We start from the raw sequence: 57,671 nt of genomic DNA on the forward strand, positions 1-57,671 counted from the left end.
AACTCTATCCAACTTATCCTCCATAGCAGCTGTAAACTCTACATCTACAATTTGCTTAAAGTATTCACTCATCAAGTTATTAACTATAAATCCTAATTCTGTTGGGTCTAAAACCTTCTTATTTCTCTCCACATATTTTCTATCTAATAAAGTTGAAATAGTAGGAGAATACGTACTAGGACGTCCTATACCATTTTCTTCTAAAGTTTTTACTAAGGATGCTTCTGAAAACTTTGCAGGTGGCTGGGTAAAGTGTTGTTTACCTTCAACAGATTTTTTAATTAATATTTCCTGTTCTTCTAACTTAGGAATCTTAACGCCTTCATCTTCATCCTCGTTCTCTCCAGCATAAACTTTAGTAAATCCATCAAATTTCACCTTATAGCCTGAAGCTTTAAAAGTATATGGCCCATTATCAATATTTATAGAAGTAGAGTCTATTATAGAGGATGCCATTTGGCTAGCTACAAATCTATTCCATATTAGTGTATAAAGCTTATATTGATCATTATTTAAACTTCCTTTAGCTATTTCAGGTGTAATTTCAAAATGAGTAGGTCTTACTGCTTCGTGAGCATCTTGGGCATTCTTTTTCCCTTTATATACTCTTTTAGTTTTTGGTAAATAAGCTTCACCAAAAGTATCTTTTACGAATTCTGAAACTATCTGTTGAGCTTCATCTGATACTCTCACCGAATCTGTTCTCATATAAGTAATTAATCCCACGGTTCCAAAACCCTTAATTTCAATTCCTTCATAAAGTTGTTGTGCAGTGGACATAGTTTTTTTAGTTGAAAAGTTTATCTTTCTGTAGGCATCCTGTTGCAAGGTACTTGTAGTAAAAGGTGGCAAAGGATTTTTAGTTTTTTCTGTAGTTTTAATGCTCTTAACTATAAAGTTATTGTTTTCCAAATCCTTTATTATTGCATTACTTTCCTTCTCAGTTTTTACCTCAATCTTTTTTCCATCTTTACCATGTAGTTTAATAATAAAACTATTGGTTTCTCCCTTTTTTTGTACCTTTCCTTCTACTGTCCAATACTCTTTAGGTATAAATTCGTTTATTTCCTTTTCTCTATCACAAATTATTCTAAGGGCTACAGATTGAACTCTTCCAGCACTTAACCCCCATTTTATTTTTCTCCATAGTATAGGGCTGATCTTATATCCTACTAATCTATCTAATACCCTTCTAGCTTGCTGGGCATTGTATACATTCTCATTAATTGATCTTGGATTTTTTATGGCATTTTTCACTGCATTTTTAGTTATTTCATTAAATTCAATTCTGCATTTTTCTGTTTCATCAATTTTTAGCACCTTGGCTAGATGCCAAGATATAGCTTCTCCTTCTCTATCAGGGTCCGTTGCTAAATAAACTTTTTCACTTTTTTTAGCTTCTCTTTTTAATTTATCTAATAAATCACCTTTTCCCCTAATAGTAATGTACTTAGGTTCATAATTATTTTCCACATCAACACCAAGCTGACTTTTAGGTAAATCCCTTACATGTCCCATGGATGCTTCAACAATGTAATTTTTACCTAAATACTTTTTTATTGTTTTTGCTTTAGCTGGTGATTCAACTATCACTAGTTTCTGACCCATCTTATCCCCTCCAGCATGTTATGCTATATAACTATTTATTTTATTTAAATTCTATGCTCATTTTTATTTACAACAAAGTCCAAAATACTACTATATCTTAGATTACCTTTTATATGGATGACTTTCAAGAAAAATTTAAAGAATATTCATAACTTATTAACACATTAAATTTCACTACTAGCTGAGCTTAAGTTTAAACTTATAGGTTATTATATATACCCTTACTATGTCCAATGTGGGTATTTATATTTATGTCTATGCTTTTATATAGTATTATTGACCCTTACATAAAAGTTGCCATTTAAGCATAGTATTTCATCTTTTAGTTGCATTTCAAATAATACCTCATATAATCGTTTTATGTCAATATTAGTTAATCTTATTATATCGTCTATATGTATGGGATTACTGTTTATTACTTTGTATACTTCATCAGAAATATTACTTTTATTATTGCTTCCCTTATTACTAGTAATTTTATTACCTTTACTTTTAACTATACCTAACAAATTTAAAATATCCTGCGTTTCTGTAAGTACATGAGCACCCTCTTTAATTAGTTTATTTGTCCCTTTACTTTCCTCGGAAAATATGGATCCGGGTACTACTAGAACATCTTTACCTTGTTCTAATGCTCTAGTTGCTGTTATTAGGGAACCACTTCTTTCTCCTGCCTCTGACACAATAACCAAATTGCTTAATCCACTAATTATTCTGTTTCTCACTGGAAAATTCATTGGTCGTGGCTGAGTTCCAGGAGGAAATTCACTAATTACACATCCTCCACTAGAAATTATTTGATGATAAAGCTTTGAATTTTCCTTTGGATATATCACATCTACTCCACTACCTAATATGGCAGCAGTATATCCGCATCCCTCTAGAGCAGTTTGGTGAGCCACAGTATCGATTCCTTTAGCCATGCCACTTACAATATTAAGTTCATTTTCAAACAATACTTTTGTTATTATCTTAGTTATATCTCTCCCATAGACCGTACATCTTCTAGAACCAACAATAGATACATTTCTCCTAGTGCTAAGCTTTGAAATATCCCCTTTATAAAAAAGTGCAAAAGGACTATCATCCACAAGCTCTAAATTTTCAGGATAATCTTTTTCTCCTATTGTAACAATATTTATATTTTCCGTCCTAACTTTTTCCATAATATCATACAACCTTGGTAAATCAAAGGACTTAATTAGTCTGTTTAATACTTTATTATCTTCAGATATATAACTTTTATGTGCAACTACATAGTCTCTTATATTTTCTAAAGTTTCAAATTCTGATAAAAGTTTCAACTTTATATTACTAGAAAGCTCTGTCACAGAAAACCATAGTTTTAATATATCCATACATTATACCTCTTTACAAAACAATATATCTTGGTAAAATAATACTTTAAATTTAGAGTTAGTAATTTTAATTTATATAATATTTTCATCAATAAACTTCCTATATTGAAGGGCCTCTATTATATCCTTTTCATCTATATTTACCTTTTCACTTAAATCTGCAATTGTTCTAGCCACCTTAAGTATTCTGCTATAAGCTCTTGTACTTAGGGAAAATTTATTGAAAGCTAACTCTAATACTTTATGGGATTTTTCATTCAGCTTACAATACTTTTTTAAATGCTTCTCTCTCATCTGTGAATTACAAATTATACCTTCTTCTTTAAATCTTTCTTCTTGTAATTCCCTAGCTCTTTTCACCCTTTGCTTTATGTGTTCTGAAGTCTCAGTGTGTAAATTTTCATTTATCTCTTTGTAAGATATAGGATTAACTGGAGAGAAAATATCTATCCTATCAAGTATAGGTCCTGAAAGCCTTGAAATATATCTTTTTACCTCATAGTCGGAGCACTTACACTTCTTCACATTAGTGCCGTAATATCCGCAGGGACAAGGATTTAACGCCCCCACCAACATGAAATTAGCAGGGTATTTTATGGTTCCGCTTACTCTAGAAAGTTTAACCTCTCTTTCTTCCAAGGGTTGCCTCAAAACTTGTAAACAACTTTTATTGAACTCCAATATTTCATCCAAAAATAAAACTCCATTGTGTGCTAAGGAAACCTCTCCTGGGCTTGGATTTCTCCCTCCCCCAACTAGTGCAATAGATGTTATAGTATGGTGAGGATTTCGGAAAGGCCTACTATTTATTAAGCCTTCCTTATTAAAGCCTCCGCTTACACTATAAATTTTTGTAACCTCCAGAGCTTCATCATAGGTTAATTCTGGAAGAATAGAAATAATTCTTTGAGCTAACATGGTTTTCCCCGAACCTGGCGCTCCATGTAAAAGAATATTATGGTTTCCAGCTGCAGCTACCTCCATTGCTCTTTTTGAGGCTTGTTGTCCTATCACTTCATTAAAATCTAGTCCATTGCTAGCGTTTTTAAACTCTTTATGATTTTTGTAGGGCATCATATCCTTATATCTTAGATACTCTACCACTTGGCTTAGCGTTTCTAAAGGGTATATGTGAGCATTCCTAATAATACTACATTCTTCACGGTTTTCTCCTGGAATAATGTATTCATAAATACCACTATTAACCCCTTGAATTATAATGGGCAAGGCACCTTTAACCCTTTTCAAATCTCCGCTTAGAGATAATTCTCCCATGAATAAATATTTGCCTACATCTTCTACAGCTATTTGATTAGTAGCTATTAAAATTCCTATAGCAATTGGTAAATCAAAGTGTGAACCTTCCTTTTTCAAATCAGCCGGGGCCAGATTTATTGTTATTCTACCTACTGGAAACTCAAATCCAGAATTAATTATAGCAGCTCTTACTCTCTCCTTAGACTCCTTTACAGCTATATCTCCTAACCCAACTATATTAAAGGTTGGTAATCCATAAGAAATATCTATTTCTACATTAACTATTACTCCTTCAACGCCAAAAAAAGTGGCACATAATATTTGTATCGCCATAATAATTTCACCTTCTCATATTTATAACGTAATTATTGCCAAATATATATTCTGTAAACCCACAAATACCTCAGTATGTAAATAAATTTATATTTATATCTTTTTAAGAATATATGGATATGAAGTATTTATGCGGCTTCAGCCACTTTTAAGATATTGTATTTGGCTAAAACCTAAGTAATTAATGTAGGAAGGCTATAAATTAATTCCCTTAGTAAGGGTATAATAATTTTAATGAACTTTTTTATTAATCTTTGAAATCTTTACTTTTGCTTAAAATTTATATAGCTACTCTATACTCTGACCCATTAAGAATCTTGAAAGCCCTGATGAGATTTTTTTGTTTTTATTATAGTTTTTTTGCGTAAATCTTTATATTAAAAGCAAGCAATTATTTCTGTAAGCACCAATACAATTAATGGAAATAATTCTTGAAACTTACACCACATTGGTTTAATATTAGATTATAGGAAACTAATTTCAATTGGTGAATTGTAGATAAGACTAAATAGGTTTTCTTAAAAATTTTCAGGCATTCACATATTAAAAATTAATTTTCAAATCCTGGATTAACAAATTTGTAACCATAAGAAAGGATGGTTCAATGGGCGTATTAAATAAAAGTATAGGTTCATACGGTGAAAGTATTGCTGAAAGTTATTTAAAGGAGATGGGATATACAATTCTTGAAAGAAATTTCAAGTGTAAGCTAGGAGAAATTGATATAATTGCTAAGGACAATAAATATATTTGCTTTGTTGAAGTAAAGACTCGTTATGGCTCCCTATATGGAAGCCCAGGAGAGAGTGTAACTAATTTAAAGCAGTATAAAATTCATAAAACTGCTCAGTTTTATATTTTAAAGAAGAAACTCTATAAATTTAATTTTAGATTTGATGTGATAGAGGTTATATTAAATAATGAAGATGATAATTATTCAATTAAGTTGATTAAGGATGCTTTTCAAATTTCATAAATATCTTTTAATGATATACAGGTTCTAAATAATAAAAGTTAGCTATAATAAGTAGCTAACTTTTATTATTTAGAACCCAAGTTAAGGGTAGCTTGTAATTAGGCTACCCTAGTTCTATTAAATAATGAACAATTTAATTTTGTGGTGCTGCTTTAGAAGTAGATTTTCACTAAACAAAGATACCTTTGTGAACAAACTGCGTTTGCCTGCTCAGTTTTATATTTTAAAGAAGAAACTCTATAAATTTAATTTTAGATTTGATGTGATAGAGGTTATATTAAATAATGAAGATGATAATTATTCAATTAAGTTGATTAAGGATGCTTTTCAAATTTCATAAATATCTTTTAATGATATACAGGTTCTAAATAATAAAAGTTAGCTATAATAAGTAGCTAACTTTTATTATTTAGAACCCAAGTTAAGGGTAGCTTGTAATTAGGCTACCCTAGTTCTATTAAATAATGAACAATTTAATTTTGTGGTGCTGCTTTAGAAGTAGATTTTCACTAAACAAAGATACCTTTGTGAACAAACTGCGTTTGTTACACCAAAGCAATTTCCCTAGTCCTAGGTGCTGCAAGGCTGTTCACTAACCTCTTATAGAATAGGCAGACTTGAAGCTTCTAAAACGTTGTTAAAACTTAAAATAATCATTGAAATAAATTTTCACGTTAAAGATTAATTTTTTTCACAGAAATTTAATTATAATTTAACTTTTAAGTGAAATTATTTACTCTCTCATAATATTTGTTAAGAAAGACTTCCTATGTATTTCAGTAATTCCATAGGTTTTAATAGCTTCTATATGATCTTTACTTCCATAGCCCACGTTACTTTCAAAACCATATTGAGGATAGCTCTTGCCATATTCCTTCATAAGATTATCCCTATAAACCTTGGCTAGGATTGAAGCACAAGCAATAGATGCACTTTTAGTATCTCCCTTTATTACAAATTCATTTTTAATATTAAAATTCTTTATGGGATATCCATCAGATAATACTAGCTCTGGCTTAACTTCAAGGTTCCCAATTGACATTTTAAATATTTCATTATTGCAAAAACCTATTCCTCTTGTATCAATGACCTTATTATCAAGAACTTCAATGCTGTAAGCAACTGCTTTTTCTTTAATGATTTCACTGAGTTCCTCTCTAACCTTAGCAGAAAGTTTTTTAGAGTCATTAATATGTAGTATAAGCTCTGTAGTATTCAAATCTAATATGACTGCGGCTGAAACAATAGGCCCTGCAAGAGGACCTCTTCCCACTTCATCTACTCCCGCAACCACATTAGCACCATATCTCTTATCAAATTCATAAAGGTTTTTAACTCTTAAAAGTTCATTTTTATAATTTTCCACATGCCTTTGTAATGATTTACCAACACCATTTACATTTTTTCTTTTATCACTATTTAATTCTTCTATTAACCTTAAATAAGAATCTTCCTGAGTTTCCACTGAAGTATTAGCTATGAATTCTTTTGTTAAAGTTTTTATATCATTAAATTTCATTCCTTCTATGCTATTTAACTTCATCGGGTTGTTCCTCTTTTATTTCTTCACCAAAATCAGGTCCCTCCAAGGATATCGGCCCTAGCTTTCCCCCTCTAAATTCATCTAATAGCATTACAGCAACTCTATTGTAATCAATGTTCCCCCCTGAAATTACTGCTCCTCTTTTTCTTCCTATGTTATCCATATTATCTATAGCAGCTTCTTCAAGAGAGTTAAGCTTATATCTTTCCACTAATCTTTTCGGATGAGTAACCTGTAATTTTTCTATTAACTTTAATGCTAATTCCTCTACATCCATTATTTCATCTTTTATAGCTCCCGTAAAAGCTAAGTTTAAACCAACTTTTTCATCTTCAAACTTTGGCCATAAAACTCCTGGAGTGTCCATAAGTTCAATTCCAATTTTTGTTTTAATCCATTGTTTACTTTTAGTAACCCCAGGTCTATCTCCAGTTTTAGCTATATTGTTTTTCGCCATCTTATTTATAAATGTAGACTTGCCTACATTAGGAATTCCTACTACCATTACTCTAGTAATTATATTTACTATTCCTTTGCTTCTCATTCTATCATGCTTTTCTTTAAGGATTTCCTCAAGAGCTGGCTTAATTTTATTTAACCCTGCTCCAGTTAAGCAATTAACAGATAAAACCTTAGTATAACTGTTAGATAGCTTTCTTACCCATAAGTTAGTTACACTTTCCTCACTTAAATCACTTTTGTTTAAAAGTATTATCCTCGGTTTATCTTTACAAACTTCTTGTATGTCTGGATTAGAACTAGAATATGCTATCCTTGCATCTCTAATTTCAATTACTGCATCCACAAGCTTCAAGTTTTCTTTTATTTCTCTACGGGTTTTGGCCATATGTCCAGGAAACCAATTTATACTCATTTATTTCATCACTCCTAGGTGTTTTATACTTTTTTATATTATTTACTATATTTTACTTAGATATGATTTTTTATATTATAATCTGTAGAAATCATATTTAAGCCTTAAGCTATTTAATAAAACTGTTAGTAAAAATATTGGCTTAATGCTTTAAATATATACGGACTTGTAATTTATTAATAAGCTAATATTTTACGGTGAATATCTATGTATAGTTTTTATAATTATAACTAATAAAAAAAGGGACTCAAGAGTCCCATTTTTCTTAGATTAATTCTTTAACTTTAGCTGCCTTACCTACTCTGTTTCTTAGGTAGAATAACTTAGCTCTTCTTACTTTACCTCTTCTCACAACTTCGATTTTCTCGATAACAGGTGAGTTTATTGGGAAAGTCTTCTCTGTTCCAACATTATAAGCAACTCTTCTTACAGTGAAAGTTTCTCTAGCTCCACCGTTTTGCTTCTTAAGAACAGTTCCTTCGAAAATCTGGATTCTTTCTTTTGTTCCTTCTTTGATTCTGATATGTACTTTTACAGAATCTCCAACATTGAATTTTGGTAAGTCATTTCTTAACTGTTCTGCTTCTATAGCTCTTATTATATCTAACATGTGCATTCCCTCCTAAAATTTTTTTGACGTTCTTAATCATACTTTATGACAGAGGACCGCCCGTACTAGCACAAAGTACATTCTATCACAATATTTTTTCTTATGCAATATTATTTTTTTCTACTATAATAGTTCTCTAATAATTTTTTATCCTCTTTAGTTAACTGAAAACTACAAAATAAATCTTTTCTTCTTTCTTTTGTAATAACTAAAGATTGCATTCTTCTCCATTTTCTTATGTTTTCATGATGACCGGATAGTAAAATTTCTGGAACCTGCTCCCCCTGATATTCAACTGGTCTGGTATACTGAGGATATTCAAGTAATCCATTGTAAAAAGATTCTTCACTAAAACTTTCTTCACTAGATAATACTCCGGGTATTAATCTACATATGCTATCCACTATAGGAATGCACGCCATTTCTCCTCCAGTAAGAACAAAATCTCCCAAGGAAATTTCCATATCTATGTACTTATATACTCTTTCATCTATGCCCTCATAATGCCCACATAAAAAAACTAATTCCTGTTCTTTACTAAGTTCTTTAGCCATTTCCTGATTAAAAGTCTGCCCTCTTGGCCCTAAGAAAATAACTTTCCCATTATTATGTTTTTTTATTTCTAATATACTATCTACAATAGGTTGTGCCATCATCACCATACCTGCACCACCACCATAAGGGTAATCATCCACTTTTTTGTGCTTATTCAATGAAAAATCTCTTATGTTTGTAGCCTTGATATTAATTATGTTACTCTCTTGAGCTCTTCCTATGATACTGTGGTTAAAAATCTCAAACATATCTGGAAATAATGTTAAAACATCTATCTTCATTCTGACCAAACATGAACTGGTTTTATTGTAATTTTACTATTTTCTATATCCACATTAACCACTATATCTTTTAAGGCAGGAATTAATACTTCCTCTTTCCCACTACCCTTAACCCAGTATACATCATTGCTTCCAGTTTCAATTACATCGTAAATCTTTCCTAATTCCTTATTCTCAGTATCTACAACAGTACAACCAATTAAGTCTGCAATATAATAAGTATCTGCTTCAAGTGCTTTTGCAGCTTCTCTTTTGATCATAAGGTATTTGTTTCTATACCTCTCTGCCATCTCCATTGTATCTATTCCCGCTATTTTAAGAATTACTCTATCCTTTTGCAACTTAACAGAGGTAATTTCTCTTTCCTCTCCATCTATAAGAACTTTCCCTAAATCCCTAAAATCCTCTAAGTTATCCATAAGTGAAATAACCTTTACTTCTCCTCTAACTCCATGAGGCTTAGAAATTTGTCCTACGCTCATAAACTCTTTCATAATAAATTTCTCCTTTTTACTTGCAAATATAGGCTTGTATATAGTATAGCCCAATTTACTTATCCTAAAACTTCAATATATCAAAATAAGAGTTAGGTATCCCTAACTCTTATATTATCTCCACAACAACTCTTTTATTTTCTTTAATAGCCGCTGCTTTAACAACAGTTCTAATAGCCTTAGCTATTCTTCCCTGTTTTCCGATTACTTTACCCATATCCTCTTGAGCAACCTTTAATTCTAAAATTATTGAATGCTCACCAGCGATTTCATTCACTTGAACAGAATCGGGATTATCAACTAAAGATTTAGCAATAATTTCAAGTAATTCTTTCATGGAATGCGCCTCCAATCAATTGAACTTTTCTATTTTATTCCTGCATTGTTGAAAAGTCTTTTAACTGTATCTGTTGGTTGTGCACCATTTTTGATCCATTTGTTTGCTTTTTCTTCATCGATTTTTACAGTAACTGGCTCTGTAGTTGGGTTGTAATATCCAATTTCCTCTACAAATCTTCCATCTCTTGGAGATCTAGAATCAGCTACGATAATTCTGTAGAAAGGAGCTTTTTTAGCACCCATTCTTCTTAATCTAATTTTAACTGCCATGTTTTTTCACCTCCTTCAAAGGGTTATGAATTTTATATTAAAAAGGTAGTTTTCCAAATAAACCTTTCTTACCTGGCTTAGCCATACCTTTCATTTGCTTCATCATCTTCTTCATACTCTCGAAATCTTTTAGTATCTTATTAACTGCTTGAATTGTGGTACCTGAACCATTAGCAATTCTTTTCTTTCTTGAGGGTGAAGATGAAATTAAGTTTGGGTTTTTTCTCTCAGCTGTTGTCATTGACTTTATTATAGCTTCAACCTTTGCCATCTCTTTTTCACTCTGAGAAAGGTCTACACCTTTAAGTTCTTTAGCATTAAACCCTGGAATCATTTCTACAATTTTTCCTAGAGGCCCTAGATTCTTCATTTGATTCATGGTCTCAAGGAAGTCCTCAAAATTGAACTCTTGGTTAAGCATTTTGCTTCCTAACTCTTGAGCTTTCTTTTCATCTATAGCTGCTTGAGCTTTTTCAATAAGAGAAAGTACATCTCCCATTCCTAGTATCCTAGAAGCCATTCTTTCTGGATGGAATACTTCAAGGTCCGTCATCTTTTCTCCCATACCAGCATATTTTATTGGCTTGCCAGTAATAGATTTAATTGAGAGAGCTGCTCCACCTCTTGTGTCCCCATCAAGCTTAGTTAAAATAACACCTGTCACATCCAAAGTACTATTAAATGTCTCTGCCACGTTTACAGCATCTTGTCCTGTCATGGCATCTACAACTAATAAAATCTCATTTGGATTTACAGATCCTTTAATTTGTTTTAACTCCTCCATAAGAACTTCATCGATATGAAGTCTTCCTGCTGTATCTATAATAACTACATTACAATTATTATCTTTTGCATTTTCTATCCCTGCTTTTGCAATATCTACAGGGCTTATCTTATCTCCCATAGCAAACACTGGTACATCTATAGATTTTCCTACTACTTGTAACTGCTTTATAGCTGCTGGTCTATAGATATCCCCTGCTACTAAAAGAGGTTTTTTATTATTTTTTCTAAGGTTTAATGCAAGTTTCCCCGCCATTGTGGTTTTACCTGCACCTTGTAATCCTACAAGCATAATTACAGTTATACCATGATTAGCAAATTCTAACTTACTTTCTGTGGTTCCCATTAAAGTTGTTAATTCATCATTAACAATTTTTATTACCTGTTGTCCTGGAGTTAAACTCTCCATTACCTCATTGCCTAGACACTTCTCGCTAACGATTTTTACAAAGTCTTTAACAACTCTATAATTAACATCTGCTTCTAACAGTGCAAGCTTAACTTCTCTCATAGCTTCTTTAATGTCTTTTTCAGAAAGTTTTCCTTTGCCCTTTAATTTTTTTATGGTTTCCTGTAACTTAGAAGATAATCCTTCAAAAGCCATGATAAACCTCCTATATATTCTCCACGATATCTTTTACAACATCGTTGATTATTTCTTTATTTTCTTCTTTACTCAACATTTTTTCTAAATCTTTCAATCTGTGAATAATCCTATCTTTGGAGTTTTCTATAGTTATGGCTCTTTCCATTAAGTGAAGTTTTTCTTCGTATTCCATTAAAAGATTATCACATCTTTTTATTAAATCATGAATTGCCTGTCTGCTAGCCTTTGTAATTTCTGCTATTTCTGAAAGCGATAAGTCATTATTAAAATATAAATCCATAATGTCTCTTTGCTTTTCAGTAAGTAACGGCCCATAAAAATCTAATAGTAATGATATCTCTAATCTTTTTTCCATATTATCACCTAACTCACAAATGATATATTATCAGATTGAATATATGGTGTCAAGTACTTTTACTTAACACCCACATATATTTTTAATTAAAATAAAGCTTCTACAAATTCTCTTGCTCTAAATTCTTGTAAATCATCAATTCCTTCTCCTACACCAATAAATTTCACTGGTATATTTAAAGTATTTTTTATAGAAATAACCACTCCACCCTTCGCAGTTCCATCTAATTTAGTTAAAATTATACCATCTATAGGGCAAACTTCCATAAACTGTTTAGCTTGAATAACTGCATTTTGACCTGTGGTAGCGTCTAAAACTAACAAAGTTTCTTTTTTAGCATCTTGAAATTCTCTATCAATAACCCTATTTATTTTACCTAGTTCATCCATAAGATTCTTTTTATTATGAAGTCTTCCTGCTGTATCACATATTAAAACATCTACTTTTCTAGCTTTTGCAGCCTGAACGGCATCGTATACCACAGCTGCTGGATCAGATCCTTCTTGATGCTTCACTAGGTCTACCCCAGCTCTGTTACTCCACACCTCTAGCTGATCTATAGCAGCAGCTCTAAAAGTGTCTGCTGCTGCAAGTAATACCTTATAGTTATTATTTTTTATTCGAGCTGCAATTTTTCCAATAGAAGTAGTTTTTCCTACTCCATTTACCCCAATTATTAACTTAACTTCAGGGATTTTTTCTGGAATTATAGAGTTTTCGTAATCCCCCAGAATTTCAATAATTACCTCTTTCATAGCAGGAAGAATTTCCTCAGGGTCCTTTATTCTTTCAGCCTTAACCTTGGCTCTAAGTCTTTCAATAATTTCTACAGAAGTTTCCACCCCTATGTCGCTAGTAATTAAAATCTCTTCCAGCTCCTCATATAAGTCCTCATCAATATTTACTGCTAGCTTTAGAACCTGAGTTACTGCATCATTAATACTGTCTCTAGTTTTTGAAAGTCCTGCTTTAAGTTTTTCAAAAAAACCTCCAAACATACACTTCACTCCTTTATAGTAAAATAATAAAACTTCTTATCTAGTTAAATTTACAGAAACTACCTTGGATACACCCTTCTCCTCCATAGTAACCCCATAAAGCATATCACTAGCTTCCATGGTTCCCTTTCTATGGGTTATAACAATAAACTGTATATTCTTAGAAAACTTTCTTAAAAACTCAGCATATCTTATTACATTGGCATCATCAAGGGCAGCTTCAATTTCATCTAATATACAAAATGGAGTTGGTTTCATTTTAAGTATAGCAAATAATAAAGCTATAGCGGACAATACCTTTTCTCCCCCAGACATTAAGTTAATGTTTTGAAGTTTTTTCCCTGGAGGTTCCACGTTTATTTCAATTTTCGAGGTCAATTCGTCTCCATCCTGGAGGATTAAATCAGCTCTACCGCCTTTAAATAGTTCTCTGAAGGTTTGTTCAAAGTTAACTCTTAGCTTTTCAAAGTTATCCCTAAATACCACTTTCATCTTCTCAGTCATTTCACAAATAACCTTTGTAAGTTCTTCCTTAGCATTTACTAAATCTTCTCTTTGATTACTCATAAATATAAACTTTTCTTTTACTTCCTTAAATTCCTCAATAGCCCCTACATTTACTACTCCTAGGCTTGAAATTTCTCTTTTTAAATTTAATACTTTTTCCTTAAGCATAGATATGTTAACAACATGTTCCTTATACTTTAAAGCCTCTGCATAAGTAAGTTCATACTCTTCATTTAATTTTTCTAATAATCCTTGTTCTTCAGTTTCAATTTTAACTAAGGACACTTGATGTCTATGATATTCTTTTTCAATCTTTTCAAACTCTAAGGTCAAAGTTTCAATTTGAGAATTAACTAAGTTTATCTGGTCCTTAAACTTTATTCTTTCAATTTCATTATCTTTAAACTTAAGTTCTAAAGACTCTAATTCCTCCATAAGAACTTTTACTTTTTCATTGTTCTCTTCTAAACTTTTAAAATAAATTTCTTTGGTTTTATCATAGTTTTTAACTTCACTTCTTAATTCTTCAATCTTTTGATTATATCCTACTATATCCATTTTTAGTCTTTGAATCTCTAAAAACTTATTATTTATACTTTCATCAATTTGTGCTCTTTTTATCTTAAGATCAGTTAAATTATTTTTTATACTATCTATAATATCTAAACCTTGCTTTACTTCCTTATTTAGCAGCTCGTAGTTGCTTTCTATGGTTATTAATTCATCTTCTATTTCAATTAATTCTTTACAATAGTCATCTACGCTTAACTCCAAGGCTACTAACTTCTCCATAATGCTATTTAATTCTACTGTGGACCTTTCTAAACTTTTAGTAAGCTTTAAGGTATCTTCAGTTATAGAATTAATTTTCCCTTGAATTTTGGTAACCTCGATACTTTCAAAATGTATCTCATCTCTTAGATTTAAGTTTCTTTCATCAAGGGTTTTTATCCCTTCGTTATAAGTTCTAACTTCCTCGCTTAATACTACTATTTCCTGATTATTTCCCTTTACCTTTACTGTTAATTCTTCAATTTCTCTTTTTCTTCCTATGATGCTAGCTGTTTTAGAGTATATGCTTCCTCCAGTCAATGCTCCTCCAGGATTAATTATTTCTCCATCTAAGGTTACAATTTTATGCTTATATCCTGTAGCCTTTGCAATTTGCAGTGCCTGATCCATGTTATTACAAATAATGGTCTTCCCTAATACATAATCCATTACCCCTTTAAACTTATCTTCAAATTCTATAAGTTCACTAGCAATCCCTATGTATCCATCTTTATTCTTTATACTCTGTTCTACTTGAAGAACTCTTCCTCTTACAATATTCATTGGGAGAAAAGTAGCTCTACCAAGGTTACGACTCTTAAGATAATTAATTAATTCTTTTGCACTTTCTTCTTCTTCTGTAATTACATTTGAAATTGCTCCACCTATGGCAATCTCTATTGCAGTCTCAAATTTTTGATTAACCTTAATGATTTCACCTAAAACATAACAGTTCCCTTTTATATTTTTCACTGTTCCATTACTTAGATGTTGCATTAAATTCTTTACGGACTTATTATATCCCTCATATTGATTTTCAAGACTTATTAATGCATTTAAGTTTGCTTCATGTTTATTGGTTTGCATAGTTATTTCTTTTAACTTCTTTTCACTTAAGGTTAAACTATATTTCAATCTGCCAATATTTTTTTTATTTTCTTTTACTTCTTCCTCAAAAGCTGAAATCTTTTCTTGAGATCTTTCAACCTCATCAATTAATGAGGTCTTAGTTCCATTATTTATTATGATAGAACTATTGTAGCTTTCCACATTAATTTTCAAATTTTCTAAGGTCTCTTTTGCTAACTCCATATTATTGTTAGCAACATTAATATTATTGCTTTGGGCGTTTTTCCCCTCCAACAACTTCACTTTTTTCTCTTCTAGACCTTTCAAATTTGATGACTCAGTAGAAATAGATTGGTTTATCTTACTTATTTCTTCTTCTTTCATAAAAATTTCATCGTTAATGTTCTTTTGTTGCTCTTTCAAGGTATAAAGTTGTAATTCTAATTCATCTATCTTTTCATTTTCTTTTTCTATTCTATTTGAAAAATCTTCAATCTCATTTTGCACTCTTAATATATTGTTATCTATGCCTTGAATTCTTTCACTCATAAGATTAATCTCTGACAATATATTTTGATGCTTTCCCTTATTATCATAATAAAGTTGTTTATCCTGTGAAACCTTATTATCAAACTCTTCAAGTTCCGTATTCCATTTATGTAGTTCTTTTTTTAGGGTTTCTTTTTCCCTTAAACCACTTTCTAAGGCAATAGTAGCATTTTTTATTTTTATATTTAAATCACTTATATTGCTTTTAGTTTTTTCGATGAAGTCTATTATTATATTTATTTCATTTACTTTTAATTCTTCAGACAGCTTTAAAAAAGTTTTTGCCTTTTCACTTTCTTTTTCCAAAGGTTCAACTCTTTCTTCATAGGTATGAATTATGTCATTTATTCTTACAAGGTTATCTTCTGTATTTTGAAGCTTCTTTTCTGCTTCTTCCTTACGAGTTTTATACTTAACTATTCCAGCGGCCTCTTCTAGAAGTTTTCTTCGTTCTTCAGGCTTTCCACTCAATATGGCATCAATTTTACCTTGTCCAATAATTGAATATCCTTCTTTACCTATACCTGTATCCATGAATAATGCTTGTACATCTTTTAACCTACAGGTAGTGTTATTTATTAAGTATTCACTTTCTCCAGAACGATATAATCTTCTTGAAATGGTTACATCTGAATACTCTATTTGAAGATCTGAGTCAGAATTATCTAAGGTAAGAGATACCTGCGCAAGGCCCACTGCTTTTCTATACTGTGTTCCTGCAAAGATAACATCCTCCATCTTATCTCCTCTTAGACTTTTTACACTTTGCTCTCCAAGAACCCATCTAACTGCATCAGAAATATTACTCTTTCCACTACCATTAGGTCCTACCACAGCAGTAACCCCTTGTTTAAAGTTCAATTCAGTCTTATCAGCAAATGACTTAAACCCTCTTATTTCAATAGATTTTAAGAACATTTATTATCTCTCCTAAGCTCCAATTATTACTGGCAGTAAAATACCTAAAACCATAAATAAACATACAGTAGCAGCTAATATCTTAGCTATCTTTAATCTCTTCTTATCTTTCATAATATCACCTTCTCCTTATTTATATGGTTCCATGATAGAATTTTAACTTATTCAGCTCCTTAACCCATTAAGGGAACCAGGTAGGACTCGTGTATAAGTTAAGTTTAAACTCTGGTTCCCTGTATATAGAACCAAAGTCAAGGCTTAACTTGTTCATTCTCACCTTTAAAGCTTATAATATACATAGTTTATATTATTAACTTATTTTTTTCAAATCCTATAGAGGTAACCCATTTTTCTATGCTAAAGTATGATTTAACCCATCAAAGAGCTTTCATTAATTTAAACTCACTCAGGTTTAGCTTTCAGACCTATAACTTACCATACTTGTTCTTCAAGTACTCCTCTACACTAACCTGATGTAAATTCTCTTTATGTTTAAATCCTAACCCACCTCTTTTAATTTCATTACTTTGAGTTGCCTTTAACTTCTTAACTTCTAATTCTCCTAAAAGTTCATTAAAGTACTGTTTTTTATTAGCATAAAGTTTTGAAATATCCTTAGGATTAACCCATATCTCTTCACATAATCCATAAAGACTATGATGCTCACGAATTATATCACAATAGATACTTCCTTCTACTAACTCTCTAAAGGCAGGATGAAAGGGTCCTTCAATTATATCTCCACCATAGTTTATTTCTTCTGTTGGTTGAAGTCCTATTCTTATTACATTAATATCATTAGCAGTAAGCATCCCATAAACTACTTTTGAAATCTCCACAGCCTCTTCTAGATCATAAGGCTTGTATATTCCCGTTTTAAGCATCTGCTCCATAGGAGTATCCTTAATTACCAAGGAAGGATATATCCTACTTATATCTGGTCCTAAGCTTATAATCTTTTTAGTTGTTTCAATATCCTTTTCTCTTGTATCTCCAGGTAACCCTAACATTATTTGATGACCTAAGGTAAACCCATAACTCTTTATAAGCTTTGAGGCTCTTGTTACATCCTCGGAGTTGTGTCCCCTGCCAGATTTTATTAAAACCTCATCATCTAAGGACTGAACCCCTAATTCTATTATATCAACTTTATATTGTTTTAAGTTGTCTAATATGGCTTCATCGATATAATCTGGCCTTGTAGATAATCTTATATAATCAATTTTACCACATTGTTTATATTCCATTGCAACAGCTAATAATTCCCTTTGCTTGTTTATATTAATAGCAGTAAAAGTTCCTCCAAAGAAGGATACCTCAACTATAGAGTTTTCCCTTTTAATAGTTTCTAGGTACTCCTCAATAGTACCTCTCACAAAATCTCCATCTATCTTGAAGCAACTTCCTGTTATGCTATCTTGATTACAAAATACACAGGTATGTGGACATCCTTCATGGGGAACAAAGATTGGTATAATATAATGGATTTTATTCATATATTTCACCTCTAGTTATTAACAATTCCTTTGCAGCATTTTGTTCTGCTTCTTTTTTACTATACCCTACCCCTTTTCCACTTGAAACACCATTTACTACTACTTCAACAAAAAATTCTCTTCTATGTGGTGGACCTTCAAACTTTATTAAATTATAAACTATGGATACTTCTCCATGACTTTGAAGATTTTCTTGAAGTTTAGTTTTATAATCAATTATAATTTCATTTTTAAAAGCTTTCTCAATAATGTTATTAAAATTGTTAAGTATGAAGGTTTTTGCTACTTCATAGCCTCTATCTAGATATATTGCGGCAATTATAGCTTCTACAGCATCTGCTAAGATAGATACTCTTGTTCTTCCTCCAGTAAGTTCTTCCCCCTTACTCATGTTTATATAAATCCCTAAATTCCATCCCTTTGCAATCTGAAATAAAGAATTCTCACAAACTATTAGAGATCTTATTTTAGTTAAATATCCTTCTGTTTCATTTTCGGTATTTGAATATAAATACTCAGATATTACTAGCTGCAATACTGAGTCCCCTAAAAACTCTAGCCTTTCATTAAAGCTTAACTTCCTCTCATTTGCATAAGAGCTATGAGTAATAGCAGTTTCTAAAGTTTTTATATCTTTAAATTCAACCATTAATTTTTTTTGTAATTCTAAAGTATTTTTTCTAAGGTTCATTTCTTCTCAACTTCCTTCCAGAAGTTTATTCTTCAAGTTACTAAAACTAATAATTCCTGTAAATTTTCAAAATTTTAACCTCATCTAGGATAATAAGACTCAATTCCTTCTTAGCACAGTTATATGACTTCACTTATACCCTTATGAAATCCTAGAAATTTTAACCTAAAAAAATTACTTTTATTAATAATAGGTTTTCTAAAGAACTTTTTCATGCACTATGATTTTAGAGCATATTCTAAAATTTCCTATGCTTAATAACTTCAAGAATAAACTTAAAAATAAGGTTCCGCAAAAATACGGAACCTATAATTAGTCTTCTACACGTGCTTTTATGTATTCTACTACATCACCAACTGTAGATATTTTTTCAGCATCTTCGTCTGGTATTTCCATATCAAACTCTTCTTCTAAAGCCATTATTAATTCAACTATATCTAGCGAATCAGCTCCTAGATCATCTGCAAAAGATGAATCCATCTTAATCTCCTCTTCATCTATACTTAATTGGTCTGCTATTCTTTTTCTAATTTTTTCAAACATGTTGCTCATCCTCCTAATTTATTACATTACTCTTTAAATATAATAGCTTATTAATAAGTTATCAACTACTTTTTATTAATACTTTAATATAATATACTAATTTTATTATATTTTATTCATTATTTGACTCTAGATTTTCAAATATTTCCTTCATTTTGTCTAAAGCCTTATTGTCATGAAAAATTTTTGCCTGTCTTATAGCATTCTTAAAGGCTTTTCCATCAGAACTTCCATGAGCCTTTATACAAATACCATTTACCCCTAAAAATGCAGCTCCACCATATTCTTTGTAATCATATTGCTTTTTAAAAGCTTTAAATACTGGCTTTAACAATAAGCCTCCTATTTTAGTTCTAGTGGTGCTCATTATTCTATCCTTTAACTCATCCAGTATAGTTGCCGCTACACCTTCATACATCTTTAAAGCTGTATTTCCAACAAAACCATCACATACTAATACATTTACTTCCCCTGTAGGAATATCGCGTGGCTCCACATTTCCTACGAAGTTTAAGTTTTGTATCTTTAAAAGCTTATGTGCTTCCTTTGTAAGTTCATTTCCCTTTTCTTCTTCAGCTCCAATATTTATTAATCCTATACTTGGATTATTTATGCCCAAAACACTTTCAAAATATACTTTCCCCATTTGAGCAAATTGAACCAAATAATGTGGTTTGCAGTCAGCATTGGCACCAGCATCTGCAATCATAAATGCCCCTTTTCTTCCTGGCATTATTGGTGCTAGAGTTGGCCTATCTATTCCTTTAATCCTCTTTACAATTAAGGTACATCCAGCTAAAAATGCCCCTGTGCTTCCTGCAGAAATTATAGCATCTGCTTCCCCGTCTTTTACCATTTGAAGAGCTCTAACCATAGAAGAATCTTTCTTAGTTTTTAAAGCCTTTACAGGGGTCTCGTTAGGACTTATAACTTCTCTAGCATCTACTACAGTAATCTTATCTTTGTTGTATTCATACTTCTCTAGTTCTTTTAAAATTAATTCCTTAGGGCCTGTAATTGCTATTTCTACGTTATACTCACGTTGTGCTAAAACACACCCTTCAACAACTGCTTGAGGAGAGTTATCTCCACCCATTCCATCTACTACAACTTTCATATCCAATCCTCTCATGTTTACATAATGTATTTTTGGAGATTAAATAATAAGTTTATTATTCTACACTCTTTATATTTATCTCCTTCGTATTTCTTACCAATCTCTATAATGTTTTTTAAATTTTGAAGTCCTGTATAAATATATTATATATTATATATTAAAAATCAACTTAATTTCCACTAAAATATTAAACTATCAATAATTTTATAAAGAACCAAGCAAAGACTTAATTAATTCCTAAAATCCCTTAAATTTATGCAAAAAAAATAAAAGAAAGTCATATGACTTTCTTTCTATTTCTCAGTTGAAACAACTTCTCTATTCTTGTAGTAACCACAGTTTTTGCAAACTCTGTGAGCAAGTTTCATTTCATGGCACTGAGGGCATTCAACTATTCCTGGTAAACCTAGTTTGAATGTTTGAGCTCTTCTTGAGTCTCTTCTAGCTTTTGAAAATCTTCTAGCAGGATTTCCCATAATTACACCTCCTTATGCTTTAGAAAACAAGTCTTTTAATTTTGCCAACCTTGGATCCACATCTACGTCATCACAAGAACATTCCTTATGATTTAAGTCCGTTCCACACTGTTGGCATAATCCTTTACAACTTTCGCTGCATAATCTCTTAACAGGCAGCTGTATAATAAGATTGCTTTCAACGATTTCATCCATGTCTATCTTATCATTTTTAATTGAGATAATTTCACTCTCTTCATTACTTGCACTAGTAGATAATTTTTCTTCTATGTCCATTTCTATGGTATATGGAAATTTTTTAAGACATCTTGAGCATGTAAGTAATAATTCTGCAGTTACTTTACCCTTTAGTTGGAAGATATCACCAACAAAGCGTATAACTCCATCAAATTTAATTGGGCTTGAAACCATTACAGTTTCAGTACCGTCATAAAAACTTTCTTTCTCAATTACAACGTTGATATTTCTTTTGGAATTTTTTTTACCTTTTAATTCTGAAACATCTATGTTCATAATAAATGCTCTGAAAAAACATTAAAACTATGCTTTTTCTCATATAACTAAAAAGTTATATATTATGCAATTTACTAATTTAATAGCGTAAACACTGCATAGCTTGAGCAAAGCTCCAACGTCCCTCCTTAATTTCAATATAAGAATATCTACTATTTCAAACACAAACTATTATATAAAGTCTACACCTAAAAGTCAAGGTTTATTTATATATAGGGAACCAAATTAAACTCCTTAATCACCCATGAATCTACCTTGGTTCCCTAATTCTCTTTATATATACATTTATTTAAAACTAACTTTAAAAGTTTATATTAAAGCTATTGGAAGTATTGTTAGAGCATGCAATTTAAATTATCTTCTTTTACAAAATAATTATCTTCTGCATTAGTTTCTTGCATTATTTATTTTGTAGTTAATTCTTGAGTGTCTCTAGCTATAACTAATTCTTCGTTTGTTGGAATTACAAACACTTTAACGCTAGCATCTGCAGCACTTACATCTACAGCTTTTCCTCTAACGTTGTTTTTCTCTGCATCAATTTTTATTCCTAAGAACTCTAAACCAGCACAGATATCTTTTCTTGTTTCTGGAGCATTCTCACCAAGACCTGCTGTAAATACAACTGCATCTACTCCGCCCATAGCTGCTGCATAAGCACCTATCATTTGTCTTACTTTGTAGTTATAAACGTCTAATGAAAGTTTAGCTCTTTCATTTCCCTCTTTAACTGCATCTTCAATATCTCTGAAGTCACTGCTTACTCCTGAAAGTCCTAAAACACCTGATTGTTTATTCATTAAGTTATTAACATCATCAGCTGACATGTTTTCTTCTTTCATTAAGAAAGTAACTATAGCTGGATCGATATTTCCGCATCTTGTTCCCATTGCTATACCTTCAAGTGGTGTGAAACCCATGCTTGTTTCTACAGATTTTCCATTTTTAACTGCAGATAAACTTGCACCATTTCCTAAATGACAAGTAATTATTTTTAAATCTTCTATGTTTTTGCCCATCATTTCAGCGCATTGTGCTGATACGAATCTGTGTGATGTTCCATGGAAACCATATTTTCTTATTCCATGTTTAGTGTATAGCTCATATGGTAGAGCATACATATATGCTTCTTGAGGCATTGTCTGATGGAAAGCAGTATCAAATACAGCTACCATTGGTGTATTTGGCATTAAGCTCTTACAAGCATTTATTCCTATTATGTTTGCTGGGTTATGAAGTGGTGCAAGTTTAACACACTCTTCTAAGCTAGCCATAACATCATCATTGATTACTACAGAAGTTGCATATTTTTCTCCACCATGAACAACTCTGTGTCCTACTGCAGAAATTTCGTCCATTGATTTAATAACTCCATGAGTATCATCAATTAATGCACCTAAAACTAATTTTATAGCATCTGTATGATCCTTCATTGGCTGTTGGATTATGTATTTATCTTTTCCTGGAACCTTTTGAGTTAAAATTGATCCTTCAATCCCAATTCTTTCTACTAATCCTTGTGCTAGTGAATCTTCATTTTCCATGTTGATTAACTGATATTTTAATGATGAACTTCCACAGTTAATTACTAATACCTTCATTGTATTTCCTCCTCTAAAAAGTTACTAAAATTTATTTTTAAATATTATATTGAAATTTCAAGGTCTCTCTGAACTACAATAGCAAAACAAAGCTACTACAGATAATTCTCTTCACAAAACTTACACTGTAGTAAACATCATTTATTCATAGTTTTACTATAAATAAATCCTATTAACCTAGCATAATAAAAAATAGAGTAGCATAATGGCTAGTTACTTTTCAGAATACCTTCATCTCAATATGATATTTTAATACACTTATGTATAATTTGGCAAATGATTATTGCCTTTTAAGATAATTGTCTTAATTGTAGGCAATTATTATTACACTTTTAGTCATGTTTTAACCTGCATATTGTATTAAAACATGATTAATAAATATCCCTTATTAATATACCCCTTTTTACACATAATTTTCAACCTTAAATGCGAAATTATTTCAACTCGTGGAATATTATTAATTAATATGTACAAATTTGACAATATTATATATTATAAACTAATAGAGTATAAGTATTGTTTTTTCTTCTTTACTATTTTTAACTTATATATCTTTTTTCATATTGGAGTGAATAAAATGAAAATTTCAGGAATTGTTGTAGAATATAATCCCCTACATAATGGTCATGTGTATCATATAAATAAAACAAAAGAATTAACTAATTGTGATGTACTAATTGCAGTAATGAGTGGAAGCTTTAATCAAAGAGGCATCCCCTCTGTAATAGATAAATGGAACAAAACTTTAACTGCTCTTCATAATGGTGTAGATTTAGTTATTGAGCTTCCAGCACTATATAGTTTATCTTCAGCTGAGTTCTTTTCCTTCGGGGCAATTAGCTTATTAAACAGCCTAGGGGTAGTAGATTCAATTTGTTTTGGTAGCGAACATGGGGATGTAACCTTACTAAGTCATATAGCTGAAATTTTAAATACAGAGCCACAGGAATTTAAATCTGTTTTAAAGGCTAAATTAAAAGAAGGGTTAGTTTACCCTAAAGCCAGAACTCATGGTATATCTGCCTATTTAAATAATAATTCAATGGCAAATAACATGAGCCTTAATGACTATAGTAAACTAGAAGATATTTTAAATTCTTCAAATAATATTTTAGGTATAGAATACATAAGAAGCTTAAAGAAATTAAACAGTGACATAGAAACATATACCCTTAAAAGAGAAGGCGCAGCCTATAACAGCGATGAACTAAATTCTATTTTCTCTAGTGCCACCTCTATAAGAAAATTTTTGAAATCAGGAGATTCCATTGAAAGTCTTAGTTCTCACCTTCCTGTGCAGGTTTATGAATTATTAAAAACCTTAGGCCTTTCAAAGTATCCATTTCCCTTTTATGACTCTATGTTTCCATATATAAAACATAGAATCCTTACTAATAATGGAAACTTATTAAAAATTCCTGATGTTTCTGAAGGTTTAGATTTTAAAATTGCTAAAGGTGTTTTAGAAGGGATTTCCTATGAAGCTGCCATTGACTTAATTAAAAGCAAGCGCTATACCTATACTAGAATTAGTAGAGCCCTGTGCCAGTATTTTGTTGGCTTTGATAATTATAATACAGGGGTCTTAAGAACCTTACCGTGTCCCTATGCAAGGGTTTTAGGCTTTAATGATAAGGGGAAGTCCATCTTAAAATCCATAAAGAATAATAGTAGTATTCCTCTCTATACAAAACTCCCAAAAGACCTTAATGACACCATGAAATTAGATATTCAATCTACAAAAGCATATAGTTTAATCAACAATAAAGTAAACTATAATGATGATTATTTAATAAGTCCTTTAATCCTAAAATAAAAAACTAAGCCCTTAACTTAAATGAAGTATAATTAAGTTAAGGGCTTTTTTTATTAATTTATCCCACTATGAAAATCTTTAAGCAGTGAACAAATTCATTTTGTTTAACAAAACTCTTTCTCCCTGTTCATATTTCTATACCAAAATTAAAAACTTCTTTCCTAAAAAGCACTACTAATTTAGATTTTCAAACTTATACTTATCATAACTATCTTGAAACAACAATATATTTAAATATAATCTATGCTTTGCAACTGCCACTTAAAGAAAATCTCAGACTTGAAGTTTTGAAGTGTTGTTAAATTATCACTGTAAGAAAGAAGGCATGCCATGAAGGTAATATTAATCCTGACTTTAATAGTCATATTTTCTCTTATATATTTACTTTTAAAAAATCATGATAAAAATGCTTTGCTCACCTTTATTTGCTCTATAATTGTAGTTTATATAGTGTTAAACCCCAAGCAATGTATTGGATTTACCATAGATGGAGCCAAGCTATTTTTTAATGCAGTGTTTCCTTCACTGTTCCCTTTTTTGGTTATAGTAAACTTAATCATTTCCTTTGGTGGCATTGAGATTTATTCTAGACTCTTAGGAACACTTCTATGTCGCCCTCTAGGACTTCCAAAAGAATGTAGCTTAGTGCTATTAGTAAGTGTGTTTTGTGGTTACCCTTTAGGCGCAAGGTATGCAGCCGAATTATATGAACAGAATCTAATAGACCATCAAACCTTAGAGAGACTTCTAAATATTGCAACCAACGGAAGTCCCTTGTTTATTATTGGGTCTGTAGGCACCGCTATGCTGGGTCATCCATCCTTAGGCTATATTCTAATAATATCAAATATACTTTCTTGTATTATAATGGGTTTATTACTGCCTGGAAGATATAAGTGGAAAAATTACAAAACCACTAATAAGAAAGTATCAACCCAAAGCATAAATTTAGGAATTGCCCTTAAGAATGCTTTAGAAGATGCAGTTAAAACCTGCATATCCATAGGCAGTTTCGTCATAATCTTTTCAGTAATTATAAACATAATAAAGAGCAATGCTTCTTTTAACATTGCTCTAACCTATGTATCAAAATATACAAATTTACCTATTGAGATATTCCAAAGTTTTACTCTTGGAATATTGGAAGTAACCAATGGTTGTAATTTAATTGCTAGTTCAGCTATTTCTTATGATTTGAAGCTTACTATTAGCAGTTTTCTAATTGCTTTTAGCGGTCTTTCAATCACTTCCCAGGTATACTCTCTAGTATACAAACACAAAATTTCTATAAATAAATATATACTTTTAAAAGTAATTCAGGGAATCGTAGCCGCCCTAATAACTCTATTTATATGTAATATGAGTTTTGTTCATATAGCTCAAGATGTATTTTTAGATAGTTATCCAAAAGTATATTCCTTTTCTCCATTCTTACTAGGAATTATTTTCTTAATAACTATGCCAGTAATAGTATACAAGCTAAAATCCTTAATTAGAGTTTCCTAAGTCTTTAATATTTTCTCTTACTGTAGAAGTGGTGTTAGCTATTTGCTTATGAATATTTATAAGCATAGTTTCCATTTCTTTTTTTATGTTTATTAAAGACTGTTCTCCTACTAAATCTATTTCCTTCTGTAAATTGCTTAAGGTACCATCTGCATAGTTCATCACACCATATTTTATTTCCTTAGCATGCATAGTAGCCTCAGTTTTAATTTCCTTTGCTTCCTTCTTAGCTAGCTCAACAATTTCATTGGCTGATGCCTTAGCTGCAGTTAATATATCTGAGTTCTCGTACTCATCCTGAGCTCTTCTTCTAGATCTTTCTATAATTTCTTCAGCTTCTCTCTTAGCCTCATTTAATATTCTTTCTCTTTTATCCACAATGTTTTTAGCTTCTGTAAATTCATCTGGTAAATAACTTCTAATCTCTGATATAGTTTGTAATACCTCTTTTTTATTTATAGAGACCTTCCCCACTAAATTCTTTGATGCCATTTGAATATTTTGTTCAAGAAAATCTAATAACTCTAATACCTCCATGTTATAACTCCCCCTCGAATTGTTTTGCTCTTTGTCTTATTTCACTTTCTAACTCCTTTGGCACTAAACCCTCTAAGCATCCTTTGAACAAAGCTACTTGCTTAATAGCTGTAGAACTTAAATAAGAATACTTAGTGTTAGTCATCATAAACACTGTTTCCTTTTTATGATCAAGTTTTTTATTCATAAGAGCCATCTGAAATTCATAATCAAAGTCTGACATAGATCTTAATCCTTTAACAATAACACCAATGTCTTCCTTATTCATAAAATCCACAAGTAATCCACTAAGACTTTTCACTTTAACATTTTTTAGCTCTTTAACTACCCTCTGAATATGTTCCACTCTTTCATCCATATCAAACCACCCTCTTTTATTAGGATTAATTGATACAGCTACAACAACCTCATCAAATACATGTGATGACCTTTTTATAATATCTAAGTGTCCATTTGTTATTGGATCAAAACTTCCTGGATAAACTGCTCTTGTCATTTTATATCTCCTTATGCTCGTAGAAACACACTGTTGTATTTCCATATTTTCTTTTGTCTATTAGAATAATATTTCCATCACCTTCGTATATTTCTTCTCCTGAATCAATCTTAGTTACAATAAGTCCTTGTCTATTTAATAAGTTATATTTTGTTATAAGTTCAATAGATGGTGGTATCATTTCCTTTGCATAAGGAGGATCTATAAAAATTAAATCGAATACCTTTCCAGCTTTTCCAAATTCCTCAAGATATCTATAACAATCTCCTTTATAGCATTTACATCTATCTTCAAATTTTAAATTAACTACGTTTTGTTTTAAGAATCCAAAGGTAGTATCTCCTTTATCAATTAAGTGGCATTCCTTAGCTCCTCTACTTGCTGCCTCTAAACCTAAACTTCCTGTACCTGCAAATTGATCAAGGACCACCGCATCCATAATTCTGTTTTGAATTATACTGAAGATAGATTCTTTAATTCTATCTAAAGTAGGTCTTGTTCCCATGCCTTCTGGCGATAATATTTTCTTTCCCCTTGCTATTCCGGCTATTATTCTCATTTGGTTTCCTCCTATGCTCTCCTAATTAAAACAAATATATTTTGAGCTTCTCTCTATACTGTTTATTATTTCTTTAACAACTCTTTGTTCTTCCTCTTCTTGATTTGCTAATAAAGCTTTAGCTTCAAGATTAGCTACTTTAAATAATTGAAAATCTGTAGACAGGTCTGCTAATAACAACCCACTTTCACCAGATTGCCTCATTCCAAAGACCTCACCACTGCCTCTTATCCTTAAATCCTCTTCAGCAATGTAAAATCCGTCATTACTACTTTTCATTATTTCCATTCTACGTCTTGTAGTTTCACTTTTAATTTCAGCAACTAGTATACAGTAGGACTTATGGCTCCCTCTTCCAACTCTTCCTCTTAATTGATGTAGCTGAGATAACCCAAACCTTTCTGCATTCTCAATAATCATTACAGTGGCATTTGGTACATTTACACCAACCTCGATCACTGTGGTTGAAATTAATACTTTAATTTCTCCACTCTTAAATCTATCCATAATTTCATTCTTATCTTTATTTGACATTTTACCATGAAGAATGCTTATATTTATATTTCTAAAATACTTCTCTTTTAATTCATCATATAAATTTGTTACTGAAGTTAGTTTTATATCTTCATTTTCTTCTACTAGAGGACAAACCACATAAACTTGTCTTCCTTCCTCAATTTCCTTAAGAGCAAAATTATAAACTCTGTTACTTTCATTTTTATTTACATAGTAAGTATCTATAGGCTTTCTTCCAGGTGGTAGTGTATCCACTATAGACACATCTAAATCACCATAGAGATACAAATACAAAGTTCTTGGTATTGGTGTAGCACTCATAACTAGAACATCTATATTTTCACCCTTGTTACTAAGCTTACTTCTTTGACCTACTCCAAACCTATGCTGCTCATCAGTAACTATCATTCCTAAATTATCAAATACTACATTTTCTTCTATTAAAGCATGAGTACCGATTAGCAAATCAATCTTACCTTGTGCTATTTCTTCTTTAATTATCTCTTTGTTCTTGCCAGTAGTACTTCCAGTAAGTAATTTTACTTTTATTCCAAAGTTCTTATAAATTTTTTCCGCTTCTGCATAATGTTGTTTAGCAAGAATCTCTGTGGGTGCCATCATAGCTACTTGATATCCATTCTTTATTACGTTAAACATGGTTATTAGTGCTATTATAGTTTTCCCACTACCCACATCCCCTTGCACTAATCGGTTCATAGGCACTGGTTTCTTTTGATCTAAAAGCACTTCTCTTACTACCCTTGCTTGAGCCTGCGTTAGCTGAAATGGAAGTTTTTCTTTTAATTCCTTCAATTCATCTGAAATCTTAAAACCTATCCCTTTTACACTACTGTTAATTTCTTTTAAAAGAAGAATCTTCAAAGAGTAGGTAAATAGTTCCTGAAATTTCAACCTTCTCTTGGCTTCATTTAAAATTTTGCTATCCATTGGACTATGTATGCTTTTTATAGCTTCATCTAAAGATATGAACTTATATTTGTCAAGGATACTACGTGGCAAATTTTCGATAATATTAATTTGTACTAATGCCTCTGTGATAATCTTATTTAAAAAATTATTGCTCAAATCATCCCTTAAAGAATATTTCGCCAGTATTTTATTATCATCTAAAGTAATATTTCGCATAATTTTAGGATTACTTAAATGAATTTCCTTATTATGTTTTTCAATTTTTCCACTTAAAATATATTTGCCATTTACTCTAAAGCTATTTTTTGCGTAGGGTTGATTAAACCAAATCCCCTTGAATTTAGTGTTTCCACTTTTAAATAATACAGTTGATAAAACTTTTCCAGTTTTAGTTCTTATATCTTTAAGTATTCCCTCCACTGTTGCTTCTGTTATAATTTTATCCTTGTCATTGAATTCTTCTACATTGTTAGCTATAGAGATAAACTCATAATCCCTTGGAAAATACAACAACAAGTCCAATATTGTGTATATTCCACATTTGTTAAGTTTTTCAGCCATTTTAGGGCCTACTCCTTTTAAATAGCCTACATCATCATAAATATTCACAATATCACTCCAAATTAAATAATAAACAAATTCATTTTGTTTAACAACTTTGGAAGCAGATTTTTACTGCCACCAAATCAACTTATATTAATTAATAATATAAGTTGACGTTGATTTCGTAAATATAGAAAAAAAGCCCGAAGGCTTTTATTCTACAGATGTAATAAAATAATATAGAGGTTGCTTTCCTTCAAAATATTGCACATCCATATGAGGATATTTTTCTTCTAAATCAGCAACTAATTCTTCAACTTTTTCCTCTTCACAATCTTCACCATAGAATATTGTAATAAGTTCGCTTTCTTCAGTTACCATGTTTTCTATAAGTTTTTTACACACTTCATAGATATCTGTGCCTATTTCATTAATTTTACCTTCTAAAATACCTAAAATATTGCCTTCTTTAATAGCTCTTCCATTGTCTTCAGTATCTTTAACTGCATAAGTTACTTCACCTGAAACTACATTAGATAAACTTTCAGTCATTAAATTTTCATTCTCTTCAGTGTCTGTTTCTCCATTAAACATGGTTATAGCTGTAACTCCTTGAGGAATTGTTTTAGTTGGTATAACAACTACCTTCTTGTCCTCGATTAAGTCTACAGCTTGACTAGCTGTCATGATTATATTCTTATTGTTTGGCAATACAAATACCGTATCAGCATTAATTTTATTTATGCTATCAACTATATCTTGAGTACTAGGATTCATAGTTTGACCGCCTTCAATTACTTGATCAACTCCTAAATCCTCAAATATAGCCTTTATTCCTTCACCTCTTGCTACAGTAACAAAGCCATAAGGTTTATTAGGCTCATCAAAGCCTTCACTTGCTGTTTCATCTACGGCTTTTCCTGGTTCCATATCAGTTTCTAGTAAGGATCTATGTTGTTCTCTCATATTATCAATTTTTATTTTTGATAATTCTCCCATCTTAACAGCCATAGATAAAACTTCACCTGGATCATTAGTGTGGATATGAACTTTTACAATGTCTTCTAACCCAACTAAAACTATTGAATCTCCACGCTTTTCTAACTCTACTTTAAATTTAGGAATATTTACACTTTCACTTAAAATTATGAACTCTGTGCAGTATCCAAATTTAATATCAGCAGGATTAATGTTAGCCTCAAGTGCTTGTGGTTGGAAGCCACTATCTTTCACATGTCCTTCTACAAACAATTCAACTTTTAAATCTTTGTCTAAGGATTCTAACATTCCTTGTAAAAGTATTAAAAGTCCCATTCCTCCTGCATCTACAACCTTTGCTTGTTTTAATTGTGGAAGCATCTCAGGAGTTTTATCTAGCATAATCTTACTGTGATTGCATATATCTTGGAACAATGAAGTTATGTCCTCACTATTGCTACTCATTGCAGCTTCTCCCGCCGCTTTTATTATAGTAAGGATTGTACCCTCTGTTGGACGCATTACTGCTTTATAAGCAAAATTAGCCCCTTCTACCATACTAGCCTTTATATCTTCAATGGTAGCTTCTGATTTTCCTTCTAACCCTTTTGCTATTCCTCTGAAAATTTGAGAAAGAATAACCCCTGAGTTACCTCTTGCTCCCATTAAAGCTCCTTTAGCTAGTCTTTTGGAAACTTCTCCTAAAGTTTTATTATCTAACCCCTCAAGGTCCGTTACTGCAGCTTTAAAAGTTAATGACATGTTTGTTCCAGTATCTCCATCCGGTACTGGGAAAACATTTAACGAGTTTACATACTCTTTTTGCTCTTCTAATTTATTAGAGGCATTTCTTACCATGTTGCAAAAATCATGTCCGCTTATTTTTAAGTATTTCAATGTTGTTACCTCCTAAACTCTCACACCTTGAACATTTACTGTAACTTGTGAAACTTTAATGCCTGTAAAGTTTTCAACATTGTATCTAACCTTTTGTATAATGTTATTTGCAATTACAGAGATTTTTGTTCCATATTCTACTATTATATATAATTCAATAGTTATAACTTCGCCTTTAGAAATAATCTTAACACCTTTACCAAGGTTTTCAGCTTTTAATAACTCCCATAATCCATCTTTTGCATTCTTTGAAGCCATACCAACAACACCATAGCATTCCATGGTTGATATTCCAGCTATATTAGCTAAAACTTCTTCAGAATAATGTACATTACCTATTTCAGTGGTTATGCTAGCTTTCATATAAAAATTCCTCCTTAATTAGACCTTAACCTTATTTTATATTAAATTGCCAATTAATTCAACAAAATATGTATATGTAAGGAACCTAAGTTAAAACTAAGAGTATATAGGCATATAACTTAGGACCTTTAACCCTTTTGTGTGAATAGATTGGACTTTCCTTAGTGAAATTTATATTCATACAGGGTTTCCTTAGTAAAAGCTTAATTTATTCAGCTTTTAGAGACTTATGAAAACCAATGTAAGTTACCTAGGTAATTTAAATCTCCAATTTAGTTCCCCACCCATATATATATTAATTATTTTACTTAATACTTGCAAGTATTATAACAATTATGTTAAAATAGTTTATGTTTGATTTAGAACAATATTCTTGGTGACTTTAAGGAGGTGTATTAAATGTCAAGAAGATGTGATATATGTGATAAAGGTGTAGTTGCAGGAGCACAGTTCAGCCACTCACACCGTCAATCAAAAAGAACATTCGCTCCAAACCTAAAAAGAGTTAAAGCGATCGTTAAAGGTTCACCTAAAACTATCCACGTTTGTACAAGATGCTTACGTTCTGGTAAGGTACAACGTGCAGTTTAAGCATAAAAAAATGCAACTTTAAGACGTTGCATTTTTTTATTTTCTCAAATTTTATAAACTTAACTAAAACTAGCAAGGAAACTTCCCTGCTAGTTTTAGTTACCTATGTTGTTTTCTAATAAATAATCTTATTATTTTGGATAAGAATTTAGGCAGTTTAATAACTTTTATTGTCATCTAATTCCTCCTCACACATTTGTATTTATGTTAAAATAAAAATAAGTTAATTTAATTACCCTCCATTATCTTCCATCCAACTATAATAATTACACCACCCATTGCCATTATCCATCCCCAAAATGGAATAAGCATAGATAACACAACTCCAGCACCAACTGCTATTGCTGCTGCTCCAATCTTTTTTTTGGTTCTCCTCCCACAAAATCTTGACATCTCTTATTCCCCCACGAATACTTTTATTACCAATATATGATAAACCTTCATTTTTGCTACAAGTAGTAAGTTATTGTTATAAACTTTATTTTTTAGATTTCTTTAAGACACTAATGATTATTTATTTAGCTTTAAAAATACCATAACCTTCTTTCTAGAGTACTTTTTTCGCAAAAGATAAAGTGTAGCACATTGGCTACACTTTATCTTTTGCTATAATTATCATAAGTATTCCACTACTAAATTCTATCTCTACTTCCTTATTCTTAAACTTATTAGATAAGGTTAAGTTATTACTTATACTTAAATCAAAGTTTTCTAGTGGATATTTCGCTCCTTTTATAGTGAGTCCCTTAACATTTTCAAAGTAACTAAGAAGTGAAAATCCTTCCCCTTCTATCCCTTCTAACGTAAGAGACTTATCTGTTAGATATATCACGTTATACTGATCTATAATATAAGCTTTTATACCCATTTTTAGTGCTCTGTATAGTACATAGATATTTCCTAGAAAATGATCTAATCTCTTTCCTGTACACCCAAGAAAAATCACTTCTGAAGCACCTATCTCCTTAGCTTTATCTAAAGCCAAATCACTATCCGTGTAATCCTTATCTACTGGAAAATTTATAATTGGACAGGAAGTTTTCATTTCCTCTAATATGTGGGGGGCTATAGAATCAAAATCTCCTAATAAATAATCAGGATTAATGCCATAATTGTACAGCACATTTGCTCCACCATCAGCCGCAATAATAATAGAATTTTCATCTAAGTATCTATGTATTAATTCCTCACTTGGAGCATCTCCTCCACCTATTATGATAGCCTTCATGCTAAACCCCTTCTTTTAAAGCCTTTATATTTTCTTTAATATTGTTATTCTTAAACACTGCTGAGCCAGCTACTATAACATTTGCACCACTGTTTACCACTGTGCCTATATTGGTGCTATCAATACCACCATCTACTTCTATAAGTAAGTTCTTATTATATTTTTCTGCTAACTCTTTAACTTCTTTAATTTTATCTCCACAATATGTTATGTATTTTTGTCCTCCAAATCCAGGATTCACAGACATTATTAAAACCATGTCTAAGTTAGGAATTAAATGTTTAATAGAATTAACTGGTGTTGCAGGATTTAATGAAACCCCCGCCTTTACTCCAAAGCTCTTGATATAACTTACAGTTCTATCTAAATGTCTATCAGCCTCGTAATGCACAGTTATAATGTCTGCTCCTGCATCTACAAAATCCTTAATATATCTTGAAGGTTCTTCAATCATTAAATGTACATCAAAGGTAAGTTTTGTTAAGCTTCTAATTGATTTTATTATAGGCACTCCAAAAGATATATTAGGCACAAACATTCCATCCATAACATCTATATGAATCATATCTGCACCATACTTCTCTAGGCTTACAATATCTTCTCCAAGTTTCGAAAAATTTGCTGATAATATTGACGGTGAAATTTTTATCATTTCCAGTTCCCCCTACTTATTGCTTCTTCTAATGTTTTTACATAAAATTTATATCTATTTTCATTTATTTCTCCTAGTTCCAAAGCAGCTTTTACAGCACAACCTGGTTCCTTATGGTGAAAACAATTATTAAACTTACATTGGTCCCTATACTGTTTAAACTCCGGAAAACAGTGCTGTAAATCTTCCTTATCAATGAAGTCTAGCTCTAAGGAAGAAAATCCTGGAGTATCCACCAGGAAACCCTCTTCCACTTGGATTAACTCACTATGTCTTGTGGTATGCTTACCTCTTTTAGCTTTTTCACTAATTTCTCCAGTTTTCATCTTTTCTCTTCCCATGAAGCTGTTTAAAAGAGTAGATTTGCCAACTCCAGATGGTCCACAGAACACACTTATGTTGTCCTTTATCTTTTCCTTTAATCCTTGGACACCAATACCATGTTTTGCTTCTAAGTATAAAACCTCATAGCCTACATTTTTTAATACTTCTCCTATTTCTTTGTGCTCTTCTGCTGCTAAATCCATTTTATTAAAGCATACCACTGCCTTTAAATCATTATATTCACAAAGCACCAAAAACTTATATAATAGCTCTAAGTTTAAATCCGGCTCTTTAAAGGCAAACACAACAAAAGCTTGAGTAACATTGGCCACTACAGGTCTAATTAGCTCAGTGTGTCTTGGTAGAATTTCATTTATAACTCCTGTTTTATCTTTTTCAACTTCTATTACCACATAATCGCCAATCATAGGGGTAAGTCCACTGTGTCTGAACTTACCTCTAGCTTTACATTCATATATTTCTTTATCTACATCTACGTAATATAGTCCACCAATTCCTTTAACAATTACGCCTTCCATGTTACCTCCAATTATTTTTCTTAATCCTTTATTTTTTAATCATCCTTATTATCATCTTTTCTAGCAGCTGTAGTTAATGTTATTGTAGTTCCCTTCTCTACCTTGCTATTTGGAGCCTTATCTTGTTTTTCAATTACATTTTTAGTGTCTCCGTTAACTTGTAAATTTAATCCCAGTTCTTTTGCTATATCCTGTGCATCCTTCACTGATTTACCAATAAAATTTGGTACAGTAATCTTACCTGCATCTGGATCTTGGTACTTGTAGTAATTTACCGAGATAGTCTCTTGTTCCTTAACCATTGTATTTGGCGCAATACTTTGATTAAATATTTTTCCGTCCTTAGACTTATCATCTGTCAATACCGCAGTAGCTTCTCCTAGTTTTAAATTTGAAACAGCTAGAACATTCTTAGCTTCATCTAGTGTCATATTTGATAAATCTTTAACCTTTTGGTATTTAATTTTAGAGCCCTTACTTATAACTAAATTTACTATATCGCCCTTTTTAAGCTTTGCCTTAGGACCTGGATCACTGCTAATTACTAGACCTTGAGCAACTTCCTCAGAATTTTCCTCAGTTATCTTGCCTACCTTAAAGCCTAAGTTAACAATGTAGTCTTGTGCCACACTCTTGTCTAATAACTTAAGGTCAGGAAGTTCCTCTTCCTCTGGTCCAACGCTTACCCTAACTCTAACTTCGCTTTCCTTTTTCACTACAGTGCCTTCATTTGGAAAAACCTGTAGTATTGTTCCTTTAGGTTTATCACTCTTTTCTTCACTTAAAACTACAAATTTTAAACCTAAATCCTCTACAATCTTTTGGCCCTGTTCTTTAGGTTGACCTGTTATTGTTGGAACTTTTATTTCATTCTTAGCTCCACCACCTGAGCTTAAGGAAATGAAAAACTTACCTGCAAATAGTCCTAATACTATTGCAAGAATTACAGCTACTGAAGCAATAATCCATTTCTTATTCTTATTATTCACCTTAGGACTTCTTTTTTTACCTCTTTCATCCTCATTATCCTCTTCATATTCATCCGCTTCATAAGAATCTACAGTAGCTTTAACATCAATAGGATCCATAACCCTAGTAAATTCATTTTCATTTTTTGAGTTTATTATTGTGTAAGCTTGATTGCTTTGTATTTTCTTTAAATCATTTAATATATCTGTTACAGTTTGATATCGTCTAGCAGTCTCCTTCTCAGTAGCCTTTAAAATTAAGTTATTTAAACTCTCGGGAATACTTCCAATAAGTAGTCTTGGCGATATCACTGGCTCTTGAATGTGTTTTAAAGCTACTGAAACAGCACTCTCTCCATCAAAAGGAACCTTTCCTGTTATCATCTCATATAGTACTATACCTAAAGAATAAATATCCGTTCTATAGTCTACTATCTTTCCTTTTGCTTGCTCAGGAGAGAAATAATGTGCAGACCCTATGACCTTACTGGTATGAGTTATGGTATCTGAAGAAGCAGCCTTTGCTATACCAAAATCAGTTACCTTTACTGTGCCATCTTCCGTTACTAAAATATTATGAGGTTTTATATCTCTATGAATAATATTATTTTTGTGTGCACATTCTAAGGCCTTTGCAATCTGAATTCCAATACTTAAAGTATCATCTACACTAAGTCTTCCTCTTTCTTGAATTACTTCCTTTAAAGTTTTTCCATTAACAAGTTCCATAACAATATAGTTAATATTATTATCACTACCTACATCATAAATATTTACTATGTTATTTGCTGAAAAGCTTGCAGCAGCTGCTGCTTCTTTTCTAAACTTATTCATGAATTCTAAGTTATTAGAATACTCTTCTTTAAGAATCTTTACAGCTACATATCTATTTAACAGAAGGCACTTAGCTTTATAAACTACAGCCATTCCACCTTCCCCTATCTTCTGGAGCAGTTGGTATCTACTACCTAATATGGTTCCAATCATGTGTACACTCTCCTTTAAAAATGATAACAGAAATATTATCTTTTCCGCCTTTTTCTTTACTACGCTCTATTAATCTTATGCTGCTATTACTGATATCATTATTTATAATACTTAGGATTTCTTCCTCAGTTACTTCATTAGTTAATCCATCTGAACATAACATTACTGTACTTATGTTTTGTAAATCTAAAGGATAATAATCTCCCTTAATAGAGATTTTTGTTCCTACAGCCCTAGTAATAACATTTTTGTTTGGATGGTTTATTGCTTCTTCAGCTGTAATGGTGCCATTATCTAAAAGTTCTTGTACTAAAGAGTGGTCCTTAGTAACTTTTATTAATTCCCCTTTTGAAACCACATAACAACGACTATCCCCTACATTAGCTACAATGAGCTTATTTCCCTTCACATAAGCTACTGTAAGAGTAGTTCCCATACCACTGCAATTTTCATTTAGTACTGCATATTTATAAACATTTTTATTTGCCTCATCTATTGCACCTTCTAATGCTTGCTCCATGTCATAGTCATTACAATGAGTTTTAATGTATTCTAATACACTATCCACTGCAATTTTACTTGCCACCTCACCAGCATTATGGCCTCCCATGCCATCAGCAATTACAAATATACTATACTCACTATGTTCATAAAATCCTACGGTATCTTCATTGAGGGTCCTTTTATTCCCTAAATCAGTTTCTATACCTATTAATCTCCCCATATAGTTATGACTCCTTCTTTTTTAAATAACTTCTTCTAAGTTGTCCACATGCAGCATTTATATCAAGTCCCATTTCTCTTCTTATGGTTGTTTCAATACCGTTTTTTGCTAAAACATCCTTGAACTTGTTAATTGCCTCCATATTGGACTTTTTAAGTGTACTTTCACTTATTTCATTAATAGGAATTAAATTAACATGACAAAGCATCCCCTTTAAAATTTTTGAAAGTTCCTCAGCATTGTCCTTTGTATCATTAAACCCCTTAACTAACGCATACTCAAAAGTAATTCTTCGATTCGTTTTGCCTATGTAATACTTACAAGCTTCTAAGAGTTCCTCTATTGTATAGGCATTTGCAATAGGCATTGTTTGCTTTCTAATTTCATCACTTGGTGCATGGAGCGAAATTGCTAAGGTAATTTGCAAGTCCAAATCAGCAAGTGTTTTTATCTTTGGTACTATTCCACAGGTTGAAAGAGTAATATGCCTTTGACCAATATTTAATCCATACTCAGCATTTACATTATATATAAATTTTAACACATTTTCAAAATTATCTAAAGGTTCTCCACTGCCCATAAGTACAACATTAGAAATTCTTTCCTTTAGTTCACTTTGAGCTCTTATTATCTGGCCCAATATTTCACCACTAGTTAAATTTCTCACTACTCCCCCAATAGTTGAAGCACAAAACTTACATCCCATTTTGCAACCTATTTGAGTAGAAACACAAATAGAGTTACCATGTTTATATTTCATAACTACAGACTCAATAACATTTCCATCTCTTAAAAGAAATAAATGTTTTTTCGTGTCTTCTCTTTTAGAACTGTAGGTTTCTATAATCTCTGGGATGCCTACGTAAAAACTCTCCTCTAATTTTTCAAGAGTAGCTTTAGGAATATTAGTCATTTCACTAAAACACCAGACTTCTTTGTATATCCAATCCATTACTTGCTTTGCTCTAAAATCCTTTTCCTTATTATCTTTCATCCATTGTTTCAACTCTTGCAAATCTAAATCTAAAATATTTTTCATCTTCTCACCTACTTATTTCTACGAATTTTAGCTATAAAAAATCCATCCATATACGAATTAGGGAGTATGGTTGCAAAACCTTCTTCATGGTAAATAATATTATCTGATTTTCCAAAATAAACCTTTTCCACAGTAAACTCTGGATTCTTACTTATAAACCACTTTATATTTTCTTCATTTTCTTCTTTATTCAAAGTACAAGTAGAATATAAAATCACTCCTTGTTCCTTAACATACTTAGCTGCATTAGTCATTATCTTCCTTTGGATTTTTACAATTTCCTGTAACTCCTTGGCATTTTTATTATACTTAATTTCTGGCTTTTTTCTTATAATTCCAAGACCGGAACAAGGTACATCAATAAGGACACTATCAGCTTTTTCACTAAGGCTTTCTTCATACTTTGTAGCATCTAATATAGATAAACTAATATTGCTTAGCCCAAGTCTTTCAGTATTCTCCTCTATCAATCTAAGTTTATGTTCGTATATGTCAAAAGCTAATACCTTCCCTGTATTATTCATTAGTTCTCCAATATGGGTAGTTTTTCCTCCAGGAGCACTACACAAATCTAAAATGGTATTATTTTCCCCTACATCCATGGTTGGAGCTACCAGCATAGCACTTTCATCCTGTACAGTAATATATCCATCTTTAAATAGAGGATTTTCTTCAATATTTCTTCCTCTAATTATCTTTATTGCTTCAGGGCAAACATACCCTTCCTCTATCTGATAACCATGTTCTTCTAACTTACTAAATACTTCCTCATAATCTCCCTTAGTAGAGTTTACTCTTACAGTAATATCTGGTCTTTGGTTTAGTCCTGATAAAATCTTCTCGCAAACTTCTATTCCATACTGCTCATTGAATAACTTTACCATCCATTGAGGAAAGGAATATTTAAAAGCTAATTCTTCAAAAATATTCCCCTCCTTCCAATAGACTTCCTCTTCTTTATTTCTTAAATAATTTCTTAGCACTCCATTAGCTACCTTAGAAGCCCCTAAAGATACATACTTTTTTACTAAGTTTACTGCTTCGTTAACAGCAGCAAATTCTGGTACCTTATCTAAATACCTAATTTGATAGATAGTTATTCTTAAAACATTTAGTAAAAATCTATCTGTTTTATCAAAGTTATTCTTTAAAAATCCTTTTAAAATCTTGTCTATGGTATATTTATATTTTATTGTGCCATAAACTATTTCCGTTACTAAGCCTTTATCCTTTTGCTCTAAACTGCTACTATTAAGCATATTTCCAAGTACAATACTTGAATATGCTTTATTATAAAATACTTCATTTAATACATCTACAGCTATTTTTCTAGCATTATCCATTATCTTCCCTCAACTTATCTTTCTCTGTCACTTAGTGCAATTAACCTTAGTAATTGTGCAATAGCAGTAAGTGCTGCTGCCACATAGGTAAATCCCGCCGCTCTTAACACCTTTTTTGTTCCAGTTAATTCATCCTCATGAAGTATATTTCTATCTTTTAATATTGTTACAGCCCTATTTGAGGCATTAAATTCCACTGGTAATGTGACTATTTGAAATAAAACCACTGCAGTAAAAAGTAAAATCCCTAAATTAACTAAAGCTGGCATGGATAAAATAAACCCTAGAATAAAAAGCATCCAAGATGCACTAGATCCAAGATTTGCAATAGGAACCATAGCCATTCTAATTTTGATAGGTACATACCCATCCCTGTGCTGAATTGCATGACCCACTTCATGAGCTGCAACCCCAATAGATGCAATAGAAGCCCCATAAAATACGTCCTGGGATAACCTTACTACATTTTCTTTTGGGTCGAAGTGGTCTGTTAATTTCCCTCCAATAGGAACTACTGGTACATGAAATAATCCATAGCCATCTAATATCATTCTTGCCACTTGGCTTCCTGTGTAACCATTTCTACTATAAACCTTTGAATATCTTGAATAACTAGCTTGTATGTTAAATTGAGCCCAGGTAGCAATTATTAGCGCTGGTAATAAGATCAGCATAGTTGAATCAAAATAAAACATATTAATCTCTCCTTAAACTTTATTTGTGTAATACTTCTTTTTCCTCTATACTGTTTCCTTTAATATACTCTGATACTTTAAGGGGTTTTTTATTTGGAAACTGTACTTCTGTAATAAGCAAAACCTTATCCTTAGTTGAAACTCTTATTCCCTCACCATTCACCTTTAGAATTGTTCCTGGTAATTCTTTTGATTCCTCATGTAATACTTTAGTGCTTATTAACTTCATAGACTTATCCTTATAGAAAGTATAGGCCATAGGGAAGGGGTTTAACCCTCTCACAAAGTTATGAATTTCTTCTGCACTTCTTTGCCAATTAATATTTGCCATTTCTTTATTTAGCATACTTGCATAGGACGTTATAGTATCTCCTTGTTTTATTGGCACTATTTCATTGTTGTATACACCATTAATTGTATCTATTAATAATTTTGCACCATCTTCCATTAGTAAATCATGAAGTTCTCCAGCCGTCATGCTTTCTGTAATATCAAATTCGCTTTTTAAAAGCATATCTCCAGTGTCAAGGCCTACATCCATAAGCATAGTAGTATTTCCACTGGTCTTTTCACCTTCCATCACCGCAAAATTTATTGGTGCTGCGCCTCTATACTTTGGAAGAAGCGATGCATGTAAGTTAATACACCCATACTTAGGTATATCTAAAACTTCTTTAGAAAGAATTTGTCCAAAGGCAACTACAATTATAAAGTCTAACTCCATAGCTTTAAGCTTATCTATTAGTTCTTTATCCTTTTTTAATTTTTCTGGTTGATACACTGGAATATCATATTTTAGTGCTGCCTCTTTAACAGAAGACATGGCCAAAGCCTTTCCTCTTCCTTTTGGCCTATCTGGTTGAGTTAATACTGCTTTAACTCCAAATTCTTTCACAATAGCTTCAAAGGAGGGTACTGCAAATTCTGGTGTTCCCATAAAAACTATATTCATTTATTTACTTCCTTTCTTTAATGATTTATTAACAAACCAATTATTATACTGAAGGATTTTATATAGTTATGTATAATTGCAGCTATAAGAGTTATTAACCCAAATATTATGCTGAAGCCGCAAAAACACTATATCTTCCTATCTTCTTATCTTCCTATCTTCTTCTATTTTTATACTCTTGTATTCTTATATTCTCGTATTTAGCATTGGTTACTTTTTTACCTTGTCCGTGTAAAGTATCCCATCTAAATGGTCTATTTCATGACAAAATGCCCTTGCTAGAAAATCTTCTCCTTCAAGTTCTATCTGTTGTCCATTCTCATTTAATCCTTTAACCTTAACATATTCAGGACGTATTACCTTTCCCTGCTCACCAGGAATACTTAAGCATCCTTCTAAAGCTTCTATTGAGCCTCTTTGCTTTATTATCTCTGGATTAATTAATACTATAGGTCCCTGTCCTACATCTATAACCACAATCCTCTTAAGGATTCCTACTTGTGGAGCTGCAAGTCCTACACCATTTGCATCATACATAGTTTCTAACATATCTTTAATTAAAACCTTAGTTCTATCATCAATATTTTTAACTACCTTACTTTTTTTTCTTAATACTTCCTCTTCTTTAGTTCTAATTTTTCTTAGTGCCATTGTTATATATTCCTCCTGCCTATCTACAATAAATTATTGGGGTTAACATCTAAACCCACCTTAATATAATTATGAACTGAGTTTAACTCATTGTAGGTAATGTCCTTTATCTCCTCAGCTAATTCTGTGGTAAAGTCTCCCTTAATAAGTATCTGCCATCTATAGGCACTCTTAATTTTAGAAACCCCACAGGGACATGGTCCTAATACTTCAATTTTATCATTATTATCTAGTTTTATGTGTAGTTTGTCACCTAAATCTTGTATACTTTTTATTAATAATTTTTCATCCTCACTACTTAGGTTTATAGCTAATATTTTAGCAAAAGGTGGATAATTCATAGCTCTCCTAATTTCTACTTCTTCCTTATAAAAACTTATGTAGTCATTTTCCACAGCATATTTTATACTAAAACTTTCTGGTGTATAAGTTTGAACCACCACTCTTCCAGGTTTCTTTCCTCTTCCTGCTCTTCCAGAAACCTGAGTTATTAACTGAAAAGTTCTTTCATTGGCTCTATAATCTGGAAGATTTAAAGATAAATCTGCTGCTATAACTCCCACTAAGGTTACATTAGGAAAATCTAACCCCTTAGCCACCATTTGTGTTCCAATCAAAACATTATGTTCCTCATTCCTAAAGCTATTATAGATTTTTTCATAGGAATTTTTCCCTCTAGTAGTATCAAAATCCATCCTAAGAGTTCTTGCCTCTGGAAATACCTTTTTTACTTGGTCCTCTAATTGCTCTGTACCAATACCAAAGTATTTTACATATTTACTTTTACATCTTGGACAGGTGTTTACTATCTGCCTCTTAGCTCCACAATAGTGGCAAGTCAAATTTGAAGAATAATTATGATATGTTAATGCTATATCACAATTGCTGCACTTAAATACATAACCACACTTTCTACAGGAAACAAAGGTTGAAAACCCTCTTCTATTTAAAAATAATATTGCTTGTTCCTTGTTAGCTAATGTATGTTTTAATCCTGAAAAAAGACTTGCACTAAAAATAGATTTATTATCATTCATAAGCTCTTCTCTCATATCAACTATTTTTACTTGTGGCAACACTGCACCATCAGCTCTTTCACTTAAAGTTATAAGAGTGTATTCTCCTGTGGTTGCCTTATAATAGCTTTCAATGGCTGGCGTAGCAGAGCCTAATACAACTTTGCAGCCCTCTATGTCACTTTTAAGTTCAGCTATATCTCTAGCATTATACTTTGGATCACTATCCGATTTATAACTACCCTCATGTTCCTCATCAATGACAATAAGCCCTAAATTTGAAAAAGGTAAAAAAATCGCTGATCTAGCTCCAATGGCCACCTTAACCTTGCCCATCTTTACCCTCATCCACTCATCAAATCTTTCACCATCACTAAGCTTACTGTGGAATATTGCTACATTCTTTCCAAAACGACCTTTAAATCTCTCTACCATTTGTGGAGTAAGAGAAATCTCTGGAATTAAAATAATTGAGTCTTTTCCATCTTCCATTGCTTTTTTTACTAAGTTCATATAAATTTCTGTTTTTCCACTACCTGTTACCCCATGAATTAGAAACTTTTTCCCTTTAGAATTCATAATAGTGTTGACAGCTTGTTGCTGCAAGGAATTTAAGGTTCTTTCCTCATAATTATTATATTGTTTATCGTTATATCTATTTATAACAGCTTCTTCTAATACTAGGAAGCCATGTTTAATTAAAGTGTTTATCGATGATACAGAAAAACCAAACTCATTTGAAAGTTGTTGTTTACTGTAGTTTCCATTGTTTTCTTTTATAAACTCTAATATTTTCTTGTAGCTTTCTTTTTCATACTTTGCTGTTATAGGTTCCCCTAAAACAACCACATTTTTAGTTTTGAACTTCATCCCTTTAGTAATTCCACTTGGAATAAATACCTTAATACATTCTAAATAAGTACATAGATATTTACCCCTCATAATTCCAATAAGGGAAATATCCTTCTCCCTTATAACCTGAAAATCATCACTTATTTCAATTATAGCCTTTAATTTACTAAGGCTTTTAGCATCCAGTTCTACATATTCATATAACTGAACAATAAAACCGTCAATATTTTTATTTCCCATCCCAAAGGGTACCTTAACCCTTTGGCCAAGATCAATTTTATTTTTTAACCCCTCAGGAATTTTGTATGTAAATATCTTATCAACCTTTACAGAATCATTATTTACAATCACTCCAGCATAGTTATACATAGGTTTATCTCCCTTCACAAGAGTGTATTTATTTTTTCCAATAACTACATTTTCTATTATATAACCTATAGTTATTTTTTAGATTCTTTAAATAAGAGTAAGAAAAAAAGCGACATTGTCGCTTTTGACTAATCATTGTTATGTTTTAATACTAGGTCAAAAATTTTCTGTCCTACTAATCTCTTAGACATAGAATCTAACGATGTAATTTCACCTTTATTACTAATTATCGTTACCTTGTTACTGTCACTAGCAAATCCAGCATCCTTACTAGTAATATCATTAGCTACTATATAATCTAAGTTTTTTTTGCTTAGCTTTCCTTTTGCATTTTGTAAAACTTCATTACTTTCTGCTGCAAAACCGATTAGCACTTGATTTTTCTTCCTATCTCCAAGGGTTTTTAGTATATCACTATCCCTTGTAAATTCTAAAACTAAATCTCCTGAACCTTTTTTAATCTTTTCTTCAGAATAATTCTTTGCTTTATAATCAGCTACAGCTGCAGATTTTATAACTATATCGCAACTATCATATTCTTGTAAAACCGCATTCAACATTTCCTCATTGGTATTTACAGGTACAACCTTAACACCAAATGGAGGCTTTAAGCTTGAAGGACCCGTTACTAAAACTACCTCAGCACCTCTGTCTCTTGCTTCTTCTGCAATGGCATATCCCATTTTACCAGTAGATCTATTTGTTATAAATCTTACTGGATCAATAGCAGAAATTGTTGGTCCTGCTGTTACTAATACTTTTAATCCCTTTAAATCCTTAGGTTCATACAATGCAGAAATTACTCTTTCAGCAATTAATTCTGTATCTGCAAGCTTTCCATCTCCTACATCTCCGCAGGCTAATCTTCCACTAGCAGGTTCAATAAAATCATAACCATAAGCTTTAAGCTTTCTCATATTTTCTTGAACTATAGGATTGTTATACATGTTTGTATTCATAGCTGGTGCAAACATCACAGGAGCTTTAGTAGCCATAATAGTAGTTGATAGCATATCATCAGCTATACCATTTGCTACTTTCCCCATAATATTAGCTGTTGCTGGTGCAATAAGCATTAAATCAGCTTTTTTAGCTAAGGATATATGCTGTATTTCCCATGCTCTAGGTTCTTCAAACATGTTGTGTATAACCATATTTTGACTTAGGGATTGAAAGCTAAGAGGTGTAACAAATTCTGTAGCAGCTTTTGTCATTATTACATGAACATTTATATTTGCTTTTCTTAATCTACTGATTACGTCTAAAGCCTTATAAACTGCTACCCCACCGCTCACTCCAATAACAACAGTTTTTTGCTGCTCCATTTTACTTTATGCCTTCTTTCGTAGTCTCTGCTTCAATTGCTCCCTCATAAATTTCATTAATAGCAATAGTCAAAGGCTTATTAGACTTAACAGTAATAAATGGTTTTTCACCTTCAATTATTTGTCTTGCTCTTTTTGAAGTGGCAACAACAAGAGAATATCTATTATCAACTTTCTCTAATAGATCTACTATAGATGGATTAATCATTGAATTGCTCATCACTAAAACCTCCCTAATAATTCATCTTTAATTTTAAAAACTCTACATTTTTCTGCAGTAATAATACTTTCAATTTTCTTCACTGCCTCTTCAACCTCATCATTAACTACAGCATAGTCATACTTTGATGCAAAACTTATTTCATCATAGGCAGCTTCTAATCTAGTTTTTAACGATTCTGGAGTTTCACTTCCCCTATTTGTAATCCTGCTTTTTAATTCTTCCATTGATGGTGGCAAAATAAATATAAATATTCCTTCTGGATAAGCAGACTTAATTTTTAACGCACCCTGAATATCAATTTCAAGAATTACATCTCTTCCTTGCTCTAGCACCTCAAAAACCTTTGATTTAGGAGTTCCATAAAAATTTCCATAGACTTCTGCATACTCTAAAAAGTCGTTGCTGTCTATTTTTTGTAAAAATTCCTCTCTATTGACAAAGAAGTAGTTTATACCTTCTACTTCTCCCACTCTAGGAGATCGGGTTGTAGCAGAAACAGATATCCAAATATCATTTTGTTGTAGCAAAGCCTTACAAACTGTACCTTTACCAGCACCAGACGGACCAGATATTACTAGTAATTGTCCCTTAGCTGACATTTTAATCTTCAACCTCTTCTACATGCTGTTCTTCATCCTTAGAAGAAAGTCTATGAGCTACAGTCTCTGGCTGTACTGCAGATAAGATTACATGGTCACTATCTGTAATAACTACTGCTCTTGTTCTTCTTCCGTAAGTGGCATCAATAAGCATTCCCCTATCTCTTGCCTCTTGAATTATTCTTTTTATTGGTGCTGATTCTGGGCTTACTATAGCTACTATTCTATTTGCTGAAACAATGTTTCCAAATCCTATGTTTATAAGCTTTATACTCATTAGTCGCCTCCTGTTATTCTATGTTCTGAACTTGTTCTCTAATTTTTTCAATCTCACTTTTTATATCCAAGGCTAAATTTGTTAGCTCCAAATCATTTACTTTAGATGCTATTGTATTAGTCTCTCTATTCATTTCCTGTACAATAAAATCTAATTTTCTCCCTATGGGCTCGCTCAAAGTTAAAGTTTGTTGCATTTGATGAATATGGCTCTTTAGTCTTACAATTTCTTCATCTACTCCTGTTTTATCTGCCTGAAGAACAACTTCCATAGCAATTCTATTTTCATCAAACTGTGACTCTTCAATAAGTTCCTTAACCTTCTTTGTAAGCTTTTCTCTGTATTCTTTTGATACCTCTGGAACTCTATCACTTATTCTTTCAACAAATTGTAAAATCAATTCACATTTATCATTAATATCCTTAAAAAGCTTTTGACCTTCTTCTTCTCTCATTCTGATTAAGTTATCTACTGCTTCATTTATTGGATTTAATAAAATGTTCCAAACTGCATCTACATCTTCTTCTCTTTGCTTTAATGTAACTACCTCTGGAAATCTAGCTAAATTTGTTACTGAAATGTCATCCCTTAACTCATACTTACCCGCAATAGTCTTTAAACACTTCATATAGCTATCCATTAAATTCTCATTTAATACTGCTTCAATGTCGTCTCTATTAAAAGTATTTTGAGTTATAAACACATCGACTTTTCCTCTTTTTACTTTTTCATTAAGAATCTTTCTAATATTATCTTCTAATGAAATTAAGGCTCTTGGCATTCTCACATTAAATTCAAAGTATCTATGATTAACAGATTTCATCTCAACAACATAGTTTGAATCCTTTTGTTCACTAGTACCTCTGCCAAACCCCGTCATGCTTTTTATCATAACAACGCTTCCTTCCGAACATTTCCTAAATTCAAAGTCTATTATACATAAATTATATCCTTAATTTCAAGTTAAAAATACAAGAATATAAAAGAAAAATGAAAGATTTATAAGAAAACTTAAGAAATCTACTGATAATTAAGATTTTAAAAGTTTTTATTTGTATGTTTTAAAAACTTAAGGCTATATTACTAAATCATTTTTAGTAATATAGCCTTAATTAATATTAATCCTTATTAAGCTTTTAGTCTATAGTTTTTCCAATATTAATTATCATATCTTGGTAAGGATGCTAATCCTTCTTCTATTATCTGCCAAGAACAGGTTAATGCAATTCTAAAGTAATCATACCCTAAAGTTCCAAAGCAAGATCCTGGTGTTACTACCAAGCCATACCTATCCAAAATTTCCGAACAAAACTCATGAGTTGTATATCCTTTTGGAGTTTTACACCAAATATAAAAAGTGCTTTCAGTAGTGAAAAATTGAATATTTTTTTCTTTAAGTACCTTTTCAGCTACTGTCCTTCTTTTAAAGTATATTTTTCTTATTTCATCACCATAAGTCTTATCTAGGTTTAATGCTGTAACAGCCGCTTTTTGTATGGGAATAAATTGACCTGAGTCTAGATTGCTCTTAACCTTAACAAGAGCACTTATAACCTCTTTATTCCCAACTGCATAACCTATTCTAAATCCTGTCATATTATATAGTTTAGAAAGGGTTCCAAATTCAACTGAGTGCTTATTCTTATCAAATTGCAATATACTAAGTGGACTTTCTTCTGGGCTTATTATTTCGCTATAAGCAGCATCATTGCATAGGACTATATTACTTTCCTCACAAAACTTAACTACTTCACTAAAAAACTCCCCACTTCCTTTAGCACCCGTAGGGTTATTTGGATAGTTAATGAACATTAACTTTGCTTTTGTACAAACTTCCTTAGGAATTTCAGTAAAATCCACCAAATAATTATTGCTCTCTTTTATAGGTACAGTGTAAGGTATACAGCCCCAAAGTTTTGAAGCTGATGAATAAACTGGATAACCTGGTTCTGGAACTATAACTGCATCTTTAATATCACAAACTGCTGGAATTACATTGCTAATACCTTCTTTTGAGCCGATTAAAATAGCTACCTCTTCTAATTCTAAGTGAACTCCAAATCTGTTTTTATAGTAATCTATAACTTGATTTTTCAGAAAATTAATTCCATCATAAGGAGGATATTTATTAAACCCCACCTCATCGAACCCTTGAATTAAAGCATTAAGAATGGAAGGCTCTACTGCTAAATCTGGATCACCTATGCTTAAATCAATAATTTTCTTGCCTTCTTTTCTTCTTTTTTCTTTTATGCCGTCAATAGTTTTAAAATGATATACACCTATAGAATCTAATCTGTTGTTTATTTTCATATCATCACCCTGAATAAATGTTATAAAATATGTTATTCAGAGTGTGCTAAAATTGTTACAGCTTACTACTAGGTTCTAAATCAAGTTCCTACCTTTAATAATGACCATTTTCAAAAGTTTCTCTTATTTCTCTTAAGTCATTAGTTTTTCCAAGAGCTAACATCAACTTTATTCTAGCCTTTTGACCTGGAAGGCTTTCACCAAAAATAGCGCCAGCATTTCTCAATCCTTTTCCTCCACCTGGATATCCATAGCTATCTAAAACCCTTCCCTTATAGCATCTTGAAACTATTACCACAGCAACTTGTTTTTCTATTGCTCTTTCTACAGCTTCAGCCATTTTAGGTGGAATGTTTCCTCTTCCCATAGCTTCAATAATTAATCCTTTTGCCCCTTCTTGTACGCAGAAATCTATTAGCTTACCATCCATACCAGCACAAGCTTTTATTAATTCTACATTAGTCTCTACTTTATTTGTGTCAATATGACTTTTATTTAAACTATCTCTATAGAAAATAGCTTGGTTGTTATCTACAATTCCAATTGGTCCAAATTCAGGGCTTTGAAAAGTATTTAAGTGCATTGAATGCGTTTTTGTAACTTCACTAGCACAATTCAGCTCATCATTTAAACAAACTAAAACCCCTCTATTTCTTGCATCTTTTGAAGTAGCAGTACAAATAGCCGCTGCTAAATTAGCTGGACCATCATATCCTAGCTCCGAGCTATTTCTCATTGAACCTGTAACCACCACTGGTTTTTCACTTTTTATAGTTAAATCTAAAAGATAAGCTGTTTCTTCTAAACTATCAGTTCCATGAGTAACAACTACTCCATCTACATCTTCTCTATTTAAAAAACTCTTAACATAATCAGATAACTGCATCATTAACTCTGGAGTCATATGTGGTCCTGGTAAACTAGAGAAAGTATAGGATTCCACCTCTGCATGAGCTTCTATCCCTGTTACCATTGACATAATCTCTTCTCCAGTTAGTGTAGGTACTGCTGCTTGAATTTTTGGATCAACTTTCATTGATATAGTTCCACCATTAAATATTACTACTACTTTATTCACTTTTGTAACCTCCCAAGAATAAAAACTACTATAATTAATTCATTTATATTTTACACCAACCTTTTAAGATTTACATCAAAATGTTGAATATTATTAAATATTTTATATATGGTTAATAAAATAATCACATTAACCCAACTCTATTTTTGAATTTTTCTTTTGTATGAACTAATTATTCTACAAAAATTTATGCTTAGTTACAGAACTCTTAATGTGCACTTGGGCTTCTTTGTAATCTTTAACAAAAACTTTATATGAGATACTTGTTAAATAATGAATAAGTTCATCTTGTGGAGTTGTTTTGGAATTAGATTTAGACTAAATAAAGGTATCTTTGTGAACAAACTGCCTTTGTTACACCGAAGTAACTTACCTAGGCTAAGTAATTACCTGGCTGATCAACAGCCCTTAAAGAAGATTGCAGACTTGAAGCTTACAAAATGTTGTCAAAATAAAAGTGAGTGCTTTTATTCAGCACTCACTTTTGTCTAATCTTCATTTTTTTGATTCACAGGTTTTCAGCGAACTTTCAGGTTTTATAAAACTCTAAAAAATAGTAATCTCATAAGACTTTCCGGATAAAAAGTATTTTATTCCTAATGAAAACACCTTAAGTGAATCATGTAGGTTTCACCTATAAGTTAATTTTTGGCTTTTATTTCTTATATATACTTAGCCGAAATTTAATTCAGAATATATAAGTTTAAATTATATGCTTATTTCCTTTTTTTCTAAGTAATGAAATATTTCTTTTTCTATTTCATCTGTACAGTTGTCATCTAATGTAACCGTCTTAATAAATCCATCTAAGGCTCTCATCTCTATCTTACACACTTGATCCCCACTTAATAAGTCTTTGTCTCTTTCAAACTTGTTAATAGTATACCCTTCATCAATATAATCCCTTATTTTTTTCATTTTAACTCCTCCTTAGATAAGAATTATTTTTATTTTATAATATTATTATCTGCTATTTAAATGAACATATCCTATGACATTTTATATAATTAAGTTAGTACTTTTCTGTATTTCTATTATTTGACCACTAGATTCAAGAATATTTACGTAATAAAATTAAATATAATCACTTAAATTTATAAAAAACCTATTAATTTCTCCATATTACTATTTTTGCTTATAAATTTTTAATTATTCTGAAAACTCCAAGAATAATTGAGTTTTTACAGTTAATTTACAATTTAACCTAATTATTCATTTTTTTATTAAATACTAAAAATTAGTACAAGAGAACTATAACCCTAAAATTGACCTACTTTCCTTCTGAACTTTATATTATTCTAATAAGATATGTCCTAAAGACTACACTCTCTTACTTATGAGAAAACCTTAAATAAAAACATAAAAATAAACCTTAGGAATCTATAAAGGTTCCATAAGGTTTATTTTGCTTTGGTCTGAGTGACAGGACTTGAACCTGCGACCCCAAGCCCCCCAGACTTGTGCGCTACCATCTGCGCTACACCCAGATATATTACACTCCATAATAGAATTATTATTACCATTACTTTTAGAACTTTATTATATCAAAGTTTAAAAGTTTTTCAAATACTTTCATGTGAAATTTTATTGATTTTACTTTGTAAAATATAAAATTCCTTATTAAGCTAACTTTTGTTGCTAAAATTTTATTTTGTATATAGTTTTGAGTTATAGAACTTCTTCTATAACTCAAAACTAGGTTTATTGTTAGGTATCTGAAAATAAATAACAAGTCAAAGATGTGAAGGATATTTTGTATTCACAAGCAAGCTTGTGCAGACAAGGAAACAGGTTCCTTAGATAGTAGATGATTCTATTGACGCAGTATAAGACAAAATAGACAAACATACTGACTTATTTATTTTTTGAAGATGCCTTAATTATAAGATTATACAGATTAGTCCACCATTACCTTCATTGATAATTCTTTGAAGAGTTTTTTGAAGTTTAACTTGAATATCCTCTGGCATTTTATAAAGCTTATTTTGAAGTCCTTCTTTAACAAGTTCTTCTAGTGATTTTCCGAACATATTACTTTGCCAAATTTGTGCTGGATCATTATCAAACTGCTCTATAATAGCATTATAGAATTCTTGACTTTGCTTTTTGTCACCAGTAATTGGAGTAACCTCAGTTTCAATGTCTGCCTTTATAATGTGTAATGAAGGAGCAGAAGCTTTAAGTTTTACAACTCCATTTTTCTTATCAATATTTGGCTCTTCGAATTTAATTTCACTTAACTGTGGAGCCACTAGTCCATAACCTGTCTCGTTAACATCTTTTAAGGCTTGTGCAATCTTATCATATTCTTTTTTCGCCTTATGATAAGTACCCATTAAGCTTAATAAGTCATTTTCATTCTTAATATCTGTATCACATACTTCCCCAAGAATTTTATAGAATAACTCCTGTTTAGGATTAATATCTACACAAGAAGTTCCATCTCCCATATTCATTTCTTTTACGTTTATGTTTGATAAGAACTCTATTCCCTTAAATGCATCTAGGCATCTCTTTATGTCTCTAACCTTAAATATGTCTTTGCACATTGCTTTAAGTATGGTCATAACATTAACCTTTAACCAATGCTTAGAATTTAAGCTTTCCATCCATTGAGGCATGTCTATGCTTATTTCCTTTACAGGGAACTCTTTTAGAACATTTCCAAATATGTCAGCTATATCATCTTCATCCATGTTCATTATATCCATGATTGTAACTGGAACATCATATTTTTCTTCTAACTCTCTTTGAAGCTCTACAGTTTCTTGTCCTTTAGGACTTAAGCTATTAAGAAGAATAATAAATGGTTTATTTATAGCTTTTAGTTCATTTACAACTCTTTCTTCAGCCTCTACATAATCAGCTCTATTTAACCCTGTTATAGAACCATCTGTAGTAACAACTATTCCGATAGTTGAATGATCAGTAATAACCTTTCTTGTGCCAATCTCAGCTGCTTGCTCAAATGGTATTTCATAATCAAACCATGGTGTTGTTACCATTTTAGGAGCATTTTCTTCATTATATCCTAATGAACTTTTTACTACATAACCAACACAATCTACCATTCTTACTTTAAATTTTGTACCACCCTCAAAGCGTATTTCCACAGCTTCGTTTGGAACAAATTTTGGCTCAGTGGTATGAATTGATTTCCCAGAACCACTTTGTGGAAGCTCATCCTTTGCTCTTTCCTTTTTATGCGGATTTTCAATATTAGGAATCACCATAAGTTCCATAAATCTCTTTATGAATGTAGATTTACCTGTCCTTACAGGACCTACAACCCCTACGTATATGTCCCCTTGAGTTCTTTCTGCAATATCTTTGTATATATCAAAGTTTTCCAAGGTCCACCCTCCCATAACTACATATTAACAATATATATATATTGTATAAAAAAATAAAATATTACTAATTTATAAGAAAAGACAGTAAGAAATTTTCTTTTCCTTACTGTCTATATATATTACAATATTTATATTTTTATGCCTTATACTTCAATAAAAGAGTGCTCATCCTTCATTTCTCTAGACATAAGTTCTTGTACTGCATCATGGGCATTTTTATTTAGAAATAAAACCTTATAAAGCTCATCAGTAATAGGCATACTTATTCCTTCTCTTTCTTTCAGTGCATAAAAAGCCTTTGTAGCCTCAATTCCTTCAACAACCATGCCTACTTCTTTAGAAGCCTCTTCCATGGTCTTTCCTTGTCCTATAAGAATTCCAGCTCTCCTATTTCTGCTATGCATACTAGTACAAGTAACAATTAAATCTCCCATACCAGTTAAGCCATAGAAGGTTTCTTGCCTTCCGCCAAGCTTTGTTCCTATTCTCACAATTTCGTGCATACCACGGGTCATTAGAGCTGCTTTTGCATTGTCTCCATAACCTATGCCGTCAGTTATTCCAGCGGCAAGGGCAATTATGTTTTTACATGCTCCGCCTATTTGAACCCCAATTAAATCATCATTAGTGTAAATTCTAAAGCTGCTAGTGCTAAAAATCTGCTGAATTTCCTTAGCGGCTTCCATATCTCTTGAGGAAACAGTTACTGTGGTAGGAATTCCTCTTGATACTTCTTCAGCATGACTTGGGCCTGATAAGATGACAATTGGATTACTTAATATTTCCTCTTCCATAATTTCTGACATGGTCTTAAGGGTACCTTTTTCTATGCCCTTTGCTACAGTAACAAGGATTTGGCTCTTATTTAGTAGCGACGCAACCTGCCTTGAAACTGTTCTAATTACTTGAGAAGGCACGGCTAAAACTATAACCTTACTGTTTTCTATAGCTTTATCCAATTCTCCATAAGCAGTTACATTACCTGGTATAGTAACACCTGGGAGAAACTTGCTATTTTCTCTTTTTATATTAATATCCTCAACACCATGTTCATCAATTGTCCAAATAGCTGTTTCAATTCCTTTTTTAGAAAGCATTACCGCTAAAGCTGTACCGAAGCTTCCTCCTCCTAAAAATGCAACCTTTAACATAATTTCCCTTCCTTCCCTATATCTTATTATTCTTTTCTTTCTCTGAAAATTAGCTTTATACCTGTTCCCTTAAAGTCAAAGCTTTCTCTAAGTTGGTTTTCTAAATATCTCTGATATGAGAAGTGTAACAAGTTTGGATCATTTACAAAGAATATAAATGTTGGTGGTTTTGTGTCTACCTGAGTAACATAGAATATTTTTAATCTCTTTAATGCTACTATTGGTGGCTCTTTCATAAGCACTGCTCTACTTATTACGTCATTTAAAACTCCAGTAGCAATACGCTTATTATAGTTATTAAAGCAATCTCTTGCCATTGTAAGTACTTTGTTTACCCTTTGACCAGTTAGTGCAGATATATAAAGGTACGGTGCATAAGGCATAAAGGATAATCCTTTGGATATTTCATTAGTAAACTTAGTCATGGTCTTATCATCTTTTTCAATTAGATCCCACTTATTTACAATGATCATTATTGCTTTGCTTAACTCGTGAGCATATCCAATGATTTTCTCATCCTGATCACTTAGCGTCTCAGTGGCATCAAGCATAAGAATACACACATCCGCTCTTTCAATGGCAGCAAGAGTTCTAATTACACTATATCTTTCTATTTCTTCCTTAACTTTGCTCTTTCTTCTTAAGCCTGCTGTATCTATTAAGATAAACTTACCCTCTTCAGTTTCTATCCTACTATCAATAGCATCTCTAGTAGTACCTGGGATATCACTTACTATATTTCTATCTTCACCTAAGATTTTATTGATTAAAGAAGATTTTCCTACGTTAGGCTTTCCAACCATAGCAATTTTAATATATTCTTCGTCCTCGTCATTTTCTCCATTAGTTCCAAAGTGGCTAACCACTTCATCTAGCATATCTCCAAGTCCTAGGCCTTGTGCTGCTGATATGGCAATTGGAGTTCCTATTCCTAAGTTGTAAAATTCAAAGGCATTATCTTCTAATTCAATTCTATCTATTTTATTAACTACTAATATAATAGGTTTTTTTGATTTTCTAAGCATTTGAGCTACTTCAAAGTCTGATGGATGAAGTCCCTGTTTTCCATCAACAATAAATACAATAACATCTGCTGTTTCAATAGCAATGTTTGCTTGTCTTCTCATCTGTGCCATTATTATGTCTTCATTTTCTGGCTCAATTCCACCTGTATCAATTATAGTGAAATTATGACGAAGCCATTCAGCCTCTGCATAAATTCTGTCCCTTGTAACTCCTGGTGTATCTTCAACTATAGCAATTCTCTTTCCTGCTAGTTTATTAAAAAGTGTTGATTTACCCACATTAGGTCTTCCAACGATTGCAACTATTGGTTTTCCCATTCTAATCCTCCTCTGTGTATTGATTTATAAGGTCAATTAAGTCTTCTCCTGTATAATCACATACAATTATTTTTTTATTTAATAATCTTTCTAAGTCTGCCACTGTATAATCATCTAGTAAAATTAATTCCTCTGTACTTCCGAGTTCATAACCCCTTCTTAGCACATTGCTAGGTATAATTATATATTTTCCTAAATCCCTATTTTTTAGTGCTTCAATTATATCTTTTCCTGTTAAAAGTCCTGCTACTGTAATGGTTTTTCCGAAAAATTCATTTTCAACTCTAACCACATCTAGCTGAATTTTAGGATTTACTTCTTTAATTTGCGAAGCGATTTCATATATAACTTCATAAGCTGAAGTTCCAGTTACCATTGTAAAAGATCCCTTATTATTCTGTAAATAGGAAAGATCATTTTCTATAGTAGATTGTAATAATCTTATCATACCTATACCATCTTCTAATTGTTCGTAGCCACAATAATGCTCTTCCTCTGGTATACTAACTCCTGACACCATATAAAACTCATCTGACAATCTAGCAAAAGGCGTTCCAATTTCCTTTTCATACTTCTGTTGAAGCTCTGTTATAAGTTCTATTTGCTTTCTTGCAGTATCCTTATTAAACAATTGAAGTTGTGGTAAGTTTTCCCTATGCTTTGTAA

At 31.6% G+C, this 57,671-nt stretch carries 55 protein-coding genes, 1 tRNA gene and 1 pseudogene (2 of these 57 cut by a window edge); 5 read left to right on the forward strand and 52 right to left on the reverse strand.

Features of this window, described 5'->3' with window-relative positions; translation table 11 throughout:
* The 3 genes from topA to C661_RS0106530 all read right to left on the reverse strand — a co-directional run.
* Positions 1-1,608, reverse strand: the 5' portion of a protein-coding gene (gene topA / locus C661_RS0106515) for a type I DNA topoisomerase (protein ID WP_017414512.1). It extends 474 nt beyond the left edge of the window; the window shows 1,608 of its 2,082 coding nt (coding positions 1-1,608); it begins with the start codon at positions 1,606-1,608; its stop codon lies beyond the left edge, outside the window.
* A gap of 263 nt (positions 1,609-1,871) precedes the next feature.
* Positions 1,872-2,966, reverse strand: a complete 1,095-nt coding sequence (gene dprA / locus C661_RS0106520; protein WP_017414513.1) for a DNA-processing protein DprA — start codon at positions 2,964-2,966, stop codon at positions 1,872-1,874.
* Positions 2,967-3,038: 72 nt separating this feature from the next.
* Complete coding sequence (locus C661_RS0106530; protein ID WP_017414515.1) at positions 3,039-4,556, reverse strand: YifB family Mg chelatase-like AAA ATPase; 1,518 nt, start codon at positions 4,554-4,556, stop codon at positions 3,039-3,041.
* Positions 4,557-5,160: 604 nt separating this feature from the next.
* Between C661_RS0106530 and C661_RS0106535 the strand changes: the two genes are divergently transcribed.
* Entirely contained in the window at positions 5,161-5,532 is a 372-nt protein-coding gene (locus tag C661_RS0106535; RefSeq protein ID WP_017414516.1) for a YraN family protein, read from the forward strand.
* A 190-nt stretch (positions 5,533-5,722) separates the two neighbouring features.
* Positions 5,723-5,872 (forward strand): annotated as a pseudogene (locus tag C661_RS23920) (PDDEXK family nuclease); the annotation flags it as partial.
* A gap of 393 nt (positions 5,873-6,265) precedes the next feature.
* Here the strand turns inward: C661_RS23920 and rnhB are convergent.
* The 18 genes from rnhB to C661_RS0106630 all read right to left on the reverse strand — a co-directional run bounded on the left by rnhB (position 6,266) and on the right by C661_RS0106630 (position 23,272).
* Positions 6,266-7,051, reverse strand: coding sequence for a ribonuclease HII (gene rnhB / locus C661_RS0106540; protein WP_050551822.1), 786 nt, complete (start codon positions 7,049-7,051; stop codon positions 6,266-6,268).
* 10 nt (positions 7,052-7,061) lie between these two features.
* Positions 7,062-7,949 (reverse strand): ribosome biogenesis GTPase YlqF, encoded by an 888-nt coding sequence (gene ylqF, locus C661_RS0106545; RefSeq protein WP_017414518.1) that lies wholly within the window; start codon positions 7,947-7,949, stop codon positions 7,062-7,064.
* Positions 7,950-8,214: 265 nt separating this feature from the next.
* A complete protein-coding gene (rplS, locus tag C661_RS0106550; protein ID WP_017414519.1) occupies positions 8,215-8,559 on the reverse strand; it encodes a 50S ribosomal protein L19 in 345 nt (114 codons plus the stop codon).
* A 110-nt stretch (positions 8,560-8,669) separates the two neighbouring features.
* Positions 8,670-9,395 carry a tRNA (guanosine(37)-N1)-methyltransferase TrmD gene (gene trmD / locus C661_RS0106555; protein WP_017414520.1) on the reverse strand — a complete coding sequence of 242 codons (726 nt, stop codon included), beginning with the start codon at positions 9,393-9,395 and terminating at the stop codon, positions 8,670-8,672.
* Positions 9,392-9,889: a ribosome maturation factor RimM gene (rimM, locus tag C661_RS0106560; RefSeq protein ID WP_017414521.1), complete on the reverse strand. Its 498-nt coding sequence runs from the start codon at positions 9,887-9,889 to the stop codon at positions 9,392-9,394. Before rimM ends, trmD begins: the two co-directional genes overlap by 4 nt.
* A gap of 109 nt (positions 9,890-9,998) precedes the next feature.
* Positions 9,999-10,226 (reverse strand): KH domain-containing protein, encoded by a 228-nt coding sequence (locus C661_RS0106565; RefSeq protein WP_017414522.1) that lies wholly within the window; start codon positions 10,224-10,226, stop codon positions 9,999-10,001.
* Between the two features lie 29 nt (positions 10,227-10,255).
* The gene (gene rpsP, locus C661_RS0106570) at positions 10,256-10,498 is read right to left on the reverse strand and encodes a 30S ribosomal protein S16 (RefSeq protein ID WP_017414523.1); all 243 of its coding nucleotides are present in this window, start codon (positions 10,496-10,498) and stop codon (positions 10,256-10,258) included.
* A 37-nt stretch (positions 10,499-10,535) separates the two neighbouring features.
* Entirely contained in the window at positions 10,536-11,885 is a 1,350-nt protein-coding gene (gene ffh / locus C661_RS0106575; RefSeq protein WP_017414524.1) for a signal recognition particle protein, read from the reverse strand.
* 10 nt (positions 11,886-11,895) lie between these two features.
* Positions 11,896-12,243 (reverse strand): putative DNA-binding protein, encoded by a 348-nt coding sequence (locus tag C661_RS0106580; protein ID WP_017414525.1) that lies wholly within the window; start codon positions 12,241-12,243, stop codon positions 11,896-11,898.
* Between the two features lie 86 nt (positions 12,244-12,329).
* Positions 12,330-13,241, reverse strand: coding sequence for a signal recognition particle-docking protein FtsY (ftsY, locus tag C661_RS0106585; protein ID WP_017414526.1), 912 nt, complete (start codon positions 13,239-13,241; stop codon positions 12,330-12,332).
* A gap of 36 nt (positions 13,242-13,277) precedes the next feature.
* Positions 13,278-16,835 (reverse strand): chromosome segregation protein SMC, encoded by a 3,558-nt coding sequence (gene smc / locus C661_RS0106590; RefSeq protein ID WP_017414527.1) that lies wholly within the window; start codon positions 16,833-16,835, stop codon positions 13,278-13,280.
* A 425-nt stretch (positions 16,836-17,260) separates the two neighbouring features.
* Complete coding sequence (locus C661_RS0106600; RefSeq protein ID WP_017414529.1) at positions 17,261-18,331, reverse strand: elongator complex protein 3; 1,071 nt, start codon at positions 18,329-18,331, stop codon at positions 17,261-17,263.
* Positions 18,324-19,022 carry a ribonuclease III gene (gene rnc, locus C661_RS0106605; RefSeq protein WP_017414530.1) on the reverse strand — a complete coding sequence of 233 codons (699 nt, stop codon included), beginning with the start codon at positions 19,020-19,022 and terminating at the stop codon, positions 18,324-18,326. The genes C661_RS0106600 and rnc overlap by 8 nt, the downstream gene beginning before the upstream one ends.
* Positions 19,023-19,334: 312 nt before the next feature.
* Positions 19,335-19,565, reverse strand: coding sequence for an acyl carrier protein (gene acpP / locus C661_RS0106610; protein ID WP_017414531.1), 231 nt, complete (start codon positions 19,563-19,565; stop codon positions 19,335-19,337).
* Between the two features lie 112 nt (positions 19,566-19,677).
* Positions 19,678-20,682, reverse strand: a complete 1,005-nt coding sequence (gene plsX / locus C661_RS0106615) for a phosphate acyltransferase PlsX (RefSeq protein WP_017414532.1) — start codon at positions 20,680-20,682, stop codon at positions 19,678-19,680.
* 293 nt (positions 20,683-20,975) lie between these two features.
* Positions 20,976-21,158, reverse strand: coding sequence for a 50S ribosomal protein L32 (gene rpmF / locus C661_RS0106620; protein ID WP_017414533.1), 183 nt, complete (start codon positions 21,156-21,158; stop codon positions 20,976-20,978).
* 12 nt (positions 21,159-21,170) lie between these two features.
* Positions 21,171-21,671, reverse strand: a complete 501-nt coding sequence (locus tag C661_RS0106625) for a YceD family protein (protein WP_017414534.1) — start codon at positions 21,669-21,671, stop codon at positions 21,171-21,173.
* 404 nt (positions 21,672-22,075) lie between these two features.
* The gene (locus tag C661_RS0106630; protein WP_017414535.1) at positions 22,076-23,272 is read right to left on the reverse strand and encodes an acetate/propionate family kinase; all 1,197 of its coding nucleotides are present in this window, start codon (positions 23,270-23,272) and stop codon (positions 22,076-22,078) included.
* 577 nt (positions 23,273-23,849) lie between these two features.
* On the opposite strand from C661_RS0106630, the gene C661_RS0106635 reads away from it, so the two are divergent.
* Together C661_RS0106635 and spoVV are read left to right on the forward strand one after the other, a co-directional pair.
* The gene (locus C661_RS0106635; protein WP_017414536.1) at positions 23,850-25,088 is read left to right on the forward strand and encodes a nucleotidyltransferase; all 1,239 of its coding nucleotides are present in this window, start codon (positions 23,850-23,852) and stop codon (positions 25,086-25,088) included.
* Between the two features lie 330 nt (positions 25,089-25,418).
* A complete protein-coding gene (spoVV, locus tag C661_RS0106640) occupies positions 25,419-26,594 on the forward strand; it encodes a dipicolinic acid transporter SpoVV (RefSeq protein WP_017414537.1) in 1,176 nt (391 codons plus the stop codon).
* On the opposite strand, the gene C661_RS0106645 is transcribed toward spoVV, so the two are convergent.
* The 6 genes from C661_RS0106645 to C661_RS0106670 all read right to left on the reverse strand — a co-directional run bounded on the left by C661_RS0106645 (position 26,577) and on the right by C661_RS0106670 (position 32,413).
* A complete protein-coding gene (locus tag C661_RS0106645) occupies positions 26,577-27,131 on the reverse strand; it encodes a hypothetical protein (protein WP_017414538.1) in 555 nt (184 codons plus the stop codon). The genes spoVV and C661_RS0106645 overlap by 18 nt on opposite strands.
* A 1-nt stretch (position 27,132) precedes the next feature.
* Entirely contained in the window at positions 27,133-27,627 is a 495-nt protein-coding gene (coaD, locus tag C661_RS0106650) for a pantetheine-phosphate adenylyltransferase (protein WP_017414539.1), read from the reverse strand.
* A gap of 1 nt (position 27,628) precedes the next feature.
* Positions 27,629-28,186: a 16S rRNA (guanine(966)-N(2))-methyltransferase RsmD gene (rsmD, locus tag C661_RS0106655; RefSeq protein ID WP_017414540.1), complete on the reverse strand. Its 558-nt coding sequence runs from the start codon at positions 28,184-28,186 to the stop codon at positions 27,629-27,631.
* 21 nt (positions 28,187-28,207) lie between these two features.
* Positions 28,208-30,241: an ATP-dependent DNA helicase RecG gene (recG, locus tag C661_RS0106660; protein WP_017414541.1), complete on the reverse strand. Its 2,034-nt coding sequence runs from the start codon at positions 30,239-30,241 to the stop codon at positions 28,208-28,210.
* A 147-nt stretch (positions 30,242-30,388) separates the two neighbouring features.
* Positions 30,389-32,050, reverse strand: a complete 1,662-nt coding sequence (locus C661_RS0106665; RefSeq protein WP_017414542.1) for a DAK2 domain-containing protein — start codon at positions 32,048-32,050, stop codon at positions 30,389-30,391.
* Between the two features lie 12 nt (positions 32,051-32,062).
* The gene (locus C661_RS0106670; RefSeq protein WP_017414543.1) at positions 32,063-32,413 is read right to left on the reverse strand and encodes an Asp23/Gls24 family envelope stress response protein; all 351 of its coding nucleotides are present in this window, start codon (positions 32,411-32,413) and stop codon (positions 32,063-32,065) included.
* A gap of 399 nt (positions 32,414-32,812) precedes the next feature.
* Between C661_RS0106670 and rpmB the strand changes: the two genes are divergently transcribed.
* The gene (gene rpmB / locus C661_RS0106675) at positions 32,813-33,004 is read left to right on the forward strand and encodes a 50S ribosomal protein L28 (RefSeq protein WP_017414544.1); all 192 of its coding nucleotides are present in this window, start codon (positions 32,813-32,815) and stop codon (positions 33,002-33,004) included.
* Positions 33,005-33,232: 228 nt separating this feature from the next.
* Here the strand turns inward: rpmB and C661_RS23925 are convergent, their stop codons facing one another.
* The 25 genes from C661_RS23925 to C661_RS0106800 all read right to left on the reverse strand — a co-directional run.
* The gene (locus C661_RS23925) at positions 33,233-33,397 is read right to left on the reverse strand and encodes a hypothetical protein (RefSeq protein ID WP_017414545.1); all 165 of its coding nucleotides are present in this window, start codon (positions 33,395-33,397) and stop codon (positions 33,233-33,235) included.
* A 196-nt stretch (positions 33,398-33,593) separates the two neighbouring features.
* Positions 33,594-34,232, reverse strand: coding sequence for a thiamine diphosphokinase (locus C661_RS0106685; protein ID WP_017414546.1), 639 nt, complete (start codon positions 34,230-34,232; stop codon positions 33,594-33,596).
* Position 34,233: 1 nt separating this feature from the next.
* Positions 34,234-34,884, reverse strand: a complete 651-nt coding sequence (gene rpe / locus C661_RS0106690) for a ribulose-phosphate 3-epimerase (RefSeq protein ID WP_017414547.1) — start codon at positions 34,882-34,884, stop codon at positions 34,234-34,236.
* Positions 34,881-35,747 (reverse strand): ribosome small subunit-dependent GTPase A, encoded by an 867-nt coding sequence (gene rsgA, locus C661_RS0106695; RefSeq protein ID WP_017414548.1) that lies wholly within the window; start codon positions 35,745-35,747, stop codon positions 34,881-34,883. The genes rpe and rsgA overlap by 4 nt, the downstream gene beginning before the upstream one ends.
* Positions 35,748-35,782: 35 nt before the next feature.
* Positions 35,783-37,702, reverse strand: a complete 1,920-nt coding sequence (gene pknB, locus C661_RS0106700; RefSeq protein ID WP_017414549.1) for a Stk1 family PASTA domain-containing Ser/Thr kinase — start codon at positions 37,700-37,702, stop codon at positions 35,783-35,785.
* Complete coding sequence (locus C661_RS0106705; RefSeq protein WP_017414550.1) at positions 37,680-38,426, reverse strand: Stp1/IreP family PP2C-type Ser/Thr phosphatase; 747 nt, start codon at positions 38,424-38,426, stop codon at positions 37,680-37,682. Before C661_RS0106705 ends, pknB begins: the two co-directional genes overlap by 23 nt.
* A 4-nt stretch (positions 38,427-38,430) precedes the next feature.
* Positions 38,431-39,465, reverse strand: a complete 1,035-nt coding sequence (gene rlmN, locus C661_RS0106710) for a dual-specificity RNA methyltransferase RlmN (protein WP_017414551.1) — start codon at positions 39,463-39,465, stop codon at positions 38,431-38,433.
* Positions 39,466-39,473: 8 nt separating this feature from the next.
* Complete coding sequence (gene rsmB / locus C661_RS0106715) at positions 39,474-40,808, reverse strand: 16S rRNA (cytosine(967)-C(5))-methyltransferase RsmB (RefSeq protein ID WP_017414552.1); 1,335 nt, start codon at positions 40,806-40,808, stop codon at positions 39,474-39,476.
* Positions 40,809-40,822: 14 nt separating this feature from the next.
* Entirely contained in the window at positions 40,823-41,503 is a 681-nt protein-coding gene (locus C661_RS0106720) for a zinc metallopeptidase (RefSeq protein ID WP_017414553.1), read from the reverse strand.
* Between the two features lie 19 nt (positions 41,504-41,522).
* Positions 41,523-42,455, reverse strand: coding sequence for a methionyl-tRNA formyltransferase (fmt, locus tag C661_RS0106725; protein ID WP_017414554.1), 933 nt, complete (start codon positions 42,453-42,455; stop codon positions 41,523-41,525).
* Positions 42,456-42,665: 210 nt separating this feature from the next.
* On the reverse strand, positions 42,666-43,106 hold the full coding sequence (gene def / locus C661_RS0106730) for a peptide deformylase (RefSeq protein WP_017414555.1): 441 nt from the start codon (positions 43,104-43,106) through the stop codon (positions 42,666-42,668).
* A gap of 23 nt (positions 43,107-43,129) precedes the next feature.
* On the reverse strand, positions 43,130-45,343 hold the full coding sequence (priA, locus tag C661_RS0106735) for a primosomal protein N' (RefSeq protein ID WP_017414556.1): 2,214 nt from the start codon (positions 45,341-45,343) through the stop codon (positions 43,130-43,132).
* 128 nt (positions 45,344-45,471) lie between these two features.
* Positions 45,472-46,668 (reverse strand): bifunctional phosphopantothenoylcysteine decarboxylase/phosphopantothenate--cysteine ligase CoaBC, encoded by a 1,197-nt coding sequence (gene coaBC / locus C661_RS0106740; protein ID WP_017414557.1) that lies wholly within the window; start codon positions 46,666-46,668, stop codon positions 45,472-45,474.
* A gap of 1 nt (position 46,669) precedes the next feature.
* Positions 46,670-46,888, reverse strand: a complete 219-nt coding sequence (rpoZ, locus tag C661_RS0106745; protein WP_017414558.1) for a DNA-directed RNA polymerase subunit omega — start codon at positions 46,886-46,888, stop codon at positions 46,670-46,672.
* A 2-nt stretch (positions 46,889-46,890) separates the two neighbouring features.
* Positions 46,891-47,490 (reverse strand): guanylate kinase, encoded by a 600-nt coding sequence (gene gmk / locus C661_RS0106750; RefSeq protein ID WP_017414559.1) that lies wholly within the window; start codon positions 47,488-47,490, stop codon positions 46,891-46,893.
* A gap of 1 nt (position 47,491) precedes the next feature.
* The gene (remA, locus tag C661_RS0106755) at positions 47,492-47,767 is read right to left on the reverse strand and encodes an extracellular matrix/biofilm regulator RemA (RefSeq protein ID WP_017414560.1); all 276 of its coding nucleotides are present in this window, start codon (positions 47,765-47,767) and stop codon (positions 47,492-47,494) included.
* Between the two features lie 13 nt (positions 47,768-47,780).
* The gene (locus C661_RS0106760; protein ID WP_017414561.1) at positions 47,781-48,659 is read right to left on the reverse strand and encodes a YicC/YloC family endoribonuclease; all 879 of its coding nucleotides are present in this window, start codon (positions 48,657-48,659) and stop codon (positions 47,781-47,783) included.
* A gap of 266 nt (positions 48,660-48,925) precedes the next feature.
* Positions 48,926-50,080 (reverse strand): aminotransferase class I/II-fold pyridoxal phosphate-dependent enzyme, encoded by a 1,155-nt coding sequence (locus tag C661_RS0106765; protein WP_017414562.1) that lies wholly within the window; start codon positions 50,078-50,080, stop codon positions 48,926-48,928.
* A 94-nt stretch (positions 50,081-50,174) separates the two neighbouring features.
* Positions 50,175-51,158, reverse strand: coding sequence for an asparaginase (locus tag C661_RS0106770; RefSeq protein ID WP_017414563.1), 984 nt, complete (start codon positions 51,156-51,158; stop codon positions 50,175-50,177).
* Positions 51,159-51,866: 708 nt separating this feature from the next.
* Positions 51,867-52,076 (reverse strand): hypothetical protein, encoded by a 210-nt coding sequence (locus tag C661_RS0106775; RefSeq protein ID WP_017414564.1) that lies wholly within the window; start codon positions 52,074-52,076, stop codon positions 51,867-51,869.
* 493 nt (positions 52,077-52,569) lie between these two features.
* Positions 52,570-52,645 (reverse strand) — tRNA-Pro (locus C661_RS0106780).
* 393 nt (positions 52,646-53,038) lie between these two features.
* Positions 53,039-54,511 carry a stage IV sporulation protein A gene (spoIVA, locus tag C661_RS0106785; protein WP_017414565.1) on the reverse strand — a complete coding sequence of 491 codons (1,473 nt, stop codon included), beginning with the start codon at positions 54,509-54,511 and terminating at the stop codon, positions 53,039-53,041.
* 143 nt (positions 54,512-54,654) lie between these two features.
* On the reverse strand, positions 54,655-55,662 hold the full coding sequence (locus C661_RS0106790) for an NAD(P)H-dependent glycerol-3-phosphate dehydrogenase (protein ID WP_017414566.1): 1,008 nt from the start codon (positions 55,660-55,662) through the stop codon (positions 54,655-54,657).
* Between the two features lie 26 nt (positions 55,663-55,688).
* The gene (der, locus tag C661_RS0106795) at positions 55,689-57,005 is read right to left on the reverse strand and encodes a ribosome biogenesis GTPase Der (protein ID WP_017414567.1); all 1,317 of its coding nucleotides are present in this window, start codon (positions 57,003-57,005) and stop codon (positions 55,689-55,691) included.
* A 1-nt stretch (position 57,006) separates the two neighbouring features.
* Positions 57,007-57,671 carry the end of a DUF512 domain-containing protein gene (locus tag C661_RS0106800; RefSeq protein ID WP_017414568.1) on the reverse strand. The gene runs 667 nt beyond the window's last position, so 665 of the gene's 1,332 nt are visible here — the last part of the coding sequence; its start codon lies beyond the right edge, outside the window; the stop codon is at positions 57,007-57,009.

Origin of the sequence: Clostridium tunisiense TJ, assembly GCF_000300195.1 — a bacterium.
GTDB lineage: Bacteria > Bacillota > Clostridia > Clostridiales > Clostridiaceae > Clostridium_J > Clostridium_J tunisiense.

Bases quoted from the DNA above. Each gene is read 5' to 3' on its own strand.
- dprA (WP_017414513.1), bottom strand. From the start codon at position 2,966: ATGGATATATTAAAACTATGGTTTTCTGTGACAGAGCTTTCTAGTAAT.
- C661_RS0106530 (WP_017414515.1), bottom strand. From the start codon at position 4,556: ATGGCGATACAAATATTATGTGCCACTTTTTTTGGCGTTGAAGGAGTA.
- C661_RS0106535 (WP_017414516.1), top strand. From the start codon at position 5,161: ATGGGCGTATTAAATAAAAGTATAGGTTCATACGGTGAAAGTATTGCT.
- rnhB (WP_050551822.1), bottom strand. From the start codon at position 7,051: ATGAAATTTAATGATATAAAAACTTTAACAAAAGAATTCATAGCTAAT.
- ylqF (WP_017414518.1), bottom strand. From the start codon at position 7,949: ATGAGTATAAATTGGTTTCCTGGACATATGGCCAAAACCCGTAGAGAA.
- rplS (WP_017414519.1), bottom strand. From the start codon at position 8,559: ATGTTAGATATAATAAGAGCTATAGAAGCAGAACAGTTAAGAAATGAC.
- trmD (WP_017414520.1), bottom strand. From the start codon at position 9,395: ATGAAGATAGATGTTTTAACATTATTTCCAGATATGTTTGAGATTTTT.
- rimM (WP_017414521.1), bottom strand. From the start codon at position 9,889: ATGAAAGAGTTTATGAGCGTAGGACAAATTTCTAAGCCTCATGGAGTT.
- C661_RS0106565 (WP_017414522.1), bottom strand. From the start codon at position 10,226: ATGAAAGAATTACTTGAAATTATTGCTAAATCTTTAGTTGATAATCCC.
- rpsP (WP_017414523.1), bottom strand. From the start codon at position 10,498: ATGGCAGTTAAAATTAGATTAAGAAGAATGGGTGCTAAAAAAGCTCCT.
- ffh (WP_017414524.1), bottom strand. From the start codon at position 11,885: ATGGCTTTTGAAGGATTATCTTCTAAGTTACAGGAAACCATAAAAAAA.
- C661_RS0106580 (WP_017414525.1), bottom strand. From the start codon at position 12,243: ATGGAAAAAAGATTAGAGATATCATTACTATTAGATTTTTATGGGCCG.
- ftsY (WP_017414526.1), bottom strand. From the start codon at position 13,241: ATGTTTGGAGGTTTTTTTGAAAAACTTAAAGCAGGACTTTCAAAAACT.
- smc (WP_017414527.1), bottom strand. From the start codon at position 16,835: ATGTTCTTAAAATCTATTGAAATAAGAGGGTTTAAGTCATTTGCTGAT.
- C661_RS0106600 (WP_017414529.1), bottom strand. From the start codon at position 18,331: ATGAATAAAATCCATTATATTATACCAATCTTTGTTCCCCATGAAGGA.
- rnc (WP_017414530.1), bottom strand. From the start codon at position 19,022: ATGAACCTTAGAAAAAATACTTTAGAATTACAAAAAAAATTAATGGTT.
- acpP (WP_017414531.1), bottom strand. From the start codon at position 19,565: ATGTTTGAAAAAATTAGAAAAAGAATAGCAGACCAATTAAGTATAGAT.
- plsX (WP_017414532.1), bottom strand. From the start codon at position 20,682: ATGAAAGTTGTAGTAGATGGAATGGGTGGAGATAACTCTCCTCAAGCA.
- rpmF (WP_017414533.1), bottom strand. From the start codon at position 21,158: ATGGGAAATCCTGCTAGAAGATTTTCAAAAGCTAGAAGAGACTCAAGA.
- C661_RS0106625 (WP_017414534.1), bottom strand. From the start codon at position 21,671: ATGAACATAGATGTTTCAGAATTAAAAGGTAAAAAAAATTCCAAAAGA.
- C661_RS0106630 (WP_017414535.1), bottom strand. From the start codon at position 23,272: ATGAAGGTATTAGTAATTAACTGTGGAAGTTCATCATTAAAATATCAG.
- C661_RS0106635 (WP_017414536.1), top strand. From the start codon at position 23,850: ATGAAAATTTCAGGAATTGTTGTAGAATATAATCCCCTACATAATGGT.
- spoVV (WP_017414537.1), top strand. From the start codon at position 25,419: ATGAAGGTAATATTAATCCTGACTTTAATAGTCATATTTTCTCTTATA.
- C661_RS0106645 (WP_017414538.1), bottom strand. From the start codon at position 27,131: ATGGAGGTATTAGAGTTATTAGATTTTCTTGAACAAAATATTCAAATG.
- coaD (WP_017414539.1), bottom strand. From the start codon at position 27,627: ATGACAAGAGCAGTTTATCCAGGAAGTTTTGATCCAATAACAAATGGA.
- rsmD (WP_017414540.1), bottom strand. From the start codon at position 28,186: ATGAGAATAATAGCCGGAATAGCAAGGGGAAAGAAAATATTATCGCCA.
- C661_RS0106670 (WP_017414543.1), bottom strand. From the start codon at position 32,413: ATGAAAGCTAGCATAACCACTGAAATAGGTAATGTACATTATTCTGAA.
- rpmB (WP_017414544.1), top strand. From the start codon at position 32,813: ATGTCAAGAAGATGTGATATATGTGATAAAGGTGTAGTTGCAGGAGCA.
- C661_RS23925 (WP_017414545.1), bottom strand. From the start codon at position 33,397: ATGTCAAGATTTTGTGGGAGGAGAACCAAAAAAAAGATTGGAGCAGCA.
- C661_RS0106685 (WP_017414546.1), bottom strand. From the start codon at position 34,232: ATGAAGGCTATCATAATAGGTGGAGGAGATGCTCCAAGTGAGGAATTA.
- rpe (WP_017414547.1), bottom strand. From the start codon at position 34,884: ATGATAAAAATTTCACCGTCAATATTATCAGCAAATTTTTCGAAACTT.
- rsgA (WP_017414548.1), bottom strand. From the start codon at position 35,747: ATGGAAGGCGTAATTGTTAAAGGAATTGGTGGACTATATTACGTAGAT.
- pknB (WP_017414549.1), bottom strand. From the start codon at position 37,702: ATGATTGGAACCATATTAGGTAGTAGATACCAACTGCTCCAGAAGATA.
- C661_RS0106705 (WP_017414550.1), bottom strand. From the start codon at position 38,426: ATGGGGAGATTAATAGGTATAGAAACTGATTTAGGGAATAAAAGGACC.
- rlmN (WP_017414551.1), bottom strand. From the start codon at position 39,465: ATGAAAAATATTTTAGATTTAGATTTGCAAGAGTTGAAACAATGGATG.
- rsmB (WP_017414552.1), bottom strand. From the start codon at position 40,808: ATGGATAATGCTAGAAAAATAGCTGTAGATGTATTAAATGAAGTATTT.
- C661_RS0106720 (WP_017414553.1), bottom strand. From the start codon at position 41,503: ATGTTTTATTTTGATTCAACTATGCTGATCTTATTACCAGCGCTAATA.
- fmt (WP_017414554.1), bottom strand. From the start codon at position 42,455: ATGAATATAGTTTTTATGGGAACACCAGAATTTGCAGTACCCTCCTTT.
- def (WP_017414555.1), bottom strand. From the start codon at position 43,106: ATGGCACTAAGAAAAATTAGAACTAAAGAAGAGGAAGTATTAAGAAAA.
- priA (WP_017414556.1), bottom strand. From the start codon at position 45,343: ATGTATAACTATGCTGGAGTGATTGTAAATAATGATTCTGTAAAGGTT.
- coaBC (WP_017414557.1), bottom strand. From the start codon at position 46,668: ATGGAGCAGCAAAAAACTGTTGTTATTGGAGTGAGCGGTGGGGTAGCA.
- rpoZ (WP_017414558.1), bottom strand. From the start codon at position 46,888: ATGAGCAATTCAATGATTAATCCATCTATAGTAGATCTATTAGAGAAA.
- gmk (WP_017414559.1), bottom strand. From the start codon at position 47,490: ATGTCAGCTAAGGGACAATTACTAGTAATATCTGGTCCGTCTGGTGCT.
- remA (WP_017414560.1), bottom strand. From the start codon at position 47,767: ATGAGTATAAAGCTTATAAACATAGGATTTGGAAACATTGTTTCAGCA.
- C661_RS0106760 (WP_017414561.1), bottom strand. From the start codon at position 48,659: ATGATAAAAAGCATGACGGGGTTTGGCAGAGGTACTAGTGAACAAAAG.
- C661_RS0106765 (WP_017414562.1), bottom strand. From the start codon at position 50,080: ATGAAAATAAACAACAGATTAGATTCTATAGGTGTATATCATTTTAAA.
- C661_RS0106775 (WP_017414564.1), bottom strand. From the start codon at position 52,076: ATGAAAAAAATAAGGGATTATATTGATGAAGGGTATACTATTAACAAG.
- C661_RS0106790 (WP_017414566.1), bottom strand. From the start codon at position 55,662: ATGTTAAAGGTTGCATTTTTAGGAGGAGGAAGCTTCGGTACAGCTTTA.
- der (WP_017414567.1), bottom strand. From the start codon at position 57,005: ATGGGAAAACCAATAGTTGCAATCGTTGGAAGACCTAATGTGGGTAAA.